Origin of the sequence: Xanthomonas sp. CFBP 8151 (assembly GCF_011761885.1) — a bacterium.
GTDB classification, from domain to species: Bacteria; Pseudomonadota; Gammaproteobacteria; order Xanthomonadales; family Xanthomonadaceae; genus Xanthomonas; species Xanthomonas arboricola_B.
On sequence record NZ_JAASQZ010000002.1, the window covers coordinates 515339 to 573009 of the forward strand.

Here is a 57671-nt window from a genome sequence, read left to right on the forward strand (position 1 = left end):
AGATCAACCACTCTGCAATTGATCTATCCGCACTCTCCAAGCACTTCAAGTCAACCGAGATTTCGAGTCGTAGCGCCGTTTAGATGCGATCAAAAGCTTGGTTAGTCGAGTGCGCGGTGCCCTCACCGCTCGCGGGACACGCCGCAGGTACGTCCTTGTAGGCTCGGTGGCGGCATCCATGCCGCCACACGGTCCCGCAATCGGCGAGGACACCGCACCAGAGAGTTTGCAGGTTGTTTATTGAAAGCCTGTCTTCTGATCTCATTGCGCTGCGGAGCTGATCGGATGCGCCATTACCGAACAACGCACGTCCTGCATTGCTTGCAACCATGCACACCGACCATCTTCGATGGTCCTTGCCCGCCCACCGTCGCGGGACCTTACGCGGCATGGATGCCGCGTAAGAGCCTACAAGGACGTACTTGCGGCGTGTCCTGCGATGGTGGGCGGGCAAGGGCCCTGCAGCCAAGCCACAGATCAGCCGCTCTCCGCTTTACGACCGACCCGACCTGATGGACTAAAACTTCAAATCCACCCGCGCATACCAGAAGCGCCCACCGGGGATGTCGTAAGTGGAGGCGTCGTAGCCATTGAGGGAGCACGACAGGCAGAGCGGCGGGTCCTTGTCGAAGACGTTGTTCAAGCCGGCCGTGAGCTGCAGCCCCTTGAGCCAATCGACGCGATAGCCCAGCTGTGCATCGTGGTAGGTGATCGCCTCCAGGCGATTGGACCCCACTGCAGGATCGGAACACACCGCAAATTCCACTGCATCGCCGCATTGTTCGGTGAGTTTGGAAATGTGGCGCGCGGTCCACGATGCGGTCCAGTTACCCAACGACCAGTCCAGTACTGCGTTGCTGGTCCATTCGGGGATCGCGCTGTCCACCACTTCGATGCCCGGCCCCTGCGGCTGACGCTGCCCTGCTGCACCGAGTGCCTCGTAGCGGCCCACGAAGGTGTTCTGCCAGGACACCTTGAAACGGCCAAACGCCGTCTCCGGCAAGGTCCAGAACAGGTCCACATCCCAACCGTCGGTCTTGATCGAACCCAGATTGGTCAGCCGATTGTTGAACGCATTGATGCCGCCGGTGGAGGCGCGGCCGATGCCGTTGCAATACAGCGCGTCCAGGGTGTCCACACATAGATCCAGCTGGGTTTGCGCATTGATCGCCTGGATCGCGCCATCCACATGATGACGGTAGAACGTCATTTCCAGATCGAGGCGGTCGGACCAGCTGGCATTGCTGGCAAAGCCCGGGCTGAACACGAAGCCGGCACTGAAGCTGCGCGAACGTTCCGGATCCAGTTGCTCGTTGCCGCCAGTGGTGACCGAGATCTGCTGATTGGCCTGTTGATAGCCGGCCGGCACACCGAGCGCCGCGCAGTTCGCGGCGCTGCCGCGCGGCGCGGTGCCGCCTAGCCCGATCGAGCATGGATCGGACAACTGCAGATCGGCGCGCGCCGCCGAACCGAACAGCTCGCCGATGGTTGGCGCACGGAAGCCTTCTGCATAACTGGTGCGCAGCACCAGCTCATCGGTGACCTGCCAACGCAGGCCGTACTTTGGCGTGAACTCGCCGCCGAAGGTGGAGTAATCCGAATAGCGGCCGGCGATATTCAAGTCGAGTTTGTCGCCCAACGACGCGTTGGCGAAGACCGGGATATTGAGTTCGAGATAGGCCTCGTTGACGTCGTAGCTGCCTGACGTCGGCAACGACGGCACACCGTTGTAGCGCCCCGCCACGGTGAGCGGATCGGGTTGGTAGGCACCTTCGTATTTGCGGTATTCGTAGCCGGTGGCGAACGACACCGCACCACCGGGCAGCTGGAACAGCTCGCTGCTCAGATTGGCGGTGAACAGGCTCAACTCGTTCTGGCTGCGGTCGCGCACCACCGGCTGGATCCAGCGCAACATCTCCGGCGTGATGCTGCCGGCGCCGCTGAAGATATCCAGTGGCACGCAGCCGGCCACCGCCGCGCATGCGGCCGGATCGCCCAGGCCAAGGTTGATGTTGTAGAGGTTGTAGCTGCCGTAGTTGGTCTGTTCGGCCTCGTTCTTGCTGTACATGCCGTTGATGTCCCAGAACCAGGTGCGCGCCGCACCTTCGAAGGTGCCCACCAGACCGGTGCCGAAGTACTGCGTGTCGACCTGTTGCTCGAAACGGCGCGCCCCGCCTTCCACCGGTCGGCGGCCGATCTGGATCAGGTTGGTGGCCGAGTTCAACTCGAAGCCGAACGGATTGAACGGATTGAGCGCGGAAATCACGATGTTGTCGGCCAGCGGATTGCCGGTGCCGGCATCGGGGCCGAGAAAGATCGGCTCGGGCGCCGCCTGGTTGGTCGACTCGCGCCGGTTGCCCAGCGCCTTGACGTACCACTGCACGTCGTCGTTGAAGTAATAGCGAAACTGCGCGAATACGCCCTTGCGCTCGGATGGCGTCAGCAACAGGTTCTGTTCTGCAAAGTTGTAGCGGTCCGCGGTGCCGAAACAGTGGTAGTCGTCGCTGCGCGTACAGCCGGCGCTGCCATCGTATCGCGGCGTGCCGACGCCGGCGTTGGGCGTGAGGTTCTGGCGCACGCCGGTATTGGGGTCGACGAACTGGAAGCGGCCATCCGGCGTTGCCGAGCTGGCGAAGGTCAACCCGGTGCCCGGGATCGGAAAGCGGGCCTGCGCGCGGTCGCGTGCGTAGATCGGATCCTGCTTGACGTAGCTGGCGCCCAGAAACAGGCTGAAATCCTCGCCACTGGTGCCCCAGGCCAGGTCCATGCCCTGGTTGGCGCCGTCGCCCTTGCCGTACTGCCCGTAATTGAGCGTGACCTGCGCACCGTCGAAGCTGCGCCGGGTGATGATGTTGACCACGCCGGCGATCGCATCCGAGCCGTACAACGACGAGGCACCATCTTCGAGCACCTCGATGCGCTCCACGATGGCCAACGGAATGGTGTTGAGATCGGTCGAGGAGCCTACCCCGGAGGCCGAGGATTCGTTGACCCAGCGGATGCCATCGACCAGGACCAGCACGCGCTTGGAGCCGAGATGGCGCAGATCCACCTGCGCCGAGCCGGCGCCCACGCCGCCGCCATCGGGCGGAAAGCCGAAGTTGCCGGATGAGTTGAACTTGGCGTTGAGCGCCGAACCCGACGCGGTGAGTTCCTGCAGCACCTCGCCGATCGAGGTCAGGCCGGTGCGTTCGATGTCGGCGCGGTTGAGCGTCTGGATCGGCACCTGGCCCTGCAATTCTGCGGTCTTGATGCGGGTGCCGGTGACCTGCACGCTGTCGAGCGTGCGCGTACTCGGGGCCGCCTCGGGCTGTTGCGCCCAGGCGAATGCGGGAATCAGACACAACGACAACTGCACGGCCAGGCATGACCGAGGGGAGCCAATCAGACGCTTCATCCTTTCTCTCTCCAGAAGGATTTCCAAGTGTCCGCACGCCCCCGTGCCCTGCGGTCCGCCGCAACTTTTAAACGAAACCTTAACGCGCCGCAAGCCGACCGTTCCGCAGCGAGAAGCAGGTCGCACTACCTGCGCGTCTGCTGCTTTGGCGCGCGCCGGCGATGTGCATATGCACATGCACATCGCTGGCGCACGTCGCTGCCGACAGCGCCGGCAGGCATCGATCCTGCGGGTATTCACTCCGGCACGCAGGCGCGCTTGGGTATCATCGCGCAATGACTTATGCCCCCTGTCTTGCCACTGTTTTCGTCGGCCTGCTGTGCCTTGGCAGCACCACGCTGCATGCCCAGAACCCCGACCCGCAACTGGTCGCCATGCGCGATGCCATCGCTGCCGCAGAGCGCGGCCAGTCCGATGCCGGTCAGCTCGGTGCCCTGAGCCGTCACCCGCTCTATGGCTGGCTGGAATTTGCCACGCTCAAGCGCAACATCGACAACGTCTCCAACACGCAGGCGCAGGGATTTCTGCAGCGCTATGCAGGCCAACCGGTGGCCGAAAGCTTTCGCAGCACCTGGTTGCCGGCGGTGGCGCGTCGCCAGGACTGGACCACCTTGCTGGCCAACTGGAAACCCACCGACAACGTCGGCCTGCGCTGCGCGCAGCTGACCGCGCGGCAGGCAACCGGCAAGCTGGATGCCCAGTGGAGCCGCGATGCGTTGACGTTATGGCGCACCGGCAAGGGCCTGCCCGACGCCTGCGATCCGGTGGTCGCCGGGCTGGAGTCGCGTGGCGAGCTCACTCCGGCACTGCGCTGGGAGCGCGTGGAGGCGGCCGCCGATGCACAACTGCCTGCGGTGATGCGTACCGCCGCACGCGGTCTGCCGGCGGCCGATCTGGCCCTGGCCACCGACTACGCCGCGTTTCTGGACAAGGCACATCCACGTGCATTGAGCTGGCCCCAGACCGAGCGCAGCCGTCGCATCGCGGTCGATGGCCTGGCCAAGCTGGCCAAGAACGATTCGGACGCAGCCGAGCAGCAGTTGCCGCAGCTGGCCACCGCGCTCGGCTTCAGCGAGGCGCAGCGCGGCCAGGTGCTGTACCAGGTCGCGCTGTGGACGGTGGCGTCGTACCTGCCTGATTCGGCGCGTCGCCTCAATGCAGTGCCCGATGCCTCGTACGACGAGCGCCTGCACGAATGGCGTGCGCGCGAAGCGATGTCGCGGGGTGACTGGCCGGCGGCATTGGCGGCGATCCGCAAGATGCCCGCCACCCAGCGCAGCGATTCGCGCTGGCAATATTTCGAAGCGCGCCTGGCCGAGAAGACCGGCGCTGGCGCTGCCGCACAGCCGCTGTATCGCGCCGCCGCGCAATCGCCGACCTTCCACGGCTTCCTGGCCGCCGATCGCCTGCAGCAGGCTTATCGGCTGTGCCCGTGGGAGCCCAGGGACAACCCGCAGGCCAAGGCCGCCGTCGCGCGTGATCCTGCGCTGGTCCGCGCAATCGCCTTGTTCCAGATCGACCGCCCCGGTTGGGCGGTGGCCGAGTGGAACGATGCCGCGAGCCGCTTCGACGACACCCAGCGCCGTCTGGCGGTGCAGGTGGCCGGCGAAAACGGCTGGTTCGATCGCGCTGTATTCGCGCTCGGCAAGCAGCCGGACGAACAACGCCTGTATGCGTTGCGCTTTCCGCTGCATCACGATGACAGCATTCGCCGCGAAGCGGCCAAGAACGCGATCGACCCGGCCTGGGTGGCCGCAGAGATCCGTGCCGAAAGCATCTTCAATCCACGCGCCCGCTCGCCGGCCAACGCAATGGGCCTGATGCAGGTATTGCCGGGCACCGGCGCGGCCGTGGCCAAGGGCATCGCCCTGCCCGGTTACGCGGGCGCCAGCAGCCTGTACGAGCCGGACACCAACATTGCCATCGGCACCGCCTACCTGCGCCAGTTGCTCAATACCTACGGCCTGCCCTACCTCACCATCGCCGCCTACAATGCCGGCCCGGGGCCGACCGGGCGCTGGCAATCGCAACGGCCCAACTTCGAGCCGGACTTCTGGATCGAGACCATCAGCTACAAGGAAACCCGCGAGTACGTCGCGCGCGTGCTGGCATTCAGCGTGATCTACGACTGGCGGCTCAACGGCGACATGCTGCCGCTCAGTGATCGGCTGATGGGCAAGCTGGTGGACAAGCGCTTGAAGCCGGTGTGCACGCCAGGCCAGGCGACCGATAACGCGGCGCAGGACTGAACTCCCAGTCAGCCGCCGAGCATGGCGGCTGGATGAGGTGGTCGTGCTTGCGCGGTTGCGGGTCGTTGTCTCGGCCTGGGGCGCAAGCTAGGCCATGCCGCTCGGATACTTACCTTTCGTTACGCTCCTAAGCTTCGGGCTTTGAGGCTTCAGACTCACAGGCTCCGAGGCTCTGGGGCCAACCAAGCTTTCCCGTCATTGCGTTGTTCCGGTGCATCGAAGGCTCGGGTCGGCGAGGGCGCGGTGCCCTCACCGCTTGCGGGACACGCCGTGAATCCGTCCGTGGAGGCTCGGTGGCGGCATCCATGCCGCCACACGGTCCCGCAACCGGCAAGGACACCGCACCAGAAAGTTGGTCGGCTGCTTTTTTGAAAGCGTGTTGCCCGACCTGCTCTGGGCAGATGAGAGATTTGTGGCTTGCTTGCTGAAAGCCTGCCTGCTGCTTAGGTTGCGACGAGAGGCTGGCCGGACGCACCGTGATCCGAACAATGCACGTCCTGCCCTGCTTGCACGTGCACACCGACCATCTCGACCGGTCCTTGCCCGCCCACCGTCGCGGGACCTTACGCGGCATGGATGCCGCGTAAGAGCCTACAAGGACGTACTTGCGGCGTGTCCTGCGAGGGTGGGCGGGCAAGGGCCCTGCAGCAAAGCCACCGTACCCGCTCTACAGTTGATCTATCCGCAAAGCCGTTGATCGTCCACTGTGCCTTGCGGCAAGTCCCGCGATGGTTGGCGGGCAAGGGCTCTATCGCCAAGCCGCAGATCAGTCGCTCTACGACGCACGCACCGCATCGGGCATCATGTCGCGATGAAGATCTATCTCGTTGGCGGCGCAGTCCGCGATGCCCTGCTTGGCCAGCCCGCTGGCGACCGCGACTGGGTGGTGGTCGGTGCCGATCAGGCGCAGATGGAACACCTGGGCTTCAAACCAGTGGGAAAGGATTTCCCGGTGTTCCTGCACCCGCGCAGCGGCGAGGAATATGCGTTGGCGCGTACCGAGCGCAAGTCCGGGCGCGGCTATCGCGGCTTCGTGGTGGATGCCGATCCTTCGGTGACGCTGGAAGAGGATCTGCTGCGTCGCGACTTCACCATCAATGCGATCGCACGCGACGAGGACACCGGCGAGTTGTTCGATCCGTATGGCGGCGCGCGCGATCTGCAGGCACGCGTGCTGCGGCACGTGGGGCCGGCCTTTGTCGAAGATCCCGTGCGCGTGTTGCGCGCTGCCCGCTTCATGGCGCGGCTGGCACCGCTGGGTTTCACTGTCGCGCCAGAGACCGCTGCACTGATGCGCGAGATGGCCGCCAGCGGCGAACTGGACAGCCTGGTGCCCGAACGCGTGTGGCAGGAATTACGCCGCGTGCTGGAGAGTGCGCAGCCATCGGCATTTTTGCGCACGCTGCACGACACCGATGCGTTGCGCGTCATCCTGCCCGAAATCGATGCACTGTATGGCGTGCCGCAACGTGCCGAGTTTCATCCGGAGGTGGATACCGGCATTCATCAGGAAATGGTCAGCGACATGGCCGCGCGACTGGCGCCCGGCGACGCGCTGGTGGGTTTTGCCGCGCTGACCCACGACCTGGGCAAGGCGCTCACGCCGCCGGAGGAATGGCCGCGCCACATCATGCACGAACAGCGCGGTGTTGCCCCGCTGCAGGCATTGTGCGAGCGCCTCAAGGTGCCCCAGGATTATCGCCAGCTCGCCATCACCGCCTGCCGCGAGCACCTGAACGTGCATCGCCTGGCCGAACTGCGCGACCGCACCGTGCACGAGCTGCTGGTGCGCTGCGACGCGTTCCGTCGCTCCGAGCGCATCGCGCAACTCGCGCTGGTCTGCGAAGCCGACAAGCGGGGCCGACTGGGTAGCGAAGACGCCGCGTATCCACAGGGCGAACAACTTAAACGCCTGCATGCCGCTGCGCTAGCCATCAATGCGCGCGACCTGGCTGCAGAAGGCTTGCAAGGCCCGCAGATCGGCGAGGCATTGGCGAAGGCGCGGATTGCGGCGATTGCGGGAGCAAGAAAGGCCGGCACGTAGCCGATGCATCGCGCATACCGTTGTCTAAACGCAACGGGGATGTAATCGCGCCAAGCAAAGCGTTGCCGCTCAGATCCGGACTATCGAAAGATCCCCGGGTCGAACTTGCAAACGCGAGTTGCCGTCATTGCAACAAGGCGGCTGCCCGAGAGCAGCCGCCTGGCCCGTCACAGCTTGAAATTCAGACTCAACATGAAAGAGCGGCCGTTCTTGTAGATGTAGTACGGCTGGTTCTTGTTGCCGATATAGCTGAAGTAGGTTTCGTCCAGCAGATTGGTGGCTTCCAGCGCCACGCGCAGCCGCTCGGTGGCCTGATAGCCGAACGAGGCATCGACCTGGGTGAATGCATCGGTCATCTGCTGGCCGTTGAGGCGGCCGATCTGGGTGAAGTATTCCGAGCGCCAGCCCAGATTCACCCGCGCGCTCCATTTGCCCTGCTCGTAGTACGGGCTGATGTTGTAGGCGTTGCGCGAGTTGTACGGCAGGCTGTAATCGCCGTCGGTCTTGGAATCGGAATAGGTGTAGTTGGCCACCACGCCGAAGCCGTTACCGAAGTTGTGCTGCAGGTTGAGCGCGACGCCGCGCACCTTGGCATCGCCGGCGTTGGTCGGCACCGAGGTCTGATAGGTGCTCGAGCCGCCGGTGGCGTTGTTGAAGAACACCCGGTCTTCCACGGTGGTCAGGATGTAGTTGGAGATATCGCGCGAGAAGAACTCGCCGCTGAGCAGGCTGCTGTCGGAGAAGTACCACTCCAGCGATGCGCCCAGGTTGGTGGACTCGTACGGACTCAATCCAGGATTGCCCGTGGACGCGGTGAGCGTGGTGTCGTCGGTAGCCACGTACGGGGTCATGTTGGTGTAGCGCGGCCGTGCGATCACCTTGGAGGCAGCGAAGCGCAGCATCAGATCATCGCGCAGGTCGTAGGCGATGTTGAAAGACGGCAGCCACTTGCCGTAGCTGTTGAGGAAGTTGACCGGCGTATAGCCGCCGCCGGGCGCATAGCTGAAACCATCGGTGGAATCGCGGGTGTGCACGTAACGCACGCCAACGTTGCCGCGATAGCGCTCGCCGGAAAAATTGCCCTGCAGGAACCAGGCGCGGTTCTGTTCTTCGATGCTGTAGTTGCCGGCGTAGCTGATCGGCAAGCCGTCATCGCCTTCCAGGCCACCGATGTACTGGCTGATGGCGCCGCTGTTGATGGTCGACCAGCGCTGCATGTCGGCGCTGGTCGACAAGCCGTCCAGATAGCCCGATGGCGTGGTGCCCGGCGAGAACGCAGCCAGCGTGCTGCCGTCGTTCGGGGTCCAGGTGCGGCTGTAGGAGGACTGCCCGGTGGCGTGATTGGTCAGCTTGATGCCGGTCAGGATCTGCGTGAACGGCCCCCACTCCACCGCATGGTCGAAGTCCACTTGCAGGTAGCGTTCCTTGTCGTACTGCGGGCTGTGGCTGGCCGAGGCGTTGTTGAGTTGCATCGCCGCCGCGTTGGTAGGGTCGGTGCTGTAGTCCATCGCGGTGCGGCGCCCGTCGATGTTGTAGCTGTAGCCGGCGAGGTTGCGGAACTGGATGCCGTAGATGCGCTCGGCACCGCCCTGCGAACTGGTGTAGCCCACCTGGCTGGACGCATTCCAGCCATCGTTATGCCAGTCGGCGCGCAGGTGGATGCTGCCGGTGCTGACCTCGCTGTTGCGCAGGTAGCCATCCAGATAGGTGTTGGACTGGTCGCCGAACGTACCCGAGGTCGCCACGCCGTTCTCGAAGCCCAGCGCCTGCGCATCGCCGGGGGTGGAACCCCAGTAGCCGTAGCGGCTCTGGTTGTAGTTGTCGAAACTCTCCTTGACGTACAAACCGGTCAGGTTGAGCTCGAAATCGGCATCCGGCTTCCACTGCAGCGCCGCGCTGACGCCATCGCGCTTGCGCGTCTGCTGGAATAACGCGGTGTTGATCGAGGTTGGAAACACGCCGGTGTTGTTGCCGACCACGGCCGGCGGAAACCCTGCGCCTTGCACGTTGTCGTAGCCGAAGATCTCCACGCCATCGCGACGCAACACGCGCTGCGAATGCATCACCGAGGTGAGCACACCAAGCGTTTCATCCTGGTTTTTCCAGCTGTACAGCGCCGAGGCATTCGGCTTGCCCTCCTCGGAACGATCGTTATAGCCGTAGCTCAGCGTGCCGGTCAGGGTATTGCGCTCAAGATCCAGCGGTTTGCGCGTATGCACGATCACGGTGCCGCCGATCGAGCCTTCGTCGATGCGTGCCTCCGGTGTCTTGTAGACCTCCATCAGGCCGACCACTTCCGGCGCCAGCGTGCTGTAGTTGAACGAGCGGCTGTCCGGGTCGTTGGGATCGCCGCCCCAACTGGTGGAGGCAATGGTCTGGCCGTTGAGCAGCACACGATTGAGCGCCGGATCGGTGCCGAGAATGCTGACCTTCTCGCCTTCGCCGAACTGTCGATCCACGGTGATGCCGGACAGGCGCGACAGCGACTCGGCAACGTTGGTGTCGGGGAATTTGCCGATGTCTTCGGCGCTGATCGCATCGACAATTGCATCGGCGTTGCGCTTGACGTTGAGTGCCTTGCCGAGGCTGGCCTGGTAGCCGACGACCTTGACCTCGTCCAGCGTGGACACCGAGGGATTGGTTTGCGCGGGCGCCTGTTCCTGCGAGGCTGCAGCCTGCTCCTGCGCACCTGCAGGCAACGCGGCAATCCCTGCCAGGGCAGCGCCACCGATCAACAGGCTGCGGACTGCAGCACTTAGCGGCGTGCGATGCAGCGGATGCGCATGACAGAACACATGACGGGAGAATTCGAACACACGGGAAGACGGCATTGCGTAGACCTCTTGACGGATGTCAGGTGGCAACCATGTGGTTGCACGACAACGCGCGATGCGCGTGACATGCCCGCACTCCGTCCCCTGTGCCGGATGCGAGCAGCGTCCCGCACTGCCGTAGCGGCATGCGGGGCAGCGCCAGTCCGACCAGCGGCCGGACGACAACGTTTTCAAGAATTCAGAAGTGGCTCCTACTCGCTGACAACGTTATCAACGAAGGTGCCTTCCGCAGCCGGGGCTGTCAACTCGCTGCCATAAATGGTCAGTTTCGTGCCTGAAACCGCACCGACGATGCAGATATTGGAATGACAGCGTGATCGCGTTCGCATTCATTTGCTTCGATGAGCAGACCACTGCGCGTAGCGGCCTGATGCCACAAGGCTGCGCAGCCGGATGTTGCGATGCAGGGTGTGTTGAAAGCGGCGATGTGGTGCATGCAGGCGTTTTATTGTTGCGCAGGCAGCATTCGCGCAATGCAGCTTGCCCCGCAGTCGCGGCACTCTGCGACTAGCACGTCGTGGCCCCCAAGTCAGTTCCATATTGCTGAAAGCGCGCCGACACCGGTCGTTCGTCAAAATGTTTACAGGATGCACCAGACTCGCAAACAGGACGATCACTTCGAACGGACGCAGGCCTGCGTCCGCAGCCACTGCGCAGCCGAGTCGATCATATCGACCTGCGGGTCAAGCAGGACATCCGGTTGCAGCCGGCCGTCGGTGCGACGCCCGCTGCGATCCTGCGTGTAGCTACTGGCAATCGCAAGGACAGCGCCGCCAGGCAGTTCCACAGAGCGATTGCCGGTGGTCTGGCCAGCGCTTGGCTGACCGAAGCTACGCGTGTTCGCACGGCCGCGAAAGGAGATTGCGACCATCTCGCCCGCACTCGCCGTCTTCGGGCCGATCAAGACCGCAACCGGGCGAGCTGCTTGCAGGCCATCGGGCGGGGTAGTCGGGCATGACGAAGACCGTGCCCGCCAAGGCGATTGCCTGCCTGCCGCATCGACAAAGCTGCCAAGCACTGCATCACCCATTAGCGCATGCAGCCCGTTGATCATTGGCCACATCGTGCCGCCGGTGTTGTGGCGTAAATCGACGATCCAGCCACAGGTGACCTGTGCGGCGGCTTGATCCAGCGCCGTTGTGAGCGATGTCTCGTAAGCACTGACGACTTCTCTGGAGGATGTCATCAGACCGGGGACGTCGAGATAGGCAATGCCGGATGACAGCAGACGCGCCTGCATGGCGGGCGGCTCACGTTGTGCAACGGCCTCCACGTTACGTCGTCCGGAAGGACGCATCAGGAAACTATGGCCGTCATCGAGCTGGGCGACCAATGCATCGATGGCGACATAGGCATCCACTTCGCGCATGTTTACAGCCTGCGCATGCAGCTGCGGCTCACGCGTGGTCCAGTCGATGCGGGCGCTGTGCAAGGCGTGCTCCCGGATCGCGGGGATGGCGACATCCAGGATCGCGCTGGCCGATGCCGCATCGGCCAGCGGCTCTGCAATCAAACGCAACTGGCTTACGTCCAGCGCTCCATCGCCTCGCAGCACAACACCGATGAACGCCTTCTGCGCATCCATCGGCACCTGCAGCGCGATGGAGCGGCTTGCACGCATCGTACCGACGACCGGGTCGGTTTGTGAGCTTTCGAACGCCAGGCGTTTGCCGTGCGCGTCGTCGGCGCGCATCCAGAGCGTGGCGCCCTGCGATGCGTTGGAGGTTGCCAATACACCGGACAACAGCAACGACTGGCCGCGCAAAGATACAGCGTCCAATTGTGCAGAGGCAGCACCGAACGGTGCAGTGCGCGCGGCAACTGCGGTCAGACGCAATTGCGCACCTTCACCGGACAGCACGTCGCCTTGCACCGCAGTCAATTGGTAATCAGCTCCACCGGCAGCCGCGTACCAGCTTGGAATCGCTGCCATCGCATGCACGCTGCACAACAGACTCAGTAACAACCACCATCGCATCCGTGCGTGTCTCATCCGTCACTCATCGCAGCCTGAGGCCAGATGCAATTTTAGCAGCCATTGCATGCGCGGTAAGGCCGTGCGCGAGCTGCGACATACCACCCGCAGGACGTGGCGACTCGCTGCAACGTGGCTGTAGATCGCGCGCAACAACCGCAGTGGTCGAACAGCACATCCCGCGTCGCGCGGTCATCGATCCAACCTTGCGCGAGCGTATTCGGCCTGACCGCTACACTTATTCGCGCTGTCCGGCCACCCAGGTAGCCAACACCTGTACATCCGCATCCACCAGCACCAGATCGGCTTGATAGCCGGGTGCAATGCGGCCCAGGCGCTGTCTCAGGCCGATGCATTGCGCCGGATAGGTGGACGCCATGCGCGCGGCTTCGGCCAAATCCACGCCCAGCCACTGCACGCTGTTGCGCACGGCCGTGGCCATGTCCAGCGCCGAGCCCGCCAACGCGCCATCGGCATTGCGTACCACGCCGTCCGCGGCGGTGATGGTTTCGCCGTACAGGTCGAAACTGGGGTTGTCGGCGCCGACCATCGGCATGGCGTCGGTGACCAGCAACAGCTTGCCGCGCGGTTTGGCGGCCAGCGCCATGCGCAGGCTGGCCGGGTGCACGTGCACGCCATCGACGATGATGCCGCACCACACGTCGGGGTCTTCCAATGCGGCGCCCACCGCGCCGGGCTCGCGCCCGGCCAGTTGCGACATCGCGTTGTACAGATGGGTGAAACCGCTGACGCCGGCGGCAATGCCGTCGCGTGCCTGCTCGTAGGTCGCTGCGGTGTGGCCGGCAAACACGATCGCGCCACCGGCGACGAAGGCGCGGATGTCGTCCGCCGGCACACGCTCGGGTGCGAGCGTGATCAGGGTGACGCCGTTGTCCAGCGAGGTATCGACGGCAATCTCGTGCGCGTCGGGCAGGCGGAACTTGTGCGCGTCGTGCGTGCCCTTGCGGGCAGGGCTCAGGTACGGTCCTTCCAGATGGATGCCGAGCACGCCGGGCACGCCTTGTGCGATTGCCTGGCGCGTGGCGTCGATCGCCTCGGCCATGACCTCGGCGGTGTCGCTGATCAGCGTCGGCAGCAGACCGGTGGTGCCGTAGCGGCGATGTGCGGCCGCGATCGTGGCCAGGGCCTGCGGGTCGCGCGCGTTGTTGAACAACACGCCGCCACCGCCGTTGACCTGGATGTCGATGAAGCCGGGCAGCAGGGTGGCGCCGTCCAGATCCACGCGCGTCTGCGCCTGCGCAACGCGCGCATCGTCAGCCGCCACCACCGCCTGGATCTGCGTGCCGGCCAGCAGGACGACCAGCCCATCCTGCAGGCCATCGTCGGTGAGCACGCGTGCATTGCACAACGCCTGAATCGGGGAAGCATCCATGTTCAAACGGTTTCCGTGACCTTGTTCAAATGCGGCGGCAGATCGGGATTGTTGCCGCGTTGCAGGGCCAGCGCGTTGATCGCGCGGTAGAAGCTCTGCACGGTCAACAGCGGTGCGCTGGCCGGATGCGCCGCATCCACGAGCGGCAGGTCGCCGTCGGGCGCGGCCAGCCATACCTGCGCGCCACGCGCGCGGAATTCGGCGGCGAGCGCACGCGTGCCGGCACCGGTTTCGTCGGGCTGGGCGAACACCAGTACCGGGAAGCCCGGCCCCACCAGCGCCATCGGGCCGTGCTTGACCTCGGCCGAGCTGTACGCCTCGGCATGCAGGCCGCAGGTTTCCTTGAACTTCAGCGCCGCTTCCTGCGCCGCGCCCAGGCCCAGGCCGCGACCGAGCACGAACAGGTTGTGTGCGGGCACCAGGCCGGCAGTGAGCGCGGACCAGTCGGCCTGCCAGGCGTCGCGCAACTGCTGCGGCAATGCCTCCACCGCCGCGAGCAGGGCCGGATCGTTCTTCCACACAGCGCCCAGGTGCAGCAGCGCAGCCAGCGAGGCGAGATAACTCTTGGTGGCAGCGACGCTTTTTTCCGGGCCTGCGCCCAGCGCAATCACCACCTCGGCCAGCTGCGCCAGCGGCGAATCCTCGACGTTGACCAGGGCGACCACGCGCGCGCCGGCCGCCTTGGCGGCCTCGGCATTGCGCAACAGGTCCGGGCTCTTGCCCGATTGCGAGATCACGATGTACAGCGCGCCGCGCAACTGCAGCGGCGATGCATAGACCGAACCCACCGACGGCGATGCCGAGGCAGTGACGATGCCGAGCTGGGTTTCGAACAGATACTTGGCGTAGGTCGCTGCGTGATCGGAACTGCCGCGTGCGCAGGTCACCACGAACGGCGGCGGCGTGTCGCGCAGCGACTGCGCAAGTGCGGCGACGGTGCCGGCGTTACGGGCGAACTGCGCGGCGACCACGTCGGCGGTCTGCGCCGCCTCGCGGAACATCAAGGTCTCGGTTTCGGTGGGAAGGCTCATCGGGCTCAGGCGGATTCGGGGGGGAAGGATTTTGCGGACGGCGTCTGCGCCGGTGCAGTGGAACCGCGCACCACCAATTGCGGCACGAAGCCGCGGTTCTGCAATTGCGCGGGCTGGTCGTCGTAGGCGTCGCTGCGCAACTGGCTGATCAACAGGCGTGCGGCATGCCGCGCGATGTCGTCGGTGGCCTGCTTGGCGGTGGTCAGTGCCGGCCAGGACTGGCGCGAGAACGGGCTGTCCTCGAAACCGGCGATCGACAGTTGATACGGCACGTTCATGCCGGTGGACTTGGCCGCCGCCAGAACGCCTGCGGCGATTTCATCGTTGCTGCCGAAGATCGCGGTGGGCGGCTCGCGCAATGACAGCAACCGGCGCGCGCCACGGAAGCCGTCGTCGAAGGTGTAATCGCCCGGGATCACCAGGTGCTTGTCCAGGGTGATGCCGTAGTCCTTCAATGCGGCCTCGTAACCGGCGTAGCGTTCGCCGCTGGAGCGGTGCTGCGGGCCGCCCCACAGGAACCCGATGCGTTGATGGCCCAACTGGACCAGATGCTCGGTGATCTCGTAGGCGGCAGCGCGGTCGTCGATATGGACGCAGGGGCCATCGCCCGGATCGTCGGTGGCGGCGATGATGCGCACGCTCTTGATGCCGCGTGCGGCCAGACCGGCCATCAGCTCGGGGCGCTCGGACATCGGTGCGGTCAGCACCACGCCGGCCAGCCGCGAGCGCTGCACCCATTCGGCCAGTTCTTCGGCCAGCAATGGCGAGGTGGAATCGCAGGGATGGATCTGCAGCCCGAAGCCGGTTTCGCGGCAGGCGGCCAGCACGCCGTTCTGGATGCCGATGATGTGATAAGGATTGGGATTGTCGTAGACCAGACCGATCACGAACGGCGTGCCGCTGCGCAGATTGCGCGCGGACGGATCGGGCTCGTAGTCGAGATCGGCGATGGCGCGCAACACACGCGCGCGCGTGGCCTGCATCACCGACGGTTCGTTGTTGATCACGCGCGACACGGTCTTCAACGAGACCTTGGCGCGCTCGGCGACATCTTTGATGGTGGGCCTGCGCATGGGTGTGCCTTGTTCGTCGGAACGCATCATGCTGCCTGGTTCACTTGGCCTGGGCCGGCAGGCCCACGCGGTGACCACGCAGCGAATAGAACAGGATGTACAGATAGCACGGCACCATCAACGCAGCGAACACGGCCTGGAAGTCGTGGTGCTGTTTGAGAATGGCGAACAGCTGCGGAATGATCGCGCCGCCGGCAATGCCCATGACCAGCAATGCCGAACCGATCTCGGTGAAGCGGCCGAGCCCGCGAATGGCCAGCGGAAAGATCGCCGGCCACATCATCGCGTTGGCAAAACCGAGCGCGGCCACGAAACCCACCGACACATAGCCGTGGGTCAGCAGCGCGCCCAGCGAGAACAGCACGCCCAGCACCGCCGACACGCTCAGGTACCGCGCTTGCGAGATCACGCCCGGAATCAACGCCAGGCCGACGATGTAGCCAACCAGCATCGCGCCCAGCGTGTAGGAGGTGAAGATCTTGGTGCTGTCCAACGGCAGATTGAAGCCGCGGCCGTAGGTGCCGATCGCATCGCCGGCCATCACTTCCACGCCCACGTAGACGAACAGGCACAACACGCCCAGCCACAGGTGCGGGAACTGGAAGATGCTGGACTTCTGCACGCCGGCCGCGCTGCCGGGCGTGGCATTGGCCTCGGAGGCTTGCAGCTCCGGCAGCGGCGAGAACAGCACGCCGATCGCCAGCAACAGCAGCACCCCGGACATCACCAGATACGGTGCATGGATCTTGGCGGCGAACGCAGTGAGCAACTGCTGCTTGGTCGCCGCATCGGCGCTGGCCACCTGCGCGGACAGATCGCCGATGCCGTGCAGCACCAGCGAGCCGATCAGGATCGGTGCCAGGATGCCGGCGATCTTGTTGCAGATGCCCATCAGCGCGATACGCCGCGCCGCGCTCTCGATCGGCCCGAGGATGCTGATGTACGGGTTGATCGCCGTCTGCAGCAGCGCCAGGCCGCTGCCGATCACGAACAGGCCGCCCAAGGCGCCCGGATACCAGCGCTGGGTGGCGAACTGGCCGAAGCCGGCCGCGCCCACCGCCATCACCACCAGGCTCAGCGCCAGCCCCTTCTTCATGCCGGTGCGCTTGAGGATCCACGACGCCGGCAGCGCCAGGAAAAAGTACGACAGGTAGAACACCATCAGCACCAGGAAGGCATTGACCTCGTTGAGGTCGAACGCCAGCCGCACGAAGGTGATCAGCGGCCCGTTGATCCAGGTGAAGAAGCCGATGATGAAGAACAGCACGCCGACGATGGCGATCGAGACAACGGGATTTGCGGGCCTGGCGGTAGTCATGGATCGGCTGGCTCTTGAGTTGTCGGTGGGGGACGCCGCGCTGGATCAGCGACGCAGTTCGGCGACGAAATCGTAGAAATCGTTGTGGCAATAGGTGTCGGTCAATTCGATCGCGCTGCCGTCGCGCGCATAGCCCACGCGCACCACATGCAGGATCGCCTCGCCGGTCTTCATGCGCAGGTGCTCGGCCAGCCGCGCAGGCAGATTGATCGCGCGGAAGTACTGCAGCGCACGCACTACCGGGGTGCCCTGCGCATCCAGATAGCTGTAGAGCGAATCGCCGATCTGCTGCGGGTCGGCGACGATGCGCTGCGGCAACACCGCGTGTTCGTAGGCCATGACACGGTCGTCGGCGCTGCGCAGGCGGGTCAGCGAGGCCACCGCCGCATCCGGCGACAGGCCCAGCCGCAGGATCTCTTCGCCATGCGCCGGGCGCAGCCGCCGCTCCAGCCAGCGCGTGCCGGGCTCGTAGCCCTTGATGCGCAACGTCTCGCTGAAACTGGTCAGGCCACTGAGCTGGTGCTGGATCTGGGTGGTGACGAAGGTGCCGGCGCCCTGCCGACGCGAGACCAAGCCCTGTTCGACCAGCACGTCCACGGCCTGGCGCAGGGTCACCCGCGAGATCTGCAGCCGCTCGCACAGCTGGCGCTCGGCCGGCAGCGCTTCGCCGGCCTTCCACTGCGCGCTGCGGATCTGCTCGTCCAGCTTGCTCGCCAGCTGCAGATACAGTGGCGTCGGCGCGGAGGCATCCAGCGTCAGCGCGTCCATCCGGGGGTCGGTGTCCGTCCTGGCTTCGGTTTTCGGTTTGGCCATTGCCCGTCCTCCGGACCGACTTGGATTCGTTAGGTCCAATATAGTACCAATTTGCCCGGAGCGCATTAGCGGCCCCGCTCCCGGCAGACGGCGCAAGGTGCCGGCTGCAGGCGCCATTGAACTCGCGGACGGGCCACGGCCCGGCAGGCAGCAGGGAGAGGACACCATTGCACCTGCGCGCGACCTGGATCGGTGTCACCACATGTCCGGCTGAAAAGACGTCCGCAGCAGGGACTGCCCCTGCCGACCCATCTGTCGCTCACCGTCGTCGAACGCCACGCACTCGCCGAACTGCACCCCTGCGGCGCCGCCAGGCGTCTGCGCTGGCTTGAAGGAACAAACACCAGTGGCGAGGAACTCCCGACAACGCGGGGGCGACACCCAGCCCGCACCTGTACAAGGACCCGGGCATTCCCCTGCGCGCTTGATGCACATGGCCAGTCAGCCGGCCCGTTCGCCAGCCATCCGCCGTCAACGTAATTGCCCTTGGTCGATGCGCAGCAAGCCCCGCTCCGGGGTGGCAGCGAAGCCCAGCAACTGCAGACCCACGCCCAACACTGCGTCCTGCCCTGGATCGACGCGTGACTGCAGCCGCCAGCGCCCATCGCGCCACAGGTGCAGCTGTGCATCGGCCTGCACGCCGGCAGGCAACGCGGCGTCAGGCAGCAGGCTCAGCACGGCGCTGTCGTCCACGCAGCGCGGCTGCCCGGACAAGCGCAACGGCGGCAGACCGGGCAACTCGCCCGCGCCACTTGCCAGCAGTTGCAGGCCGACCCGCCCACCTGCCTGCACGCAGCCGGTGGCATCGAACAGCAGATCCACCTGCTGCAGCTCCACCGCCAGATCGATCAAGGCCATGCCCGCCGGCTGGCGCAACAGCAGCTGGCCCTGCGCATCGCCGATACCGTAGTGCGCGCCATCCACCAGCAGCAGTTGCAGCTGCGTGGCCTGCAAATGTACCTGGCGCTGTCCACGCAACAACGGCCAGACACGCGGCCGTACCGTGACATCGCCGAAGGCGATGCCTTGCCATTGCACCTGCCGCAAGGTGCCGGCCCATACCGGCCCATCCACGTCCAGCGCCGAGAACGGCAGCCCCTCGCGTGGCAGCACCAGGCGCAGCGGCAGCCACGCCAGCAGCGCGACAGCCACCATCACCAGGAAGACCAGGATCCAACGCAGGCGCGTCACGGTGCAGGCTCCGCAAACCCGCAGCGTACCCGCAGTTGGCCCTGGTCGCGCACGATGCTCAGGTGCGTCGGCGCCAGGCCATGCGCCTGGCGCAGCCGCTCCAGCCAGCCGAACAAGCTGGTGGCGCTGACCGCATCGATCTGCACGTCCACTCCGCCCGCCGCGCTGCGCTGCTGGGAGGTGATGCCGACGCCGGCTTCGCGTGCGCTGCTTGCGATGAGCTCGGCCAGTGCCGTCGTGCCAGGTGCAGCCGCACGCCCGGTCGCCGATGCCTGCGCAGATGCATCCAGCACCAGCTGCGCCGCAGCGGCATAGCGCGCCTGCGCCTGGGCACGCCAGTGCCGCAACGGGGTGTAGAGCGCATACCAGGCGACGAACGCAGCCACGGCAGCGCACATCACGCCCAGCATCAGCCGCTCGCGCGGCGCACGCGCCCGCCACCACTGCGTGCCGCGTTGCACAGGTGCAGTCATCGCAATGGCTCCAGCACGAACGGCGTCCGCAGGCGCTTGTCTTCGCTCTGGCTGCTGCCGGGCTGCAGTTGCCACCCCTGCTGGGCCAATCGTGCGGACAGCTGTTGCAGGCTGGCGCCATCGCCATGCAGCAGGGTGCCGCGCAGCGGCTGGGTGGCGTGATAGTCGAGCTGATCCAGTTCCGCCGCCGGCATGGCATCGACCGCCGCGAACAAGGGACCGAGCTGCACGGCCAGGCGATCGGCCGCCACACCGGTGTGCCGGCGTTCCTGCAGCGCGGCCGGTACCGCCGCTGCATCGCGCACGCCCAACTGCGCGGCAGCGCGCGATTGCAGCATGCGCGCACCGATTTCGTAGCGCAGTGTCTGCGCCAACAACAGCACCAGCGGCGACAGCAGCACCAGCGCGGCCAGCACCACAAGACGGCGCGCAGTGATTGTCTGCGCAGCGGCCGGCCTTGCAGCGAACGCGTGCTGCAGCAGGTTGATCGGCACGCGCATGGCGCCTTGTGCCAGGCAGGCAATGGTGTGCGCGGTGGCGTGCGCTGGCGGCTGTGCCGGCGCGCGCTCGCCCAGCAGCATGCGCGCGGCCTCCGGCTCCAGGCTGCAGACCAGGCCTGCGCCGCGGATCAGCCAACGGCCATCCCAGTCCATCACCACTGCCGCAGCATCCGTGGCCGGCTCCAGCAACAGGCAATCGGGCACCACCGCATCGGGGACGACGCCCAGCTGCGTTGCGCGCGCCAACCACTGCTGTAGTACTGCGCTGTCCACCGCAGCAACCAGACGCGTGCCATCGGCCTCGCTGCGATCGGCGATCACCACATGCAGCGCCGGTGTCTCCACAGCCAGGTGTTCGGCCAGTTGCAGGCGCGCAGCCGCGACCGACTGCGCGATGCTGCGGCCGGGCAGGCTCAGCCAGCGCAGATGCACCTCCACGCCCGGCACCACCAGCACGGTGCGCGTGGACGGTTCATACGGCGCGCTGGCTGCACGCTGCGACAGTACCTGGCCATGCGTGTCCACACGCACGGCAATCGCGTGTGCCGTGGCATCGGCGGGCAGCAACAGCAAGGTGGTACTCATTCGTCGGAACTCCATTGACGCGCCACCAGCCGCACGCGGCCGGCAGGATCCTGCTGCAGCAAGGCGTCCAGTACGACTTGCGCGCCGGCGTGGTCGACCTGGCTGTAGAGGGAAAAATAGCGGGTGCGTAGTTCGATCTGCTCCAACACTGCATTGGAAGGTTCGGCCTGGATCAGCGCAGGCTGGCTCAAAAAGGTGTTGGCATCGCGCCATCCCCCAGCCGGCCGCGCGGCAATGACGCGGCGCGCGGCTGCCAGCTCCAGAGCGCCTTCGGTCAGCGCCACCAGGACCGGCGCATCTTCCGGGCGCAGCGTATTGATATTGATCGGCGACAGGCGCGCCTCTGGCAATGCGCACACATGCGGCCGCAACTGCGCGATCACCTGTGGCGTATAGCCGGCGATGGCGCGCAGCTCGCTGACGCCCGCCAGCAGGGTCGCCCCGCTGCGCAACGGCACTGCCGATTGCAGATAACGATCGTCTTCGGCGCCCTGCGCACCGGGCTGGCTGTCGCTGTCGATCCAGTCCACCAGCGCATCGGTCAGCGCCTGTGCCTGTTGCGGTGCGATGCCCAGCACCTCCAGCAAGGCGCGGTACTGTTCTGCGCCGTCGTCGCTGCGCTGCCATTGCTCGGGCGCACCGGCGACCACGCTGTTGAGATTGAAGCAGCCGCCGCGGTCGCGCAGCCGCACACTCACTGCGCCGTCGTCCAGCGGGAAGGTCACCGGTTGATCGTTCCAGCCGCCCTCCAACGTGGTGCGTATCGGGTCGCGCCTGGCCAGTGCCTGCAGGCGTTGCCGGGCGATGGCTTCGGTGCCCAACGCATACCACTGCGCCTGCGTCATCGCCTCGCCATTGCCGCTGCGGCGCAGGCCGAAGCGCAGATCGTCCAGCACTGCGACCATCAATAGCGTCATCACCGCCACCAGCAACAACACCGTCAGCAGTGCGACGCCACGTTGCTCGGCATGTGCGTTCAAGGTCTTCATCCGCGCCCCTCCGGCAGCAGGAACAACTGGCGCACGCGGCCCCATTGCTCCAGCTCCAGCTCCAGCGAGATCGCATCCGGCAGCGCGTCGAGCCCGCCGCTCCAGCCATCGCTCCACTGCGCGCGATAATGGAACCCGACCGCTGCCGAGCGCACGCCACGCAACACCACCTGCGGCGTGCCGGCGATTGCACCGTCAAGCGCGGGACGCGCACTGCGCTCCAGGCGTCCGTCGACCACGCGGTATTCCACGTACTGCAGCGACGCGCGCGGCGCCTGATCCGGATTGCTCCAGCCGCGTCGCACAAAACCGAACAGCGGCCCCGGCACACCGGGCGGGCTCGCGACGAACGCGGTGCGTGCTGCGCCGCCCTCGCTGTTGCGCGTGCGTCGCACTGCGGCCTGCTGCAGGTCGCCGCGCAGCAGGCCGTGCGCAAGCTGGAACTCGCGAACCTGCTGCAGGCGTGCCCGCACCGCATCGCGCTGGTCGATGCTCTGGCGCATCACCACCACCGCGGCGACCGCCACCAGCGCGAACACCGCCAGGGCGACCAGCAGCTCGATCAAGGTGAAGCCCGCGCTGCCACGGGTGCCCGCTGCGCTGCGACGTGCGCGGATCATTCGGCGCTCCGCAGGACACTCACGCTGGCGATTTCCTGCGCCTGCGCTGCGGCGCGCACCTGCACCTGGATACGCACGATGCCGGTACTGCCGGCCGGCATCGCCGTGCGCCGCCAGTCCCAGCTGCGTCCGCCCAGCTTTTCCTGCCCGTTCGCCGGCGCCAATGCTGCGGCGGTGGGCGCCAGCATTGCGTCGATCGCCTGGTTCTCCGCAACCACCGCAGCCAAGGCGCGCTCTTCCAGCACCACCGCAGTGCGCGTGCTTTCGCCGGACAGGTTCAGCAGGCCAACCACGGCCATGCCGAAAATCGCCAGCGCGACCATCAGTTCGAGCAGCGAAAATCCGGCGCAGGCATCGGGCTTACCGCGGGCGCGCATCGACCCGTACCACGCCGGCGGCGTCCACCACCACCTGCAGCTGCTGCTGGCCGTCGGCCAGCGCGATGCGTTGCGGCGTGGCCGCACCGGTGGGATCGAAGCGCACGCTCAACCGGGTCCCGCCCACCGGCAACTGCGTCTGCACGCCGGCAGGCCAGCGCATCGCGGCGAACGGCTTTTCATCCAGCGGCACCCAGCGTTGCTGTGCCTGGCGGCGGAACCTGTAACCCCCCGCATCCACGGTCACCTCGACCATGCGCAGGCTCAGGATGGCTTCGTCGCGTGCGTGCAGCAAGGCACTGGCCAATGCATCGGCCTGGTCGTGCAGGTCACGCCGCGTATCCGGCAAGGTCAGCACCACCAGCGTGCTGGCGAGTGCGGTGATCACCAGGACGGCGAGCAGTTCGAGCAGGGTGAAGCCGTGCGCCTTCGTCCGCGATGCATGTACCCGTGATTGCCCTGCGATGGCCGTTTGCGCGAGCACTGCTGCGACTCAGCGCCAGTTGCCGATATCGGCATTGTCGGCGTCGCCGCCTTCGGCGCCGTCGGCACCGAACGAGTAGACGTCGAAACCACCACTGCGACCCGGTCGACGGTATTGGTATGCGTGGCCCCACGGATCTTCCGGCAGGCGGCGGACATAGCCGCCCTGGCGATAGCGCTCGGGCCGGGTCAACCCGGTCGGCGCATTGAGCAAGGCCTGCAGGCCCTGTTCGGTACTCGGGTAGCTGAGGTTGTCCAGCCGATAAGTTTCCAGCGCCTGCTCCAGCACCGCCACGTCGGCACGCGCCTTCTCGACCATGGCGCGATCCTGGCTGGGCATCACGTTGATCATCACCACGGTGGCCAGCAGGCCGATGATGACGATGACCACCATCAACTCGACCAGGGTGAAGCCGCGCGTTCGCGCTTGCGAGGACAGCGAGCAAGGACGGTGGCGATGATGGATGGACTGCATGAGGATCTCCAGGGATAAGCGTCCGCGCTCAACCAAGCGCGAGGGTGTTGAATTGCAGGATGGGCAGCAGGATCGACAGCACGATCACCGCCACCACGCCGCCGAGCAGCACGATGATGGCCGGCTCCAGCAGGCTCATCGCCGCGGTGGTGAAGGACTCGAACTCGCGCTCCAGATAATCGGCGGCGCGCTCCAGCATCGGCGCCAAGCGCCCGCTGTTTTCGCCGCTGGAGGCCATGTACAGCAACGTCGGTGGAAACACGCCGGCGCGCTTCATCGCCGCGGCCAGGCTGCCGCCCTCGCGGATTGCCGTGACCATGTTGTCGGTGGCCAGCCGCAAGGCGCGGTTGTCGACGGTGCGCGCGGCGATCATCAGGCCTTCCATCAGCGGCAGCCCGCTGTTGACCATGATCGCCAGCGTGCGCGCCATGCGTGCGGCGTGCAGGTCGCGGATCAACCGGCCGAGCAAGGGCGCGCGCAGCACGGTGCGATCGGCCGCCAGGCGCAGCTGCGGGCGCCTGAGCAGGCGCAGCGCTGCGATCACCGCAATGACCAGTGCAACCAGCAGCGGAATGCCCGCGTGCAGCAGGAACTGCGACACGCCGATCACCGCGCGCGTCAGCCATGGCAATGCGCGCCCCATCGAATCGAACTGGTCCACCACCTTGGGCACCACAAAGGTCATCAGCACGATGACCACCGCACCGGCGGTCAGGGCCAACGCCGCCGGATACACCAACGCAGACTGCAGCTTGCTGCGCACCTGCGCCTGCCGCTCCAGCAGGTCGGCCAGGCGCTCCAGCACCTGTGGCAGCGCCCCGGCACTTTCGCCCGCGGCCACCATCGCGCGGTACAGCGGCGGAAACGCAGTGCCCTGGCGCGCCATCGCATCGGACAGGCGGAAGCCCTCGACCACCAGCCCGTGCGTCTGGCCGGTGACCCGGCGCACGCCGCGCCGCTCGGACTGCGTGCCGATGGTGCGCAGCGCTTCTTCCAGCGGCGCGGTTTCCACCAGCGTGGCAAGTTGACGGGTGAACAGCACCAGATCCTTGCCGCTGAAACGCGCCGGACGCACGCCGCTGGCCGCCACCGCCGCCTCCACGCGTACCGGCACCCACTGCCGCTGCTCCAGTTGCGCACGCGCAGCCTGCGCCGTGTCCGCGCTGATCACGCCCTGGCGGCTGTGCCCGTGCAGGTCGAGCACGGTGTAGTCAAACCGCGGCATGCGCATCGTCCTGCTGGCGGGTGACCCGCAGCGCTTCTTCCAGCGTGGTGAGGCCTTGCAGCACCGCCGCACGCGCGGCATCGCCCAGGCGCGCTGCGCGTGCGAAGGCCGCTGCAGCCAAGGCATCCTCGTCGGCGTTGTCGCCGATCAACCGGCGCATCGCATCATCCACCGCGATGGCTTCGTAGATGCCCACCCGCCCGGCATAACCGCTGTGGTGGCAAGCCGCACAGCCCACGGCGGCGTAGATGGTTGCATCGTCGGGCGCCTGCAACATCTGCCGCGGGCTGGCATCCAGCGGGCGCGGTGCACGGCACTGCGTGCACAGGCGACGGACCAGGCGCTGCGCCAGAATCAGCCGCAGGCTCGACGCGAGCAGGAACGGTTCGATGCCCATGTCGCGCAGCCGCGTGACTGCGCCCACCGCATCGTTGGTGTGCACGGTGGACAGCACCAGGTGGCCAGTGAGGCTGGCCTGCACGGCGATCTGCGCGGTCTCGGCGTCGCGGATCTCGCCGATCATCACCACGTCCGGATCCTGGCGCAGGATCGCGCGCAAGCCGGCCGCGAAGGTCATGCCGACACGTGCATTGACCTGGGTCTGGCCGACGCCGTCGATGGCGTATTCCACCGGGTCCTCCACCGTGAGGATGTTGCGCGAGCCGTCGTTGAGCAGGCTCAGCGCCGCATACAGCGTGGTGGTCTTGCCCGAGCCGGTCGGCCCGGTCACCAGCACGATGCCGTTGGGCACCTGCAGGGCGCGCTGCACGGTGTGCATCACCGCCGGTGGCATGCCGAGCTGGGCCAACGACAAGGTGCCCTGCTCCTTGTCCAGGATGCGCAGCACCACGCGCTCGCTGCTGCGCGTCGGCAGCGTGGACACGCGCACGTCCAGCGCCTTGGCACCCATCACCAGCGACACCCGGCCGTCCTGCGGGATGCGTTTTTCGGCGATGTCCAGCCGCGCCATCACCTTGACGCGCGACACCAGCAACGGCGCGATGCGTCCGGGCAAGGTGGCCGCCTCGCGCATCACCCCATCCACGCGCAGGCGCACGCGCAGCCGCGCTTCGTAGGATTCCAGATGCACGTCCGAGGCGCCCAGGCGCGCGGCCTCGGCGATGATGCCGTTGATCAGGCGGATGATCGGCGCATCGTCCTGGCTGTCGAGCAGATCGGCGGTGGGGATGTCGTCGATCAACGAATCCAGGCTGTCGTGCAGGTCCAGCGCCTCCACCTGTACGCCCTGCTCCATGCCGGCATCGGCGTAGATCTCCGACACATGCCGGTCGAACACCGACGGCGCCAGCGTGCGCACCTGCAACGGCATGCCCAGGGCACGCCGCAGCTCGATCAGGGCCTGCACATCGCCGCCTTCGCGCAGACCGATCTGCGCGGCACTGTCGCTGCCGAGCAGCACCACGCCGTGGCGCTTGGCGAACGCGTAGGAAATGCTGGCGCGCGCGGTGTTCATGGCATCAGCGCTGCGCGGGACGTGCGCCGGGCGCAGGCGTTGTTGCCGGCGCAGGCACGGCCGACGCTGGCGCGGCCGGCAGCTGCGGCGGCGGCGCGCGCAGGTAGTCGCGTACCAACGCATCGAGCGCGGCTTCCGGGTCGCCGTCGGCCAACTGGCGGTCGCGCAGATAGGTGTAGCGCGGTGCGGTCATGCGCTGCGCATCGGCCGCATCGCGGATGATGGTGGGGCGGATGAAGACCATCAGATTGGTCTTGTCGCGATTGCGCGACCTGTGCCGGAACAGCGCGCCCAGGCCGGGCACATCGCCCAGCAGCGGCACCTTCTCCACGGTCTGCCGGTCGTTCTGGTCGAGCAGGCCGCCGAGCGCGACGATGGCGCCGTTTTCCACCACTACGCGGGTTTCGATCTGGCGCTTGTTGAACACCAGCTCCGACGACTGCGCGCTGACCGGCCCGGCAATGGCCGAGACTTCCTGCTTGATCGCCAGGGTGATGCCGCCGGCGGTATTGATCTGCGGGCGCACTTCCAGCTCCACGCCCACGTCCTGGCGCTGGATGGTGCGGAACGGGTTGTCGTTGGCCGCGCCCAGTACTTCGCCGGTGGTGATCGGCACTTCCTGCCCGACCAGGATGCGCGCCTGCTCGTTGTCCAAGGTCATGATCGACGGGGTCGACAACAGGTTGGAGCCGGTGTCGCTCTTGACCGCATCGATGATCATGCCGAACACCGCATCGTTGCTTTGCCCGGCCAGCCCGATCAGGCCGCCGCTCAGGCCCAGCAAGGATTGCGCGGCCACATTGCGCGCCTGTTCCAGCACCGAATCGTCTTGGCCGTTATTGCTGCGCGTGCCGGCCGCCGCTGCGGCCAATGGCACGATGCCCGGCGAGGCGCCGCTGTACTGCGTGGCGATCAACGGCACCGTGCCATTGCGCCCGGCCAACAGCAGCTGCACGCCCAGGCGCTTGGCGGCGGTGTCGGAGATCTCCACCACGATCGCTTCGACCAGCACCTGCTCGCGATGCACGTCCAGCTGACGGATCACCTCCATCAAGGCACGCTGGGTTTCCGGGTCGGCATTGATTATCAAGGCGTTGGAGCCGGGGTAGCGCACGATCACCGGGCGCTTGCCGGCGGCCGGTGTGATCACCTGCGTCTGTGCAGCGCCCGCAGCAGCGGCGGCCACATCCACCGCGTTGGAGCGCGTGTCCTGCCCGGGCTGTGCCTCGTTGCCCGGGCTCTGCCCGACCAGCTGCTGCAACACCGGCAGCAATTGCTCGGCGCTGGCGTGCTGCAGCCGCACCACGCTGACATCGCCGCGACGTTCGGCGCGCCCGTCCAGATCCACCGCGGTGCGCACCACGCGCTGCACCAGTGCCGGGTCGCCGCGCACGATCAGCGAATTGCTGCTTTCCACCGGCAGCACCGACAGCACGTTGCTGCGCTCGCCCGCCTGCCCGAACAGCGAGGTCAGCGTGCGCGCCAGTTCCTGTGCGGAGCTATTGCGCAAGCTCACCGTGTCGATCGCCGCGCGGTCGGTGTCGATCTGCGCGACCAGGCCGCGCACGCGGCGCAGGTTGTCGGCGTAGTCGGCAATCAACAGGCTGTTGCCCTGCGGCATCGCCATGATCACGCCGCCGCGCCCGATCAGGGGCTTGAGGATCTCCGCGGCGCTGCGTGCATCCACGCGTTGCAGGGTGAACACCTGCGTGGCGAATCCCAGATTGCCGTTGGCAGCGCTGGCCGGTTGCTGTGCAGCGGTATCGTCGGGAATGATGCGGTAGGTCGACGGCCCGCTGGACACCGCGATCAAGCCATTGGCGCGCAAGACCGCCAGCAGCATGCCGAGCAGATCCTGTTCCGACATCGCCTGCGCACGCGCCACGTTGACCGTGCCCTGCACGCGCGTGTCCACGATGAAGGTGATGCCGGTGGCACGCGACACGTCCTGGATGAACGCGCGCAGGTCCACGTCCTGCAGGCGCACGGCCGGTGCGTCGGCGGCATGCAGCGACACCATCGGCACCGCCGGCAGGGCGAGCAACAACGCGGCCGAAAGCAGCCATACGGGGCGGGCAGCGGTCATTGCGGGCGCTTCAGGGTCATGGTGTGGGTCTGGCCGTCACGGCGGTAGGTCAGCGTGGCTGCCTGGCCATCGCGTAGTTCGTCCTGCAGCTCGCGCAGATGTTCGGCATCGAGCGTGCGGCCATTGAGTTGGGTGAGCACATCGCCCGGCGCCAGGCCGGCCTGGCGCAGCAGTGCGCCATCACCGCGCGGCATCACGGTGAAGCCGCTGCCGTCTTCGCTTGCACGCAGGCCGGCGGTGGTCAGCAGTTGGTGCGGGTCGACAGCCGTCGCTGCGGCCGTGCCAGCGGCTGTGCCGACATTCGACGTCACTGCAGGCGCGGCGGCGCCTGTCGCTGCGGTCGCGGCCGTTGCTGGCGATGTGGCCGACGACGACGCCGTGGTCTCCACCAAGCTCAGACGTCGCACTCCACGGCCGGCGCGCAGCAGCACGTGATCGCTCGCGATCGCCTGTACCTCCACGCCAGGTACCACGCCATCGCCAACGCGATACGCCCCCTGCCTGCCGTCGCCGCTGCTCAGAAACGCAGCCGCTTGCCCGCCGCCCGCGCGCACCCCATGCAACACGATGCCGTCGCTGCTGGCCTCCGGAACGCTGCGATGGAACACATCGCGGCGCAGTGCCGGCAGCTCCGCATGTGCAGGCGTGGCGACCTGGGCAGTGCCCCACGGCCCGATCGGGGTGATCACCACCCACACCACGCGCGCGCACTGTAGCGCGAGCAAGGCCAGCAGCACGCAGCCCAGTGCAGTGCGGCCACGCGCCGACATCAGGGGTTTCAAGGAGGGCAAAGCGCGCTGCAAAGCGGACATCCGTCTCGGATTGCGGTCGAATGACAGAATGCGGCAGCAATGTGTCAGTTCGAAGAAAGTGATGACACAGTCCGACACACGGCGACACGAATCCATCTGCACACGCCCGCCATGCGAGGCAGGGCGGGCGTGTGCGATACCGGTAGCGGGCGTCGGCTCAGAAGCGCGCTGTCACACTCAGGTCATACGTCACGCCGGGCTGGTACTCGTACAGGTCCACCCGGTTGCTGCCCAGGCTCTGATATTCCTGGTAGCGGGTCTTGAGCAGGTTGCGTGCGGCAAAGTTCAACGACAGCGTATTGCCCGACCACACCAGGCCCTTCTTGATCACCAGATCCAGCGAGGTGCCGGGCTTGTCGATGTAATCCGGTTGCCCCGGGCGACCACGCGCTGACACCCGCTCGCCGACATAGTTGGCGATCAAGGTGGCCTGGCTGTGGGTGCTCTCACTTTCCACACCGATCTGCAGGTTGGCGATGTCATCGGACTGCCCCTGCAAGGCCGAGCCATCGCGGATGAACAAGGTCGCCTGCACCGGTGCGGTGAAGCCGAACGGCTGCACGGTATCGCCAGCGCCGGCGCTCACCTCCGACTTGGTGCGCGTGTAATTGCCGGACACGAACACCCGGTTGTCGCCCCACCAGTCGGCCGCGATCGGCAGGTCCAGATACTTCTTGGCTTCCAGCTCGATGCCATACAAAGTGGCCTCTGGCGCATTGATGAAGCTCTGCACGATGCCGCCGCCGGGCGCATCGTTGACGATGGCTTCGATCGGCTTGTCGATGCTTTTGTAGAACGCGCCGACGGTGAAATACTCGCCCGGCTCGAAGAACCACTCGTACCGCGCATCCAGGTTGACCAGCTCGCTGTCGACCAGGAACGGGTTGCCGAAGAACTGGCGGTCGATATCCGGGTCCAGGTACTGCTGCGGCGCCATCTCGCGGAACTGCGGGCGCGCGATGGTCTTGGACGCACCAACGCGCAGCTGCTGGTTCTCGGCAAAATTCCAGGTCACCGTGGCCGACGGCAACGCGTAGCTGTTCTCCAGCGGGGCCACGCTGTCCTGGCGCACGCCGGTGAAGATGTCGTACGGATGCACCGCCTGCGTGGCGTCCTCGTAACGCATACCGACGGTGGCGCGCAGGGTCGGCACGATCTCGCCCTCGGCCTGCAGATAGGCCGCCTTGACCTTCAGGGTCGCGTCGTACGCGGCCGCACCGAAGCTGCCGGTGGTCTCGCGCAGGCGCAGCAGATCGTTGCTGAGGTTGTAATCGGAGATCAGATAATCCACACGCTGGAACTGGTTGTAGAACGGCAGCGGGCCATCCAGCGCCAGGAAGCGGAACTCCCGGCTCCACGCGCTGCGGTCGTTGTCCAGATAGGCCAGACCGCCCTTGACGGTGAGGTCGTGCTCGATCGGCAAACGCCAGGTCACATCCACCCCGCCGCTGGCGACGGTGTCGTCGACCTTGCTGAAGCGGGTGTAGTTCTGCACGCGCGAGGCATCGTGCGCCCAGTAGCCATCCAGCAACTCGTAGCGAATGCCGGTTTCGTACGGCACATCGCGGCTGGCATTGGCCACCGCTGCGCGCCATTCGATCTTGAGATCATCGTATTCGCCGAATGCATGCGTGCCGCGCAGCTGGTTGTTGATCAGCTGGCGCTCGTACCACTCGGTGTTGTCGTCGCGTACGTCGAAACCGGCCAGCTCATCGCGGCCGGCGCGGCTGCGCGCCACCTTCAGGGCGTCGTGTACATACAAGGTGGTCCAGCCGATGGTGTGGCTGCCGTATTCCCAGCCCAGGCCCAGCATGCCGTTGGTGCGCACATTGTTGCGCGTGGTGGCGAAGTCGTAGTTGGAATTGAACTCGACCGCATCGCCGACAAAGATGCCGTCCTGCTGCTTGCCGGTGCGCGTGCGCCACTCGTTGTCATAGCTGGCCACCGCGATGATGCCCAGCTTGGCCTCGCCCACATCCATGCTGTAACCGGCACTGCCACCGACATTGACGTCCGGGGCGATGCTGTCCTTTTCCTGCAGCACATACAGGTTGGCGTCGTTCAAGCTGCGCCCGATACGGCGGATGTCCTCACGCGAGAAACTGCCCAGATCCACGCGCCGGCCACTCTGGATCGCATCGCGCAATGCGGCAGGCTGCTTGCGCGTGCCGTCGTCGTAGCCCCACTCGTCATCGCCGGAGCCGTAATAGGTCAGGCCTTTTTCGCCGGTGCTGACGCTGTTGACGCCGCCGCCCACGGTCAGCGACAGGAACGGTTTTTCCGGCACCGCCATCGATTGCAGATCGATCACGCCACCGCCGAATTCGCCCGGATAATCGGCCGAATAGGTCTTCTGCACGGTCACGCTGGCCAGCACATCGCTGGGAAACAGATCCAGCGGCACCACGCGCTGCATCGGCTCGGGGCTGGGCAGCGGCGAGCCGTTGAACAACGCCGACGAGTAGCGCTCGCCCAGGCCGCGCACATACACGTACTTGCCGCGCGACAGGCTCAGTCCGGTGACACGCGTCAGCGCAACGGCGGCGCTGCTGTCGCCGGTACGCTCCATGTCCTCACGGGTGACAAACGATGCCACCTCCGAGGTCTGCAGCATCGGTTGGGGAATGTACTCGCCACGCACCACGACCTGGTCGAGTTGCTTGGGCGCGCTGGTGGCGGTGCCGCCGCTGCTGGTGCCGGCATCGGTGGCGGCCGACTGCGCCAGCGCAGCACCGGAAAACAGCAAGGTGGAAATGGAAAGAGACAGGCCCGTCCGCGAGAGACGGGCGACAGCGGAGGTTCGCATCGTGGGAGCCCTGGCAACTGAAAGATGACGCTGGACGCATCGCAAGACAGCGCGTGGGCTGCCTTGCGATGCTGTACCTCAGCAGGGACGATCGGCGGTCAGGCCGCAGGTCCAGCCCTGCCACCAGGTATCGTTGGCATCGCGCACGCCACCGATGTAGTTCACCTGCTGGAAGAAGCTGCTCACCCCGTTCAAGCCCTGGAAGGCCGGCACGGCGCTTTCGTTGGCGCCATTGACGAAAGTGTTCTGCAACGTGGACACGCCGTTGGCGACGTTGTTGGTGCCAGCCGCAAACTGGGTGGCCGCACGCGCATCGCTGCCAAAGGCCGTCGGGCAGGCGAAGAACACCGAGTTGAAGGTACCGAGCGTGTCGGCATCGGCCAGGTTGAAGCACACCAGGCCATCACCGCTGCCACCGGCCGGACGCGTGACGACCGAGTTGTAGAACGCGGCCTGCGTGCCCTGGTTGAGCATGATCGCCGCACCGGCGCGCGCATTGCCGACGTAGGTGAAGTTGGCCACCTTCGGACGCGAATACGGCTGACGGCGCAGGCTGCTCCACTCGTTCATGCGGTCGCCGCCACCGGCGCGCTGCACCACGATGCCGAACTGCAGGGCGCCGTTCCAGCCGGCATCGGTGTCCAGCGAATCGTCGTCGGCGCCGGTGATCACGATGTGGCTGCCGTTGACGGTGCCACCGAACCATTCGATGCCGTCGTCGGAGCTGTTGTGGATCTGCACATGATCCAGACGCGTGCCGCTGCCCGCGCCGGCCAGGGTAATGCCCTGCAACTCGTTGTTGGGCGAAATTTCGAAGCCCGAATACATCACCCGCAGGTAGCGCATGGAGCCGCTGTTGTCGGTGGCGCTGTTGCCGCCGTAGAACGCGTTGGTACCTTCCACCTGCGCCTGGCATTCCGGCGTGCCGGAGACCGTGCTGCCCGGGCAGTTGTTGATGGCCGCACGGCCCAGCACCACGATGCCGCCCCACAAACCGATGGTATTGGCGCTTACCTGACCCTCAAGCGCCTGGCGCGCGGTGAACACGATCGGGGCGGTGGCGCTGCCTTCGGCAAAGATCTGCGAACCGCGGTTGACCACGATGTAGTCGCTACCCGCCGAACCGAACAGGGTCACGCCCGGCTCGATGGTCAGGATGCCCTGCGTGCTGCCGGCGGCCGGTGCAATGGCGTTGCCGCCGCGGTCGGTGCCCACGTTGACGCGTCCGCTGATCGAATACGCCGTGCCCGCACGTGCCGGCACCACCAGGTTGCCGTTGATGGTGTCCGGCAGCTGGCAGGCGCGCAGCGTGTTGTTGGCGATGGTGCCGACGTTGGAGAAACCGGTCGGGCAATCGGCGGCCGGGCCGGTCGGTGTCGGAGCGGGCGTGGGTGCAGGCGTGGGCGCCGGGGTCGGTGCGGGGGCCGGCGTCGGTGCCGGCGGAAATGCGCCCTCGCCGGGCGAAGCGACACGATCGGCACCACCACCGCAGGCCGACAACGCCAGCGCGGTACCAAACGTCATGAGAAGTGTCTTGCTGCTATTGCGAACGGACATGCGGCTGATCTCCAGGTCAAGGAAGGTCCGGTATGAAGAGGAGTCGTCAAGAATTGGTTGCGTTCCGCTCACTGCAGTGGCGAGCACGTTCAAGATCCCCGTCACTTTTATAGGGGCTGTCTGTGTCATTTGTCTTACCACGACACAATTGACACATGCCTGCCACACACTGACATGCACTGTAGAAGGATGCCCTCGACCCCCATCCCCACTGCCCTGGGCAACTGGATCATTGCGCAGGCAGTGGCCGGCCAGCCGCCGGAGCAAGCGCTACAGCCGCTCCTGGATCAAGGCTGGAACGAACAGGACGCCATCGACGCAGTCGAGGCATTGGTGCGCGACCACATCCAGCAGCACGCGCAGGCACATGGCCTGCCGATGCCGGTGCGTGTGCCCGCAGTGCTGCAGCACAACGATGCCTCGTTGCTGGACCTGGGCGATCGCCAGGTGCGCGTGCTGGTCAGCCTGTTGCTGCCGCGCGTGGTGGTGCTGGGCGATTTTTTGTCCGATGCCGAGTGCGAGGCATTGATCGCACTGGCGCAGCCACGCCTGGCGCGTTCGCGCACGGTGGACAACGACAACGGCGCGCAGATCGTGCATGCCGCACGCACCAGCCACAGCATGTGCCTGCAGCTGGGGCAGGATGCGCTATGCCAACGCATCGAGGCGCGCATCGCCCGCCTGCTCGACTGGCCCGTGGACCACGGCGAAGGACTGCAGGTCTTGCGCTATGCCACCGGCGCCGAATATCAACCGCACTACGACTACTTCGACCCCGTTGCCGCCGGGACGCAGGTGCTGCTGCAGGCCGGCGGTCAGCGCGTCGCATCGTTGGTGATGTATCTCAACACCCCGGAACGCGGCGGCGCCACGCGCTTTCCCGATGCGCACCTGGACGTCGCTGCCGTGAAAGGCAATGCGGTGTTCTTCAGCTACGACCGCCCGCATCCGATGACACGCAGCCTGCATGCCGGCGCCCCGGTCCTGGCCGGCGAAAAGTGGGTCGCAACCAAGTGGCTACGCGAACGCGCGGTCCGCATGCCCGGCTGAGAGCGCAGATTGGAAGCTACGCAATCGCCAGGTGGACGACCATCGCGCACTGCTCTCGACATTGCACACCGACCATCCCGACCGGTCCTTGCCTGCCCACCGTCGCGGGACCTTACGCGGCATGGATGCCGCGTAAGCGCCTACACGGACGTACTTGCGGCGTGTCCTGCGATGGTGGGCGGGCAAGGGCCTTGCAGCAAAGTCACAGACCAGCTGTTCTACAACAGATCTACCCGCGCGGCCCAAACATGCGCTGATCGATCCGCAACATCACCAACCGCAGCGGCGTCCATGCCAGGCACAAGCCGGCGAGAATACCCAACGTATCGGCAAGCGCATCGTACGGATCCGCGCTGCGATTGGTGGTCAGTGCCCCTTGCGCGATCTCGATGCCGATCCCCAACAGCACCAATCCGAACGCCGCAAGCAACAGCGCGCGACGGGTGGCGAACAGCTGCACCGCCCCCCAGCACAACAACGCGAACGTCAAGAAATGCTCGGCCTTGTCGCTGTTGGAAGGAAGTTCCGGAAACTCTGGTGGCGGCCCCATGCATACCGCAATCACCATCAGGATTGCGGCGATCCACAGGCCTACCCACAACCGTGGCCGCCGGAATGGACGCAGCGCCGCGCTCACAGCCGCCATGTGAGATCGCCCGCCAGAAATGCCGGCGCAAAATCGACATCGCGCGCAAAACCCATCACCTGGAAGCGCTCGCCCATTTCGCTGGGCAAGGTCAGCCGCTTGATCTGCTCACGCAGCCGCATGCGCCCCACTTCGTCGGTGCGCGTGTCGGCCTGCGCCAGCAACGCATCCAGGCCGTTGCCGAGCAGAAAGCTCGCTTGCGTGCAGTAACCGGCCAGTTCGAAACCGGCCCCGGTGCCGGCCTCGGCCAACGCCGTGAAGTCCACCGACGCCGTCAGATCCTGCAGGCCCGGCCAGCGATACAAGTCCTCATGCATGCGATGGCGATAGAACGCGCGCAGGGTGCCGTCTTCGCGCTGCGCGCGATAGAACTCGCCACGCGGGTAACCGTAGTCGACGAACAGCATCGCGCCGCGCTTCAGACCGCCAGCCACCGCCTGGACCCAGTAAGGCAACTGCGGCAGCAACTCGGAGCGATAACCATCGGCGAAGGGCTGCTCCAGATAGCGCTCCAGATGCCGCACCGCCGCGCCCAGCAAGGCATCGGCCGGCTGCTCGCCGCGCGCGAATTGCTGCTGCGCGTCCAGCACCACGGTTTCCTCATACACCTCGCCATCGCGCAGCGTGAAGCGCGGCGTAGGCAATGCATCGATCACTTCATTGGCGAACAGCACCCCATCCCAATCGTCCGGGAATGGACCGTCCAGCCACTCCACCAGATCGAAGACCGGCGGGATCAGGCTGCGTCCCAGCCGCTCGCGCTGACGCTCGCGCAGGTCGGCGCTGGGTTCCAGGATCGCGTAACGCTCCGGTAGCGCATCCAGCTCGAGCAGGCGCTTGAGCGTGACTTCGGCGAATGCACCGCTGCCGCCGCCCACTTCCAGCACGCGCGCCTGTGGCCCGAGCTGCTGCAGCACCGGCGCCAGCGCACCGGACACGGTGGCCGCGAACAATGGCCCCAGCTCCGGTGCGGTGACGAAATCGCCAGCCTCGCCGAACTTGCTGGAGCCGGCGCTGTAATAGCCCAGGCCCGGCGCATACAACGCCAGTTCCATGAAACGCGAAAACGGAATCGCACCACCGGCGGCGGCGATCTCGGCGCGCAGATGCGCAGCCAACCGATCGCTATGCGCCAGGGCGTCCGGATCGGGAGTAGGAAGGTCGGCGTGCATGCGGGCACCGGTTGCGAGGACAATGCACAGGATAGCCGAGCCCTCTGCAACGCCGAGCGAGTACGCCATGACAGACAGTTCCAAGGTGGTGTTGATCACCGGTGCAGGCCGCCGTATCGGCGCCCAGATAGCCACCACACTGCATGCGACCGGCCACCGCGTCGCCTTGCACGGGCACCACTCCGGCGAGGCGCTCAGCGCGCGCGTAGCGCAGCTGTGCGCCCAGCGCGCCGGCAGTGCGCAGGCCCTGCACGCCGACCTGCGCCTGCCGGAGGCGCCGGCGCAGCTGGTCGCCGACTGCATCGCCGCGTTCGGCCGCCTGGATGGCGTGGTCAACAATGCTTCCGCGTTCTGTCCCACCCCGCTCGGCGCAGCGACAGCCGCGCAATGGGACGAATTGTTCGCAGTCAATGCACGTGCGCCGTTCTTCATCGCCCAGGCTGCCGCCGCGCAGCTGCGCCAGCACCACGGCGCCATCGTCAACCTCACCGACCTGCACGCGCAGAAGCCGATGCGCAACCACCCGCTGTACGGCGCGTCCAAGAGCGCGCTGGAAATGCTCACCCGCTCGCTCGCGCTGGAGCTGGCACCGGAGGTCCGCGTCAACGCGGTCGCGCCCGGTGCGATTCTGTGGCCGGACGAAGGCAAATCCGCAGATGCCAAACAGGCGCTGCTCGCACGCACGCCGTTGGCACGCATCGGTACGCCCGAGGAAATCGCCGAGGCGGTGCGCTGGCTGCTGGACGACGCCAGCTTCGTCACCGGCCACACCCTGCATGTGGACGGCGGCCGCCAGCTCAGTTGAGCTACAACGACGCTACCGCGCCACATCCAGCGCCGGGGCCGCGTCCAACGCAACCGTCGCAAACGCAATGCCGTACTGGGGATGCGCCTGCCACAGCGCGGCCAGGGTCTGTCCGCTCAGCGGATCGACAAAGTCGGGCGCGATATCGGCCAGCGGCTTCAACACGAAGGCATGTTTGAGCTCGGGCCGCGGAATGCGTAGATGCCCGGGGCCTTCGATGATGCAATCGCCGAAGAACACCACATCCACATCCAGGGTGCGGTCGCTGAAACGCGGGCCGCTGCGATCGCGGCCGTGCGTATCTTCCAGCGCATGCAGCCAGTGGTCGAGCGCAGGCAGGTCCATGTCCGTGTCCAGCGCCACGGCGTTGTTGACGAAGTCCGGCCCGTCGAAGCCCACCGCCAGCGTACGATACGCCGGCGAGATGGCAAGTTGGCCGAAGCGCGCGCGCAAGGCATCGACGGCCAGGCGCAGGTAGTGGGTCGGCTGGAGGTTGCTGCCAAGGCTGAGAAGCACGGTGGTCATGCGTTATTCGCGCATGCGGCCAGCGTGGGCGTCAACTGTTGCAATCGTCGCGCACCTTGGCCTGCCCGCCCGTAGTACGCCAGACCCTGGCCTCAGGCCACTTCCAACGCATGCGCCACGGCGCGGAACACCCGGCGCATTTCCAGCGGTTTGCGCAACACATGCACCGGCAGTTCCGGCGGGAAATGCGAACGTTGCAGCGGCGCGCCGACGTCTTCGAGCACGATCGCCGGGCCGTGATAGCCCAGTTCCTGCATGCTCAACAGCACGCTCACCGCCGAGAGCTGGATGATGTCGCTGTCGATGATCACCAAGTCCGGCATCGCGTGCTGCTGCACCAGCTGCAGCGCCGCCGCACCGTCGGTTGCCAGCTGCGGTTGATAGCCCTGGCTGGACAAGGCGTTGCCCAGCAGCGACAGGCGCGTGGCCTCGCCATCCACCAACAGGATGCGCTGCCCATGCCCCAACGCCAGCGGCGGCTCGGTATCGGCAACCGTCCCCGCGGCCGCACGCATCGGCACGATCATGTCGAAACGCGTGCCCTCGCCCAGGCGGCTGTCGACCACGATGCTGCCGCCGTAGCTTTCGACGATGCGCTTGCAGGAAATCAGTCCCAGGCCGGTACCGTCGGCCTTGGTGGTGAAGAAGGGGCTGAACAGGCGTGCGCGGGTGTCCTCGCTCATGCCCACGCCGGTGTCGGCCACGCTCATGCGCACGCGCGCGCCATCATGGCGGTCGGCAGACAGGGTCAACGTCCCGCCGCCCGGCATCGCCTGGATCGCGTTCAGGCCCAGGTTGAGCAGGCACTGCTGCAACTCGGTGTAGTTGGCCTCGATGGTCAGATCCAGCGGGATCGTGTCCATCTGCAGGCGCACGCCGTCGGGCAGGCTGCTCTTGAGCAGCATCTGCACGGCCTGGAACAGGCTCGCGATCGACACCTGCTCGCGCGGCTTGTTGGAGCCACGCACGAACGACAGCATCGACTCGGCCATCTCATGCCCGCGCCGGCCGCACTCGGCCACCACGTTGGCCAGCTGACGCAGCTGCGGATCGTCGGTGCGTCCGGCCAGCAGGTCGGGCACGATCAGCAACGGCTGCAGGATGTTGCGCAGGTCGTGGCTCAACCCGGCCGCCAGCATCGCCAGGCTTTCCAGCCGCTGCGCACGCATCAGCTCGCTCTCCACGCGCTGACGTTCAAGGTCCGCACGCGCCTCGCGGATCGCGCGGATCACTGCGCTGGGCAGCCGTGTCGGGTTGTGCTTGATGATGTAGTCGTTGGCGCCATCCTGCAGCGCCTTGACCGCGGTTTCCTCGCCCATCGTGCCGGAGACGAAAATGAAGGGCGTGGCGCCGTTCTGGCGCACCAGGCGTAGCGCCTGATGGCCCGAAAACCCGGGCATGCTCAGATCCGACAGCACGATGTCCGGCTGGAATGCATCCAGTGCGGCACGCAGCGATGGTTCGCTGTCCACACGCTCGAACGCCGCATCCAGCCCGGCATCGAGCAGCTGGTCGGACAACAGCTCAGCGTCTTCCGGTGAATCTTCCACCAGAAGGATCTTCAGCTGCTCCAGTTTGCCCCCCTCATGCAGCATGGGTCAGTCCAGCTCCGGTGCCTGATTGATGACCGCCCAGAAGGTGCCGAGCGTCTTGACTGCGTTGAAGAACTGATCCACGTCCACCGGCTTGACCACATAGGCATTCACGCCCAGGTCCCAGCTGCGGGCCAGGTCGCTCTCTTCGCGCGAGGACGACAGGATCACCACCGGCAGGCGCTTGAGCGACTCCTCGCTGCGGATCTGCTTGAGCACTTCCAGCCCGTCCAGGCGCGGCATCTTGATGTCCAGCAGCAACACCGCCGGCAGGCCTTCCTCGCGATCGGCGAAGATGCCCCGACGCAACAGATAGTCCATGGTTTCGACGCCGTCCTCGACATGCACGATCGGATTGGCCAGGCGGGCTTCGCGCAGGGCATCGACGGCCATTTCCGCATCGGCCGGGCTGTCTTCTGCCAGAAGAATGGTACGGATGGCGGTCATACAGTGAACTCTTGGTTGGGCGCTTCGAGCGCAGGTGGAAGCACAAAATAGAACGTGGCGCCTTCGTCGACCGCGCCTTCGGCCCAGACCCGGCCGCCGTGGCGCGTCAGCACGCGCCGCACGCTGGCCAGGCCGATACCGGTACCGGGATATTCGCTGGCCTTGTGCAGACGCTGGAACACGCCGAACAACTTGTCGCTGTATTCCATGTCGAAGCCGGCGCCGTTGTCGCGCGCGCTGAACTGGTGGCCGCCGTCGGCCATCGGCGTGTAGGTGACCTCGATCCTGGCCACCTCGCGCTTGGTGCTGTATTTCACGGCATTGCCGAGCAGGTTCATCCACAGCTGGCGCATCATGTTCTCGTCGGCCACCAGCACCGGCAACGGCGCGATATGCCAGTCCACCCGGTGGCCGGTGTTCTCGCTCTGCACGTTGGAGTCCAGGATCGCGCGGGTTTCCGATACCAGCGACTGCATGTCCACCGCCTGCAGCCGCAGCGCGCTGCGCCCCAGGCGCGAGTACACCAGCAGATCGTCGATCAGCGACGCCATGCGACGCGCCGAGCTGCTGATCACTTCCATGTAGTGACGCGATTTTTCGTCCGCCGCATCGCCCAGATGGCGCGCCAGCTTGTCGGAGAATCCGGCCACATGGCGCAGCGGCGCGCGCAGATCGTGCGAGACCGAGTAGCTGAAGGCCTCCAGCTCGCGATTGACCTCCGACACCTGCTCCACCTTGCCTTCCATCTGCCGGTTGAGCTCCTGGATGCGCAGCTGCGAGGCCTTCTGCAGGCTGATGTCGCTGACCGTCATCAGCACCACGTCTTCGTCGCTGGTGTCCGGCAGCGGCATGCGCCGCGCGTTGATCAGCATGGTGCGCTGCACGCCATCGGCGGCGCGCTGCTCGTGTTCGTAGTCCCACAACTCGCGGCCGCGCAGCAGCACATCGGCCAGCCGCTGATGGATCTGCGCATCGCGCCAGACGCCCTCGCCCACGTCTTCCAGCGGCATCGATTCGTTGCCGCGCTCGTCCAGCCCGTACAACTCGGCAAACGCCGGGTTGTGCAGCAGGATGCGCTGGCTGGAATCCAGCAGCACGATCGGCTCGCGTACGGTCTGCAATACCGACGACGCGCGGCCGTTGGCGCGCAGGTACTCCTGCTCGGCCGCCAGGCGGCGACGGATCTGCCGCTGCAGCAACCAGGTCACGGTGCCCAGCAGCAGCAACTGCACCACCAACGTGCCCCAGCTCAGCACGGCGTAATGGGCGCGCTCGGTGTCGGCGCGCGTGTTGCGCAGCTCCAGCAGCTTGCCCTCGGCCTCCTGCAACTCGTCGATCAGCACACGGATCGGGTTGTTCAAGGTCATGTCGTCGATCAGCACGCGGATCTGCTCGCGGGCAGTGGTCACCGCAATCCGCTCGGCCAACAACAGACGCCGCTCGATCGTGCTCTGGATGCGCCCCATCCGCACCTGCTGTGCGGGGTTGTCCTTGGTCAGCACGATCAGCCGCTGCACCGCAGCCAGCGACTCGCGCCGCCCGCGCCGCATCCGCTCCAGCAAGGCCGGACGCTGCACGCCGTGCGAGCGCATCAGGGCTGCCGATTCGGTGTCGCGCATTGCCGCTTCCAGGTGCTGGGCAGTCTCCTGCACTTCCTGGCTATGCGACACCCACGCCGCAGCCTGGTTGGCGTTGTGCGCCATCTGCTGCAACAGCAACGACGGCACCACCACAATCAGAAACACGGCAACTGCCAGTGACGGCAGGCGCCAGCGATCCCATCTGTCTTCTTGGACCGTCGTCTGCATTGCTAGGTCTGTATCCGCTCGCTGCCAAGGCCCCGAAGGCAAGTCGGCATTGTCTCCGATCAGGCCCAGGATGAGATTAACGATTCAGCCTGATCACTCCCGCGGCGACATAGCTGAATGGGCATATCATAAGTGCAGCAAACGTGAAAATGGTGCGAGTGCTTCACCGCCCGTCGGCTTGCCTGGGTCGCGAACAGACAACAAAAAAAGCGCACCCCGTGGAGTGCGCCTGGTGCTCGGATCAGCCGCCTCGCCTCGGCTGGCCCGGCATTTGCTACGGCTGCAATTACATCTTTGCAGCAACGACCTTCAGGCCGGTGGACTTGACGCTCTTGACGCCTTCGATGCCCTTGGCAACTGCCACGGCCTTGTCGTGCTCGGCCTTGGTGGCAACCGTGCCGGTCAGGGTGACGATGCCGTTCTTGGTCTCGACCTTGACGTCGGTACCCGACACGTTGTCGGTGGCCAGCAGGTCGGCCTTCACCTTGGTGGTGATCCAGGTATCGGTCACCGGCTTCTTGGACTCGTTGATGTTGTCGGCAGCGTGATCCTTGTGCGCGGCGTGTTCCTGCGGCGCAGCGAATGCCTGCGAGGCACCCAGCGTCAGACCGAGCGACAGCGACAGGGCCAGCAGCTTGCGTGCATGTGTCATGTTCTTCATTGGATGTACCCTCCTGTGAATGTGGCGGCAGTCTGCAATGGCGCTCGTCGTGCACACGTGACTGCCGGATGCAGGGGCTGTGAACCCGGCGCACACGTGTGCGTGCAATACCATGCAGGCCTCTCCGTCGTTGCGATGAACCGTTTTCAATGCCTAAACCGTTCAATCTGGCCGTCGTCGGCTATGGCTATGTCGGCCGCACCTTCCATGCCCCGCTGATCGCCGGCACCCCGGGCCTGGCCCTGCATAGCGTGGTGTCGTCAAAACCGCAGCAGGTACAGGCGGACTTCCCCGGTGTGGCCGTGCTGGCCGATCTGGAAACGGCACTGGCCGATCCGGCGCTGGACGCGGTGGTGCTGGCCACGCCCAATCAGACCCACGCGCCGTTCGCGTTGCAGGCGCTGGCCGCCGGCAAGCATGTGCTGGTGGACAAGCCCTTCGCGCTGGACGCCGCGCAGGCGCGCGAGCTGGTGGCTGCAGCCGCCGCGGCCGGGCGCATCGTCAGCGTGTTCCAGAACCGGCGCTGGGATGCGGACTTCCTCACCGTGCGCCGGCTGATCGACGAAGGCCAGTTGGGCGAGGTGGTGGAATTGCATTCGCACTTCGACCGCTTCCGGCCGCAGGTGCGCGACCGCTGGCGCGAAAGCGAGGTTCCCGGCGCCGGTCTCTGGTACGACCTGGGGCCGCATCTGCTCGATCAGGCGCTGCAGCTGTTCGGGATGCCGCAGGCGATCGGCGCGGACCTGCAGCGTCAGCGCAACCAGGCGCGCAGCGACGACTATTTCCACGTCACCCTGCGTTACCCGCGGCTGCGCGTGATCCTGCATGCCGGCTCGCTGGTGGCCGACAGTGGCCTGCGCTTTGCCGTGCACGGCACCCGTGGCAGTTACCTCAAGCACGGGCTGGACACCCAGGAAGACCAGCTACGCGCCGGACGCCGCCCCGGTACCGCCGGTTGGGGCGTGGACCCGCTTCCGGGCACGCTGACCCGCGTCGACGACGAAGGCCGCGTGCATACCCATCAACCCGACACCACGCCGGGCGACTACCGGCAGTGCTACGCCGCGTTTCGCGATGCCCTGGCAGGCACCGGACCGGCACCGGTCAGCGGTGCCGACGCGGTGCAGGTGATGGAGCTGCTGGAGCTGGCGCAACGCAGCGCCGCCTCGGGCCAGGTGCAATGGCTGGAGGGAGCGAGCGCGGTTTCACGCGGCTGATGCACGACTGTGCGCCGTGTCGGGCGCCTGACCGGTGTGCGGCATCGGCATGGCATGCTCGCGTCCTGCGGTACCGCGTGCGGGCACTGGATCAACACGCACTGCGGTCAGACGGCGGGTACGCCGGCAGTCGGTGGAAAGACGTTTCACTACGCGCCCGCCATGCAGGCGCGCAGGAGTCGGCGCAACCGCTCAGACGTCCTTGCTGCCGATCGTGGGCGCGGCTTCAGTCGTGGTCTTGACTGCGTGACCACCGAACTGGTTGCGCATTGCGGCCAGCAGCTTGTCGGTGAACGAATCCTTGTCGCGCGAGCGCAGCCGCTCCATCAGCGACAAGGTGATGATCGGTGCCGACACCTCCAGATCGATCGCCTCGGCAACCGTCCAGCGCCCTTCGCCCGAATCGGCCACAAACGGTGCGATACCGGCCATGGTCGGGTTATGCGCCAACGCGTCGGCAGTGAGATCCAGCAGCCACGAACGCACCACGCTGCCATCGCGCCAGATCTCGGCGACCTGGTGCAGATCCAGCGCAAAGTCGGTCTTGTGCTGCATCAAAGCGAAGCCTTCGGCATAGGCCTGCATCATTCCGTACTCGATGCCGTTGTGGACCATCTTGGTGAAGTGGCCGGCGCCGCTCGGGCCGACGCGCCCCCAGCCCTTGTCCGCTGCCGGCGCCAATGTGGCCAGTACCGGATGCAGCGTGGTCACCGCCGCTTCGTCGCCACCCACCATCAGGCTGTAGCCCTCCTGCAGACCCCAGACGCCGCCGCTGGTGCCGCAATCGACAAAGGCAATACCACTGGCATGCAGCAATGCGGCGCGCCGTTGCGAATCCTTGTAATACGAATTGCCGCCATCGATGACGATATCGCCGGCCTGCAACAGCGGCAGCAGCTGCGCCAGGGTGTCGTCGACGATCTTGCCCGCCGGTACCATCAACCACACCACACGCGGGCTCGGCAGCGCGGATACCAGCGAGGCCAGCGCATCGGCAGTGACCACGCCCTTGGCCTGCGCACTGCGACGCGCGCTTTCGCCCGGATCGTAGCCATGCACGCGATGTCCGCCGTGTACCAGGCGCTCGGCCATGTTGGCGCCCATGCGGCCCAAACCCACCATACCCAGTTCCATAATCGCTCCTCGTGATCTGATCAGTGCAGGGTGCCACGCCCGGCGTACGCTGGCGTGGCGGAATTCTCAATGGATCGTTCCGCCGCGGTACCGGCGCCGCACTGTTGCAACTGCCAGTCGATCCAGCGCCAGTACAAGGTGCTGCGCAGATTGTGCAAGGTCAGATCAATGGCATACGGCGTGCGCGGGTTGCGATCGAGCAGGCGTGCCACGTGGTACCCGATCGGCTTGATCCCCTTGGGATGCACGTAGACCAGAAAGCCCTGGTAGAACGGGTCATCCAACAGGCCCTGCAGCGTTTGCAGGCGCACCTGCTGCTGCGGGTCGAGCGTGGCGCGCAGTTGTGCATCGCGCTCGTACAGCAACCGCTCGAAGCGACGCTTGCCCGGCCCGCGCAGTTCCCTGGCCAGCTCCCAGATCTGCCGGTTGAGCGCGTCGTAGTGCGCAAAGCCGCCGTGCTGCGCCAGTGCCTGCGCCGCCGCATCGCTGACGTCCACCACCACGAAGTTTTCGGCCTGATTGTGTATGTCGTCCAGAGACGACTTGTCGAACACATGCGCGATAAACCCCGGCGCACCGACAAATGCCTGGCGCCCCAGCTGGGCGGTCCTGACCGCCTTGCCGTCGGCGAAGAAATCGCCGGCATGCGCACCCAGCAGGATGCTGTCGGTGTCGTGCAGGGTCAAGAACGTGCCGATCGACAACTCGCCCGAAGTGAACACCTGATCGAAGCCCGTATCGCCATACAGTTCGCGCTGCGTGGCCAGCTGGGCCACCTGCCGCCCCACGCCGCATTCGGAGCGCACCTGGCCGCGATAAAACACCTCCAGCGCCTGCGCATTGCTGCCGCGCGGTTGATAGCCACGCCCGAAACTGCGGAAGCCGCTCCAGCCCTGCGCTGCCGCGCCGCGCCAGCCGAACCCGATCCAGCCCAGTTGCAACGCCGAAAACCGATAGCCCGGGTTGTCCTGCAGCTGCGTGGTTGCACGCCGCGTGGCCGCACCGAGTTCGAACGCGTACGCGCATTGGGTGGCGGTATCGTCCAGCAAGGCCTGGAGCGCGGCGCCGCGTTGCTGTGCGTTCCAGCTGGCCGGCAGCGTCAGCTGCAGATCGCCGGCTGCACGCGCCTGCGCAAGCGACCCGCGCGTACAGGGCTCGCCGCGCCGCACCACCGGCGCACGCACCGCAGCGCTGCGAATATCCCAGCCCAGCCGCCGCAGCAGGGCATCGACACAGTCCACAGACGCCTTGCGCGCAGTCTCACTCGGCGTGGCCGCGGCGGCCTGCAACATCTGCACACCGAGCAATGCGGTCGCGCATAGACGCAATGCGGTGCGGGAACGCGGTTTGGGCCGCGCAGATGCGGATGCAGAAGCACGCCGCATTAATCCCGTCCACAGCCGCAGGCGGGGTTTCTGAAACGCACTCATCGATACAAGGTGATGTAGATCGGCAGCAAGGCGCTGCATCCTCAGACGTAGAAAGCCCCGGCAGGACCGGGGCTCGCAAGATTCAGTGCATCGATTTCAGCGGCGTTCGCAGACGCGCGCCACCTGACGATTGCCATTGGCTTGCTGACGGTTGCCTTGAATGGTGCGACCCGCTGCACCACCAGCGACCGCACCGGCCACGGTTGCCAGCTTCTTGCCATTGCCGCCACCAACCTGGTTGCCCAGCAGGCCGCCGATCGCAGCGCCAGCGACTGTACCGCCGATGCGATTGGGATCGGTCGAGTTCTTCTGCACTTCCACATTCCGACAACGCACGCGCGTTCCGTCATTGAATCTGCGGCCTTCGTCTGCTTCGGTGTAGCGCTGCTGATGCGAATAGCTTTGCGCCTGCACGAAGGTGCTGGTCGCCATCAGGCCGATCAGGGACATACCCAACAGGGAATTGCGCATCTTCATCATCGGTCTCCTTCGTTCTCGCCCACTCGGCGAATCATGATTGCACTTTCGCCACTGGATCGAGAACGCGACGTGAAGCGTGCGGCTCGCTATTCAGGCTTTGGAGCGGAGCCTGAACCACCTTCTCACTGCTGTGCGGCAGGTTCGGTCTGCGGCACCTTGGCCGGGGTCGGCGGCGGGTCCTGGGATTCGACCGGCAGGGGCGCCACCGGTGGCTGGGCGACCGGCGCTGCAGCGGGTCGCGGCGCGCTTGCCGGTGTGGCGGGCGAAACCGCCGTCTCACCCCACCGGGCGTCGGCCGCCGGTGCCGGGGGCGTGGCATGCACTTGCGGCGCCTGGGCAGCGTTTGCGGCCGCAGGCACCGCTTCGGTGACCTTGGGCAGATACGAATTCAGACGCTCGAAGAAGCGCTTGTAGAAGGCCGCATCCTGCACCGTGGTGCTGGACACACGCACCAGCGAATCGCCGCTACTGCCGACCGGCAACGACAACGAGCCGAGCACGCCGACTCCGACGCTGGCCGAGGTCGAACTCTTCTTCAGCGCGTAACGGTCCTGCAATGCGCTGACGAACACCTGCGCCTGGCCGCCGTCCTGCGTGGCGCAGGAAATGCGCAAATTGAGTTGCTCGCTCTGCTCGGCTTCCTTGAGCTGGAAGTTCTTGCTGCCTTCCACCGCAGCGGCATCGGCACGCGTCACCGCATAGCCCTGGCTCAACAACACCCGGCGCGCGGCCTCGCAGGCCTGCGGCGAGGTGGAGGCCACACTGCGCGAATAGGTGTCGTCGGAATTGAACGACTCGCGCATCAACATCGTGTCGCCCTTGCTGCCACCGCAGCCAGCCAGGGTTGCCAGTGCACCAAGCAGGGCACCGCGCGCAATCAGGGAAGAACAAGACATGGGGAAATTCCGGCATCCAGAACCGGCACAGAGCATAGCGGCAACCGCTGTGCGCGCGGCGTCGCGTTGCCGATCAGGGCAACGGCGGTTCATCCGCTGGCAATTGCAGGTCCAGCTGCAGGCGGCTGCCGTCTGCACCGATGCGCTCGGCGCGCAGATAGTGGTGCGCACGCACCGCCGCCAGCGTGACCGGCGACCGGCACGGCTCGCCCCACAGGCTCAAGGCGAATCCCTGCGCCTGCAGCCAGACGGTGAGGCGGTCCCAGAGCGGCTGCTCGGCCTGCACGATCAGGTCCAGATCCGCCGGCCCCTCCGGCACCGACGCCGGCGCCTGCAGCCAGCGCGCGTAACTGCCGTGCACCTCCACCGGCAGGCCGTTTGCCCGTAGCGCCTGCAGCAGCTGCGCTGCCTGCTGCAGGTCCAGCCGCGCACGGCAGTGCTGGAATATCAGTGCGTACTCGTGGCTGCGATTGCTGTGCGTGCCAGCAGGCGCCAGCGCTGCACCCGGCCGCTGGTAGCACAGCACCCGCTCCTCGTGCAGGGTGAACAGGCTGGCAAGGATCCGCCCCAGATCCCATGCCTGCGGGATCACCCGCCCGCCGACGACGACGTTTTCCACCATCGCCACCCCGAAGCCACCCGGCCGCAGCCGCTTGCGCAACGCATGCAAGACCGCCCGCATGCCGGACAGGTAGCCGGCGTAATCGGCACTGGCATACAGCTGCCCGGGCAATGCCGCACCGCGCCAGTGGCAACCGAAATACGGCACGTTGGTCAGGCACAGATCGATCGCCGCAGCGGGCGCGGTGTCGACCAGCGTACCGACCACCACCGGCGCCTGCACACCGTGCCGTTGCAGACGCGTGCGTGCCAGTTGCGCACGTGCGGCATCGATTTCCATGCCATGCGCGCCGCGCCCTTCCAGCGTTGCCGCCAGCAGCGTGCTGCCGAATCCACAGAACGGGTCGAACACCTGTGCGCCCGGCACGCTGAAGTGCCGCACGAACGGGCGCATCTGATTGACCCAGCCACAATCGCGCCCGCCCAGCGGATCGGTAGCGCGTAGATCCTCGGGCAGTGCCCAGGACGGGTCGTCCGGCGTCGGCGTCCACCAGCTGCGCTGATCGAGTTCATCCATCGGCCGGCTCCCACAGCACATCGGCATCTGGGTCCCAACCCGCGCACAGACGGCCGTTGGCGAAGAACACCAGCTTGTAGAGGTCGCCGGTGGCGTGGCGTGCGTGCATGGCCGCGTAGTCGGCACTTTCGAACACCACTTCCAGGCCGTCTTCGCTGCGCATGCGCAGATTCCAGAAGTAATAGCCCTCGGTCATGCCGCCTGCTTGCCAACGCGACCACCACGGCTGCTGCATGCAGCTCGCCAACAGGCTTTCCATGCCGATGCGGTGCTGCGCGATGTAACGCCAGGTGCCATTGCTGCGGTACGCATCGTCCAGGCGCGACAACTCGCGGAAGATCACCTGCGTGGCGCCACAGCGGCGGGCCCACGCGATGTACTGCGCCACGCCATCGGCAGTGTCCACGCCACCTCGCTGCACGATGCAGACCAGCCGCACCGGCAGGCGCGCTGCGATGCGTTGCGCCGCCCGCGCGAAAATGGCCGCATCGGCAATGGGTTCGCCGGGACGAAAGCGCATGATCGCGTCGTTGCCGGCCTGCAGCGGATGGTGGCGCGACAGCTCGATCCACGACAAGCCGAAGTCGACCAGGGCATCGAGCAACTGCGCTGCCTGCGCGCGCGCAAAGCCGGCGCCATTGCTGTACAGCACGCGCTGCTCCACGCGTGGGCCGTTGGGCGTCGTCGCCAGGGTCTGCAGCAAGGCCTGCAACCAGTGCGGATCGTCGGTCATTTCCAGGCCGGACAACGAATACGACAACGGCACCTCGTGCAGCAGCTGCAACGCAGCGCGCAACTGCGCAAAGTAGTCCGGTCCCGGCCGCAGCATCGCTGCCGCCAGGCCACCTTGGTGTTGGCGCAGGTTTTCCGAACAGAAGCCGCAGCGTGCCGAACATGGCCGTACCGAGGCATACGGGGTCAGGGTGATCGGCAACGCTGCCCGATACACGCGCTCGCCGATGCGCAGCGCATGCCACCTGCCGCTCTCGCTCTGCTGCGGCACGCGCCGCCGCAAGCTGGGCGCGGCGGCGCGCAACCCGGCCAACAGCGGCGATGCAGACAGCAGTGAATCGTCATCGGAAGCGTGCATGCCCTTGCCCGCGCGGTGAACGTCAGCCACGCGCGGCGTCGGCACGGGCGCGCACCTGCTGCAACGTCCACTCCTGCTGCATGACGCCGTTTTCCCACACCGTCACCAATGCATCTTCACTGTCCGCATGCGTGGCGACTTCGTCCAGCAACGCGCTGCGATAAGTGCCATCGGCACGGTCGCGCAGCAGCGTCAATCGACCGCGCTTGCTCTGCTTGCTCTTGTCGGTGATCGGGTCCTTGTAGACATCGATCCACTGCCCGTCCACGCGCACCGCCGAGCACTTCAGCGCGAACTTCTGGGTGTCGCGGTCCACTTTCTGCAGCAGCGCGCCGCCCATGCCGAAGGCGACGTTGTCGGCGGCGTACCCGGCTGCGGTGATACGCTCGAGAATCGCGCGCAGCGACTGCGGATTGATGCCATCGCCCTGGATCACCCGCACATGGTTGAGCACCTTGTAGCCCTTGCCGTTGCGCTGATGGCCGAACGCCTCGTCCAGCAACAGCAGGCATTGCTCGACCACGTCCACCGGGTCGCCCGAATCCGGGCGGATCACCACCGTCGCACCGGAGGCGATCACCTCCTTGCGCAAGGTGGTGCCCCAATGCTCGCGGATCGCGCGGTAGATGTCGTAGCTGTCCGATACCACCGCCACCAGCGAGCCGGGACGCGCGAACTGCGCCAGCATGTTGCGGTACGCATCGGCCTCGCGCTCGCGGCCCCAGCTGGTGATGGTGCTGTGCTCGGCGGCGGGAATCGAATATCCCGCCACCGGCGTGTGGTAGTGCGCACGCGCCAGCAACAACGCCGACAAGGTATCGGTGCCGAGGAAGTTCACCAGATGCGCGGCACCGCCAAGCGCGGCCGAGCCAAGGCTGGACACCCCACGCGCGCCGAAGTCATGCAGCTTGAACGGCAGCTGCCCTTCCGGATCGTCGCTGGTGCGCTGCAGGTAGTCGCGTACGACCTGCTTGACCTGCCAGCTCACCGTTGCCACCGTCACCGGGTACCACACGCGCAACAGCAGCGTTTCCAGGTACGACGGCACCCAGAACGCCTTGGGATCGGTGGATTCGATCGTCATCAACACATTGTGCGTGGGCACGACCGTGCCTTCGGGCACGGCGCGGATGCGGATCGGCAGCTGCCCGCCGAGACGATCGACGATGTCGCGCCAGCCGGCCTCGTTGAACGGCTCGCCATGCGCGGCCAGCAAGGCCTTCGCATCGTCGATGTCGGCGTGCGTCACCGGCCGGTTGATGGCCTCTTTCAGGATCGACTGCAGGCCGAAGAACACGGTCTGCTCGTAGACGCCACCGCGCGATTCGACATAGAAAAACGCCGCATCGGTGCCGGGTGGATACTGCAGCCAGTGGCTGGCCTTGTAGCTGTCGGTGTTGAGCAGCAGGTTATCGAGGTAATGCATGACGGAAGCTCCTTCGCGTCGGGTGAACCGGCGGTCTGTCCGCCGGCGGGGGCTACGGTTCGAGCCGATCCAAGATTGCGAGTGGCCGTCTTCGGTGGGTGGCGGCACGCAATCGTTGTCGCCCTCAGCCGCGACCCAGGAAGAATTCGAGAATATGCAGATGATCTTCGTACAGGCGCGGCCCCATCGCCATCGCTTCGGCAAGCGGAATCCAGCGCGCCTTGTCGGCATCGTCGCCACCGCGTACGGCAGGCAGTTCACCGGCAGGGAACTCGAAATGAAACGCATGCGTGATGGTGCGCCCACGCTGACTGCGCTCGGGGTGGTCGAACACCTGGCGCCCGCGCAATGAGCCCTTGAGCACCGGCACCGGCACTTTCAGCCGGGTTTCCTCGCGCAGCTCGCGCAGGCAGCCGTCCAGCAGACCTTCGTCCTGACCGACGAAACCGCCTGGCAACGCCCACAGACCCTTGCCCGGCTCGGCACGACGACGCACCAGCAGCACATGGCCCGAGTGCACCACCACCGCATCGGTGGTGACGAAGGTCGGCGGATACGGCGCGTCCTTCCAGGCGGCGCGATATTGCTCGATGAAACGGTACTCGGCCACCAGCTGCGCGTAGCTCGGCGAATTGCGCCGGAACGCTTCCAGCATGTCGTACACCGGCGCCGGCACATTGCCGCGCAGCATCAGCAACCCACCGTGGAAGCCGATCTCGCCGGCCTCGAACAGATAGCGGCGTAATTCGGTGGCCGACAGCGTGGCGGTATGTTGCACATCTTCCAGCGACCACTGCGGAAACTCGCGCAGGTAATAGCTGCTGGCGTCCTTGTCCATGCCGATCAGCCCGATGCGTGCATCGAGCGTGCCGCCATCGGCCTGCACGGCCTCGGCGACCTGGCGCTGTACCTCGGCAATCCACAGGCTTTCGTTGTACAGATGGTCGCGCAACGGGCGCAGGATCAGCCGCTGGCTCTCGCCCGGCAATGCAGACTCGATCATCACCGCGCGTTCGGCGACGGTCCACGGATTGCGAATGGTACGGGGCGTGTCGGCAGAGCCGATCAATACAATGAGCTTGTCCGCCATGCCCAGCGCGTGGCGGGCGACGGCGGCGTGGCCGTTATGAAAGGGCTCGAAACGCCCGATAAACACCAGATATTCGTACTGCGGTGCCATGAGAATCCCTCACGGTTGAGTAGGCAGCCATCGGTCTATCCGGTGGCGTGGTGCAAATGCTACGCCGATGCGCGACGACGTCAAGCGTGGGCAGTGTGGCGATGACATGTCGGTCATGCATGCCGATTAGACTCGCCGATTGGTCCTCGAGGAATCCGCCTGCATGCCACGCCTGTCCGTTCGCGCTATCTCACGTTCCCTGGTCGCGGCACTCGCGCTGCTGTGCATCGCTTTGCCTGCGTTGGCTGCACCTGCACCCGCACCCTTGCGGGTGATGTCGTTCAATGTGCGCGTGCCGGTGGATACCGATGGCGACAAGCGCTGGAGCGTGCGCCGCACGGCGATGGTGGCATTGATCGAACAAGCGCACCCGGACGTCTTCGGGACGCAGGAGTTGGTGCAGGAACAGGCGCAGTATCTGGCTGCGCAACTGCCTGATTACCGCTGGTTTGGCAAGGGCCGCCGCGGCGGCGACAGCGGCAACGACGAGCACATGGGCGTGTTCTACGACGGCCGCGCGTTGTCGGTGGTGGAATCGGGCGATTTCTGGCTGTCGGAAACGCCACAGGTCCCCGGCAGCAGCAGCTGGAATACCGACCTGCCGCGCATGGTGACCTGGGCCCTGTTCGAGCGCCGTAGCGACAAACGCCGCTTCTATCTGCTCAACACGCACTTCGCCCACCGCGACCAGGACGAGGCGGCCCGCGAGCACAGCGCGCGCCTGATCCTGTCGCGCATCGCGACGCTGCCGGCCGACATTCCGGTGGTGCTGACCGGCGACTTCAACAGCGATCCTGACCAAGGCACCTACCGCGTCCTCACCGCCACGCTTGGCGATGCACGCGCCCGCGCACCCGAGCCGCAAGGCCCGGAAAAAACCTTCCAGGACTTCACCACGCAACCGACCCGACGCATCGACTGGATCCTGTTCCGCGGCCTGGCACCGACACGCTTTTCCACGCTGGATAATCGCCCCGGCGGCGTATTGCCGTCCGATCACTATCCGGTGCTGGCCGAATTCGCCTGGCCGCGTTGAGCGCGCCGACGACGCGGCACTCTCACCAAGCCGGCCTGTCTGACGCTACGCAGGCGGTCAGTCGCGTTGCAGCCAATCCACCAGTGCTTGCAGCATGGTCGACGCAGGCTCGTGACGCAGCACGATCGAAAGTTGCCGAGGTGCCCAGGCTTCGTCCAATGGCACCATGACCAGCTGATCGCGCACGCATGAGCACTGCACTGCAGCGTGCGGAAGAATCGCCACGCCCATGCCTTGCGCAAGCATGCGGCACAACACGTCGATGCCTTGTACCTTTGCACGCGTGCGCAACTGCACGCCGGCGCGGTTCATTTGCACGCGCAGATGCCGTTGCAAGGCGCTGTCGCCGGCCAGCCCCAGCGTGTCCATTCCCGCAAGCTCGCTCAACCGCAGCGTCGCGGCGCCGGCCAGTGGATGCGTTGCAGCCATCACCAGCACCAGCCGATCCTCACGGAACGGCAGCACCTGCAGCCCACCGACATCGGCATGGCCTGCGACCACGGCGATGTCGGCGCGTTCCTCGCGCACCGCATCGGCAGCGTCGTCGCTGCCCTGCTCGGTCAACGCCAGATCCAGCTGCGGATGTGCGATGAGAAAATCCGCCAACCGTTCGGGCAGCCATGCCGACAGTGCCGCGGTATTGGCCGCCAGCCGCAGCGTCACCTGCCCACCGCCACCGTAGCCACTGAGTTCCAGCTGCAACGCCTCGGTCTGCCGCTGCAATTGCCGTGCGTGCCGCAGCAACACGCCACCGGCCGGGGTCAGGCTGACCCCGCGTCGCCCGCGTTCCAGAAGTGCGGCGCCCACCTGCGACTCCAGCGCACGAATCCGCGCGCTGGCAGCCGCCAACGACAACGCCGCGCGTTGCGCACCGGCAGTGATGCTGCCCGCCTCGACCACCGCGATGAACAATCGTAAATCGACAAACTCCAGATGCATGGCCGCTCCACAAGCACGCGTACGTCAATCATGGTGCATTGGCCGTCCACCAGACGGGCCGGCCGGGCAATGGATCTCTCCACGCTCCCATGTCCCAGCCTTCGGCTCAACCGAAGCCTGCATCAAACAATCACGCATTGTCTGGCGCGGGGCCAGCCCGGATCCTTGGCGGCATGCAGACATTGCACACCCACTGGTATCTGATCGCGGGCATTTTTTTGGTGGCTGGCTGGGTCAAGGGCGTGGCCGGGATGGGCTTGCCGACCGTTGCCATGGGGCTGCTCGGTCTGTGGCTGACGCCCGCCGAGGCAGCGACGTTACTGGCGCTGCCCTCGCTGGTAACGAACGTGCAGCAAGCCTGGGGGCCGGATACCCGAATCCTGTTGCGACGTCTGTGGCCATTGCTGGCAACCGTGACGCTCGGCACCTGGCTCAGCGCAGGGGTGATGGCAGGCGCCGATCCCACCCTGGTCCGCGCCGGATTGGGCGCACTGCTGGGACTGTATGCCTTGCTTGGGCTGGCTCGCCGACACTGGACTATGCAGGCGCGCCATGAACCGTGGGCAGGGCCACTGGCCGGACTGGCCACCGGTCTGTTGAGTGGCGCCACCGGCGTGTTCGTGTTGCCATCACTGCCCTACCTCACCGCACTGCAACTCCCGCGCGATCTGCTGATCCGGTCTTTGGGCTGGTGTTTCGGCGTTGCGACGCTGGCGCTGGCCAGTGCCCTGGCGTGGCACGGTGCGCTACCCGGCGCGGCGATCGCCCCGTCGTTGTGGGCGCTGTTGCCCACCGCCATCGGCATGTGGCTAGGTGCCTGGGTGCGCAATCGCATTTCCGCCGAGGCGTTCCGGCGCTTTTTTTTCATCACCTTGCTGGTGCTCGGCCTGCAAGGCGTCTGGCAGGCACTGGCGTAAAGCCACGTTGGGCGCAATGAAACCTTGCACGGCACGCAGGCACGGCGGCCGGCAATCGATCATCCGTCAAACCGCTCGTGCAGTCGCCCATAGGAAGGGGGCGGCCAACAAAGACGCCACCGCGATGCGGTGGCGTCTTTTGTACTTCAAGCTGATGTCGTCGCCAGCTGTTCGGCGAACGATCAATCGGCCCAACGTCCCGGCGCGGTCGACTGCGGCAACACCTGCGCCGACAACGGCTGGTCCTGCGACAGCAGGCCCAGCGCATCGGCCAGGATGGCAGCCGATTCGTGCAGCAACGGGTCCGGACGCTTTTCGGCGGCCTTTTCGCGTGCGGTGTCCTTGACGATATCGCGCTCGTTGCCGGTCAGGCCGTCGTCGCTGTCGTCGCCAAGCGGATCCAGCGGCAGGCCCAGCTGCTTGCGCACCTGCTGGCGATCCTTGCGCTGCTGATCCTGCTTCTGACGCTCGGCAACGCGCTCGGCTTCGTTCAACGAGATGTACTTCTTGGCCTTTTCATCGCGGAACTGCTTGACGTCCTCTTCCCACCACTGGAATTCCTTGTCGGTGGCGATACGCGCGGTGTGCAGGCCCTGCAACTTGGGCAGCAGCGGCGCGAAGTTGCCGTACTGGGTATGCGGCGCGGCAGCGATGCGCGTCCACGGCAGCGCATTGTCGTAGGTGCTCTCGCCGAACTCGGTGGCATCCACGCTTGCCGGGAATGCGATGTCCGGCACCACGCCCTTGTGCTGAGTGCTGGAGCCGCTGACGCGGAAGAACTGCGCGATCGTCAGCTTGACCTGCCCATAGCGCTGCCCCTCTGCGGCCGGCCAGCGGTCCAGGTCGACAATGTTCTGCACGGTGCCCTTGCCGAAGCTGGTCTCGCCGATCACCAGGCCGCGACCGTAATCCTGGATGGCACCGGCAAAGATCTCCGACGCCGAGGCCGAGCCGCGATTGATCAACACGCCCAGCGGACCATCCCAGGCAACCTTGGGATTGCTGTCGCCATTGACAGTGACCCGGCCGCCGGATTCGCGCACCTGCACCACCGGGCCCTGCTCGATGAACAGACCGGTGAGCTCAATCGCTTCGTCCAGCGAACCGCCGCCGTTGTTGCGCAGGTCCAGCACCACGCCGTCGACCTTGTCGGTCTTGAAGCCGGCCAGCAGCTTAGCGACGTCGCGCGTTGCCGAGGCATAGTCGGTCGCGTTGCGGCGACGGCCTTCGAAATCCTGATAGAAGCCCGGCAGCTTGATGATGCCGATGCGGCGCTCCGGCTCGCTGCCCTTGGCCGGCAGGGTGATGGTCTCGCCCTTGGCGGCCTGCTCGGCCAGACGCACCTTCTGCCGGGTCAGCGTTACGGTGCGGTGCTTGCCGTCGATGCCCGACTCGGCCGGGATGTACTCCAGGCGTACCTGGGTGTCCTTGCTGCCGCGAATCTTGGCGACCACATCGTCGATGCGCCAGCCGATCACATCCTCGATTGCGCCGTTCTTGGCCTGACCCACACCGACGATGCGATCGCCTGGCTTGAGCGTGCCGTCCACCGCCGCCGGACCGCCCGGGATCACCTCACGGATCACTACCATGTCGTCTTGCTTCTGCAACTGCGCGCCGATGCCCTCCAGCGACAGCGACATTTGCTGATTGAAATTTTCGGCCGTGCGCGGCGTGAAGTAATCGGTGTGCGGATCGACCGCATTGGTGTACGCGTTGACGAAGAACTGGAATACGTCCTCGGCCTTCAATTCGTTGACCGAATCGGCCAGCGCCGCATAGCGCTTGTCCAGCGTCTTGCGGATGTCTTCGGGCTTCTTTCCGGCCAGCTTCAGGCGTAGCCAGTCGTTCATCACCGACTGGCGCCACAGCACGTCTAGCTGCTTGTCGTCGGCAGCCCACGGCACGTCCTTGCGGTCGTACTCGAACTTGTCGCTGCCGGCGAAATCAAAGTCCTGCTTGAGCAGGTCGCGCGCGTACTTGACGCGCTGGTCGACGCGCTTCTTGTAGACCGAGAACACCTGGAACGCCGGATCCAGTTTGCCACCGCGCAGCGCATCTCCCACGCCTGCTTCCAGCGGAGCGAAGCCGGCGATGTCGGTCTGGGTAAAGAACTGTTTGCTGCCGTCCAGGGTTTCCAGATAGCGCTTGAACACGTCCTTGGTCATGGCCTCGTCCAGCGTGCGCGGACGGTAGGCATAGCGGCTATCGGAGAGCAGCCCGTAGACCAGCTTGGTCGCTGTGGCCTGGTCGGGCGTGGCTGCAGCCGGCAGTGCCGTGTCGGCGCGTGCGAGCAGTGCCA

General features: G+C 66.1%; 46 protein-coding genes (1 of these 46 cut by a window edge). 7 read left to right on the forward strand and 39 right to left on the reverse strand.

What is annotated here, in order from left to right; all coding sequences use genetic code 11:
* Positions 1-517: 517 nt before the first annotated feature.
* Positions 518-3397, reverse strand: a complete 2880-nt coding sequence (locus FHT08_RS10185) for a TonB-dependent receptor (RefSeq protein ID WP_166775017.1) — start codon at positions 3395-3397, stop codon at positions 518-520.
* 275 nt (positions 3398-3672) lie between these two features.
* Here FHT08_RS10185 and FHT08_RS10190 point away from each other — a divergent pair, with 275 nt between their 5' ends.
* A complete protein-coding gene (locus FHT08_RS10190; protein ID WP_166775018.1) occupies positions 3673-5646 on the forward strand; it encodes a transglycosylase SLT domain-containing protein in 1974 nt (657 codons plus the stop codon).
* Positions 5647-6457: 811 nt separating this feature from the next.
* Positions 6458-7690: a multifunctional CCA addition/repair protein gene (locus FHT08_RS10195; protein ID WP_166775019.1), complete on the forward strand. Its 1233-nt coding sequence runs from the start codon at positions 6458-6460 to the stop codon at positions 7688-7690.
* A gap of 167 nt (positions 7691-7857) precedes the next feature.
* Here FHT08_RS10195 and FHT08_RS10200 read toward each other — a convergent pair whose 3' ends face one another.
* The 21 genes from FHT08_RS10200 to FHT08_RS10300 form a co-directional block, all read right to left on the reverse strand.
* Entirely contained in the window at positions 7858-10521 is a 2664-nt protein-coding gene (locus FHT08_RS10200) for a TonB-dependent receptor (protein WP_208408958.1), read from the reverse strand.
* A 616-nt stretch (positions 10522-11137) separates the two neighbouring features.
* Positions 11138-12502, reverse strand: a complete 1365-nt coding sequence (locus FHT08_RS10205; protein ID WP_243849003.1) for a S41 family peptidase — start codon at positions 12500-12502, stop codon at positions 11138-11140.
* A 235-nt stretch (positions 12503-12737) separates the two neighbouring features.
* A complete protein-coding gene (nagA, locus tag FHT08_RS10210) occupies positions 12738-13892 on the reverse strand; it encodes an N-acetylglucosamine-6-phosphate deacetylase (protein WP_166775020.1) in 1155 nt (384 codons plus the stop codon).
* Positions 13893-13894: 2 nt separating this feature from the next.
* Positions 13895-14923, reverse strand: coding sequence for an SIS domain-containing protein (locus FHT08_RS10215; RefSeq protein ID WP_166775021.1), 1029 nt, complete (start codon positions 14921-14923; stop codon positions 13895-13897).
* 5 nt (positions 14924-14928) lie between these two features.
* A complete protein-coding gene (locus FHT08_RS10220) occupies positions 14929-15996 on the reverse strand; it encodes a LacI family DNA-binding transcriptional regulator (protein WP_104538851.1) in 1068 nt (355 codons plus the stop codon).
* 40 nt (positions 15997-16036) lie between these two features.
* On the reverse strand, positions 16037-17314 hold the full coding sequence (locus FHT08_RS10225; protein WP_166775022.1) for a sugar MFS transporter: 1278 nt from the start codon (positions 17312-17314) through the stop codon (positions 16037-16039).
* A gap of 45 nt (positions 17315-17359) precedes the next feature.
* A complete protein-coding gene (locus tag FHT08_RS10230) occupies positions 17360-18082 on the reverse strand; it encodes a GntR family transcriptional regulator (RefSeq protein ID WP_166775447.1) in 723 nt (240 codons plus the stop codon).
* Between the two features lie 516 nt (positions 18083-18598).
* Positions 18599-19309, reverse strand: coding sequence for a type II secretion system protein N (gspN, locus tag FHT08_RS10235; protein WP_166775448.1), 711 nt, complete (start codon positions 19307-19309; stop codon positions 18599-18601).
* 5 nt (positions 19310-19314) lie between these two features.
* Positions 19315-19791, reverse strand: a complete 477-nt coding sequence (gene gspM, locus FHT08_RS10240; protein ID WP_104538560.1) for a type II secretion system protein GspM — start codon at positions 19789-19791, stop codon at positions 19315-19317.
* Entirely contained in the window at positions 19788-20876 is a 1089-nt protein-coding gene (gene gspL / locus FHT08_RS10245; RefSeq protein ID WP_166775023.1) for a type II secretion system protein GspL, read from the reverse strand. Before gspL ends, gspM begins: the two co-directional genes overlap by 4 nt.
* On the reverse strand, positions 20873-21865 hold the full coding sequence (gene gspK, locus FHT08_RS10250; RefSeq protein WP_104538562.1) for a type II secretion system minor pseudopilin GspK: 993 nt from the start codon (positions 21863-21865) through the stop codon (positions 20873-20875). Before gspK ends, gspL begins: the two co-directional genes overlap by 4 nt.
* Entirely contained in the window at positions 21862-22485 is a 624-nt protein-coding gene (gspJ, locus tag FHT08_RS10255; RefSeq protein WP_104538563.1) for a type II secretion system minor pseudopilin GspJ, read from the reverse strand. The genes gspK and gspJ overlap by 4 nt, the downstream gene beginning before the upstream one ends.
* On the reverse strand, positions 22482-22862 hold the full coding sequence (gspI, locus tag FHT08_RS10260) for a type II secretion system minor pseudopilin GspI (RefSeq protein ID WP_104538564.1): 381 nt from the start codon (positions 22860-22862) through the stop codon (positions 22482-22484). Before gspI ends, gspJ begins: the two co-directional genes overlap by 4 nt.
* Entirely contained in the window at positions 22846-23328 is a 483-nt protein-coding gene (locus tag FHT08_RS10265) for a GspH/FimT family pseudopilin (protein WP_166775449.1), read from the reverse strand. Before FHT08_RS10265 ends, gspI begins: the two co-directional genes overlap by 17 nt.
* Before the next feature lie 27 nt (positions 23329-23355).
* Positions 23356-23820 (reverse strand): type II secretion system major pseudopilin GspG, encoded by a 465-nt coding sequence (gene gspG, locus FHT08_RS10270; RefSeq protein ID WP_104607044.1) that lies wholly within the window; start codon positions 23818-23820, stop codon positions 23356-23358.
* 28 nt (positions 23821-23848) lie between these two features.
* Positions 23849-25045 (reverse strand): type II secretion system inner membrane protein GspF, encoded by a 1197-nt coding sequence (gene gspF / locus FHT08_RS10275; protein WP_166775024.1) that lies wholly within the window; start codon positions 25043-25045, stop codon positions 23849-23851.
* Positions 25032-26573, reverse strand: coding sequence for a type II secretion system ATPase GspE (gspE, locus tag FHT08_RS10280; protein WP_166775450.1), 1542 nt, complete (start codon positions 26571-26573; stop codon positions 25032-25034). Before gspE ends, gspF begins: the two co-directional genes overlap by 14 nt.
* Positions 26524-28605 carry a type II secretion system secretin GspD gene (gene gspD / locus FHT08_RS10285; protein WP_166775025.1) on the reverse strand — a complete coding sequence of 694 codons (2082 nt, stop codon included), beginning with the start codon at positions 28603-28605 and terminating at the stop codon, positions 26524-26526. The genes gspE and gspD overlap by 50 nt, the downstream gene beginning before the upstream one ends.
* Positions 28602-29417: a type II secretion system protein N gene (locus FHT08_RS10290; protein ID WP_166775026.1), complete on the reverse strand. Its 816-nt coding sequence runs from the start codon at positions 29415-29417 to the stop codon at positions 28602-28604. Before FHT08_RS10290 ends, gspD begins: the two co-directional genes overlap by 4 nt.
* Positions 29418-29574: 157 nt before the next feature.
* Positions 29575-32223, reverse strand: a complete 2649-nt coding sequence (locus FHT08_RS10295; protein ID WP_166775027.1) for a TonB-dependent receptor — start codon at positions 32221-32223, stop codon at positions 29575-29577.
* Positions 32224-32301: 78 nt separating this feature from the next.
* Positions 32302-33780, reverse strand: a complete 1479-nt coding sequence (locus FHT08_RS10300; protein WP_047128095.1) for a hypothetical protein — start codon at positions 33778-33780, stop codon at positions 32302-32304.
* A gap of 189 nt (positions 33781-33969) precedes the next feature.
* Between FHT08_RS10300 and FHT08_RS10305 the strand changes: the two genes are divergently transcribed.
* Positions 33970-34830 (forward strand): 2OG-Fe(II) oxygenase, encoded by an 861-nt coding sequence (locus tag FHT08_RS10305; protein WP_166775028.1) that lies wholly within the window; start codon positions 33970-33972, stop codon positions 34828-34830.
* Positions 34831-35059: 229 nt separating this feature from the next.
* Here FHT08_RS10305 and FHT08_RS10310 read toward each other — a convergent pair whose 3' ends face one another.
* Both FHT08_RS10310 and FHT08_RS10315 read right to left on the reverse strand, forming a co-directional pair.
* Positions 35060-35476 (reverse strand): VanZ family protein, encoded by a 417-nt coding sequence (locus FHT08_RS10310; protein ID WP_104538568.1) that lies wholly within the window; start codon positions 35474-35476, stop codon positions 35060-35062.
* Positions 35464-36717, reverse strand: coding sequence for an SAM-dependent methyltransferase (locus FHT08_RS10315; protein ID WP_208408960.1), 1254 nt, complete (start codon positions 36715-36717; stop codon positions 35464-35466). The genes FHT08_RS10310 and FHT08_RS10315 overlap by 13 nt, the downstream gene beginning before the upstream one ends.
* On the opposite strand from FHT08_RS10315, the gene FHT08_RS10320 reads away from it, so the two are divergent.
* Positions 36716-37453, forward strand: a complete 738-nt coding sequence (locus tag FHT08_RS10320; RefSeq protein WP_166775029.1) for a pteridine reductase — start codon at positions 36716-36718, stop codon at positions 37451-37453. The genes FHT08_RS10315 and FHT08_RS10320 overlap by 2 nt on opposite strands.
* 12 nt (positions 37454-37465) lie before the next feature.
* On the opposite strand, the gene folK is transcribed toward FHT08_RS10320, so the two are convergent.
* The 5 genes from folK to FHT08_RS10345 all read right to left on the reverse strand — a co-directional run bounded on the left by folK (position 37466) and on the right by FHT08_RS10345 (position 42486).
* On the reverse strand, positions 37466-37978 hold the full coding sequence (gene folK, locus FHT08_RS10325; protein WP_166775030.1) for a 2-amino-4-hydroxy-6-hydroxymethyldihydropteridine diphosphokinase: 513 nt from the start codon (positions 37976-37978) through the stop codon (positions 37466-37468).
* A gap of 92 nt (positions 37979-38070) precedes the next feature.
* Positions 38071-39573, reverse strand: a complete 1503-nt coding sequence (locus FHT08_RS10330; RefSeq protein ID WP_166775031.1) for a hybrid sensor histidine kinase/response regulator — start codon at positions 39571-39573, stop codon at positions 38071-38073.
* 3 nt (positions 39574-39576) lie between these two features.
* Entirely contained in the window at positions 39577-40017 is a 441-nt protein-coding gene (locus tag FHT08_RS10335; protein WP_016900854.1) for a response regulator, read from the reverse strand.
* A complete protein-coding gene (locus FHT08_RS10340; protein WP_166775032.1) occupies positions 40014-41825 on the reverse strand; it encodes an ATP-binding protein in 1812 nt (603 codons plus the stop codon). Before FHT08_RS10340 ends, FHT08_RS10335 begins: the two co-directional genes overlap by 4 nt.
* A 286-nt stretch (positions 41826-42111) precedes the next feature.
* Positions 42112-42486 carry a BON domain-containing protein gene (locus tag FHT08_RS10345; protein ID WP_166775033.1) on the reverse strand — a complete coding sequence of 125 codons (375 nt, stop codon included), beginning with the start codon at positions 42484-42486 and terminating at the stop codon, positions 42112-42114.
* Positions 42487-42635: 149 nt separating this feature from the next.
* Here FHT08_RS10345 and FHT08_RS10350 point away from each other — a divergent pair, with 149 nt between their 5' ends.
* On the forward strand, positions 42636-43703 hold the full coding sequence (locus FHT08_RS10350; RefSeq protein WP_166775034.1) for an oxidoreductase: 1068 nt from the start codon (positions 42636-42638) through the stop codon (positions 43701-43703).
* Positions 43704-43895: 192 nt separating this feature from the next.
* Here the strand turns inward: FHT08_RS10350 and gnd are convergent, their stop codons facing one another.
* From gnd to FHT08_RS10390, 8 genes are all read right to left on the reverse strand, one after another.
* On the reverse strand, positions 43896-44837 hold the full coding sequence (gnd, locus tag FHT08_RS10355; RefSeq protein ID WP_104538575.1) for a phosphogluconate dehydrogenase (NAD(+)-dependent, decarboxylating): 942 nt from the start codon (positions 44835-44837) through the stop codon (positions 43896-43898).
* Between the two features lie 20 nt (positions 44838-44857).
* Complete coding sequence (locus FHT08_RS10360; protein WP_243849004.1) at positions 44858-46129, reverse strand: hypothetical protein; 1272 nt, start codon at positions 46127-46129, stop codon at positions 44858-44860.
* Positions 46130-46363: 234 nt separating this feature from the next.
* The gene (locus FHT08_RS10365; protein WP_104538576.1) at positions 46364-46744 is read right to left on the reverse strand and encodes a glycine zipper 2TM domain-containing protein; all 381 of its coding nucleotides are present in this window, start codon (positions 46742-46744) and stop codon (positions 46364-46366) included.
* 125 nt (positions 46745-46869) lie between these two features.
* Positions 46870-47643, reverse strand: a complete 774-nt coding sequence (locus FHT08_RS10370; RefSeq protein WP_166775036.1) for a DUF2242 domain-containing protein — start codon at positions 47641-47643, stop codon at positions 46870-46872.
* A gap of 73 nt (positions 47644-47716) precedes the next feature.
* The gene (locus FHT08_RS10375) at positions 47717-48781 is read right to left on the reverse strand and encodes a DNA methyltransferase (protein ID WP_166775037.1); all 1065 of its coding nucleotides are present in this window, start codon (positions 48779-48781) and stop codon (positions 47717-47719) included.
* Complete coding sequence (locus FHT08_RS10380) at positions 48774-49871, reverse strand: hypothetical protein (protein ID WP_166775038.1); 1098 nt, start codon at positions 49869-49871, stop codon at positions 48774-48776. Before FHT08_RS10380 ends, FHT08_RS10375 begins: the two co-directional genes overlap by 8 nt.
* A 22-nt stretch (positions 49872-49893) precedes the next feature.
* Positions 49894-51297, reverse strand: a complete 1404-nt coding sequence (locus FHT08_RS10385; protein WP_166775039.1) for a nicotinate phosphoribosyltransferase — start codon at positions 51295-51297, stop codon at positions 49894-49896.
* A 124-nt stretch (positions 51298-51421) separates the two neighbouring features.
* On the reverse strand, positions 51422-52477 hold the full coding sequence (locus FHT08_RS10390) for a bifunctional nicotinamide-nucleotide adenylyltransferase/Nudix hydroxylase (RefSeq protein WP_166775040.1): 1056 nt from the start codon (positions 52475-52477) through the stop codon (positions 51422-51424).
* Between the two features lie 163 nt (positions 52478-52640).
* Here FHT08_RS10390 and FHT08_RS10395 point away from each other — a divergent pair, with 163 nt between their 5' ends.
* A complete protein-coding gene (locus FHT08_RS10395; RefSeq protein WP_104538581.1) occupies positions 52641-53513 on the forward strand; it encodes an endonuclease/exonuclease/phosphatase family protein in 873 nt (290 codons plus the stop codon).
* A gap of 57 nt (positions 53514-53570) precedes the next feature.
* On the opposite strand, the gene FHT08_RS10400 is transcribed toward FHT08_RS10395, so the two are convergent.
* Positions 53571-54452 carry a LysR substrate-binding domain-containing protein gene (locus FHT08_RS10400; RefSeq protein WP_166775041.1) on the reverse strand — a complete coding sequence of 294 codons (882 nt, stop codon included), beginning with the start codon at positions 54450-54452 and terminating at the stop codon, positions 53571-53573.
* Positions 54453-54625: 173 nt separating this feature from the next.
* Between FHT08_RS10400 and FHT08_RS10405 the strand changes: the two genes are divergently transcribed.
* Positions 54626-55369, forward strand: coding sequence for a sulfite exporter TauE/SafE family protein (locus tag FHT08_RS10405; RefSeq protein WP_053054252.1), 744 nt, complete (start codon positions 54626-54628; stop codon positions 55367-55369).
* Positions 55370-55551: 182 nt separating this feature from the next.
* Here the strand turns inward: FHT08_RS10405 and FHT08_RS10410 are convergent, their stop codons facing one another.
* On the reverse strand, positions 55552-57671 hold the 3' portion of the coding sequence (locus FHT08_RS10410) for a carboxy terminal-processing peptidase (RefSeq protein ID WP_180708334.1). It continues 40 nt past the right edge of the window; 2120 of the gene's 2160 nt are visible here — the last part of the coding sequence; its start codon lies off the right edge, out of view; the stop codon is at positions 55552-55554.

What these genes read in the sequence shown, in the direction of transcription:
- FHT08_RS10185 (WP_166775017.1), bottom strand. Translation starts at nt 3,397, where the DNA reads ATGAAGCGTCTGATTGGCTCCCCTCGGTCATGCCTGGCCGTGCAGTTG.
- FHT08_RS10190 (WP_166775018.1), top strand. Translation starts at nt 3,673, where the DNA reads ATGACTTATGCCCCCTGTCTTGCCACTGTTTTCGTCGGCCTGCTGTGC.
- FHT08_RS10195 (WP_166775019.1), top strand. Translation starts at nt 6,458, where the DNA reads ATGAAGATCTATCTCGTTGGCGGCGCAGTCCGCGATGCCCTGCTTGGC.
- FHT08_RS10200 (WP_208408958.1), bottom strand. Translation starts at nt 10,521, where the DNA reads ATGCCGTCTTCCCGTGTGTTCGAATTCTCCCGTCATGTGTTCTGTCAT.
- FHT08_RS10205 (WP_243849003.1), bottom strand. Translation starts at nt 12,502, where the DNA reads ATGCGATGGTGGTTGTTACTGAGTCTGTTGTGCAGCGTGCATGCGATG.
- nagA (WP_166775020.1), bottom strand. Translation starts at nt 13,892, where the DNA reads ATGGATGCTTCCCCGATTCAGGCGTTGTGCAATGCACGCGTGCTCACC.
- FHT08_RS10215 (WP_166775021.1), bottom strand. Translation starts at nt 14,923, where the DNA reads ATGAGCCTTCCCACCGAAACCGAGACCTTGATGTTCCGCGAGGCGGCG.
- FHT08_RS10220 (WP_104538851.1), bottom strand. Translation starts at nt 15,996, where the DNA reads ATGCGCAGGCCCACCATCAAAGATGTCGCCGAGCGCGCCAAGGTCTCG.
- FHT08_RS10225 (WP_166775022.1), bottom strand. Translation starts at nt 17,314, where the DNA reads ATGACTACCGCCAGGCCCGCAAATCCCGTTGTCTCGATCGCCATCGTC.
- FHT08_RS10230 (WP_166775447.1), bottom strand. Translation starts at nt 18,082, where the DNA reads ATGGACGCGCTGACGCTGGATGCCTCCGCGCCGACGCCACTGTATCTG.
- gspM (WP_104538560.1), bottom strand. Translation starts at nt 19,791, where the DNA reads ATGACTGCACCTGTGCAACGCGGCACGCAGTGGTGGCGGGCGCGTGCG.
- gspL (WP_166775023.1), bottom strand. Translation starts at nt 20,876, where the DNA reads ATGAGTACCACCTTGCTGTTGCTGCCCGCCGATGCCACGGCACACGCG.
- gspK (WP_104538562.1), bottom strand. Translation starts at nt 21,865, where the DNA reads ATGAAGACCTTGAACGCACATGCCGAGCAACGTGGCGTCGCACTGCTG.
- gspJ (WP_104538563.1), bottom strand. Translation starts at nt 22,485, where the DNA reads ATGATCCGCGCACGTCGCAGCGCAGCGGGCACCCGTGGCAGCGCGGGC.
- gspI (WP_104538564.1), bottom strand. Translation starts at nt 22,862, where the DNA reads ATGCGCGCCCGCGGTAAGCCCGATGCCTGCGCCGGATTTTCGCTGCTC.
- gspG (WP_104607044.1), bottom strand. Translation starts at nt 23,820, where the DNA reads ATGCAGTCCATCCATCATCGCCACCGTCCTTGCTCGCTGTCCTCGCAA.
- gspF (WP_166775024.1), bottom strand. Translation starts at nt 25,045, where the DNA reads ATGCCGCGGTTTGACTACACCGTGCTCGACCTGCACGGGCACAGCCGC.
- gspD (WP_166775025.1), bottom strand. Translation starts at nt 28,605, where the DNA reads ATGACCGCTGCCCGCCCCGTATGGCTGCTTTCGGCCGCGTTGTTGCTC.
- FHT08_RS10290 (WP_166775026.1), bottom strand. Translation starts at nt 29,417, where the DNA reads ATGTCCGCTTTGCAGCGCGCTTTGCCCTCCTTGAAACCCCTGATGTCG.
- FHT08_RS10295 (WP_166775027.1), bottom strand. Translation starts at nt 32,223, where the DNA reads ATGCGAACCTCCGCTGTCGCCCGTCTCTCGCGGACGGGCCTGTCTCTT.
- FHT08_RS10300 (WP_047128095.1), bottom strand. Translation starts at nt 33,780, where the DNA reads ATGTCCGTTCGCAATAGCAGCAAGACACTTCTCATGACGTTTGGTACC.
- FHT08_RS10305 (WP_166775028.1), top strand. Translation starts at nt 33,970, where the DNA reads ATGCCCTCGACCCCCATCCCCACTGCCCTGGGCAACTGGATCATTGCG.
- FHT08_RS10310 (WP_104538568.1), bottom strand. Translation starts at nt 35,476, where the DNA reads ATGGCGGCTGTGAGCGCGGCGCTGCGTCCATTCCGGCGGCCACGGTTG.
- FHT08_RS10320 (WP_166775029.1), top strand. Translation starts at nt 36,716, where the DNA reads ATGACAGACAGTTCCAAGGTGGTGTTGATCACCGGTGCAGGCCGCCGT.
- FHT08_RS10315 (WP_208408960.1), bottom strand. Translation starts at nt 36,717, where the DNA reads ATGGCGTACTCGCTCGGCGTTGCAGAGGGCTCGGCTATCCTGTGCATT.
- folK (WP_166775030.1), bottom strand. Translation starts at nt 37,978, where the DNA reads ATGACCACCGTGCTTCTCAGCCTTGGCAGCAACCTCCAGCCGACCCAC.
- FHT08_RS10330 (WP_166775031.1), bottom strand. Translation starts at nt 39,573, where the DNA reads ATGCTGCATGAGGGGGGCAAACTGGAGCAGCTGAAGATCCTTCTGGTG.
- FHT08_RS10335 (WP_016900854.1), bottom strand. Translation starts at nt 40,017, where the DNA reads ATGACCGCCATCCGTACCATTCTTCTGGCAGAAGACAGCCCGGCCGAT.
- FHT08_RS10340 (WP_166775032.1), bottom strand. Translation starts at nt 41,825, where the DNA reads ATGCAGACGACGGTCCAAGAAGACAGATGGGATCGCTGGCGCCTGCCG.
- FHT08_RS10345 (WP_166775033.1), bottom strand. Translation starts at nt 42,486, where the DNA reads ATGAAGAACATGACACATGCACGCAAGCTGCTGGCCCTGTCGCTGTCG.
- FHT08_RS10350 (WP_166775034.1), top strand. Translation starts at nt 42,636, where the DNA reads ATGCCTAAACCGTTCAATCTGGCCGTCGTCGGCTATGGCTATGTCGGC.
- gnd (WP_104538575.1), bottom strand. Translation starts at nt 44,837, where the DNA reads ATGGAACTGGGTATGGTGGGTTTGGGCCGCATGGGCGCCAACATGGCC.
- FHT08_RS10360 (WP_243849004.1), bottom strand. Translation starts at nt 46,129, where the DNA reads ATGTTGCAGGCCGCCGCGGCCACGCCGAGTGAGACTGCGCGCAAGGCG.
- FHT08_RS10365 (WP_104538576.1), bottom strand. Translation starts at nt 46,744, where the DNA reads ATGAAGATGCGCAATTCCCTGTTGGGTATGTCCCTGATCGGCCTGATG.
- FHT08_RS10370 (WP_166775036.1), bottom strand. Translation starts at nt 47,643, where the DNA reads ATGTCTTGTTCTTCCCTGATTGCGCGCGGTGCCCTGCTTGGTGCACTG.
- FHT08_RS10375 (WP_166775037.1), bottom strand. Translation starts at nt 48,781, where the DNA reads ATGGATGAACTCGATCAGCGCAGCTGGTGGACGCCGACGCCGGACGAC.
- FHT08_RS10380 (WP_166775038.1), bottom strand. Translation starts at nt 49,871, where the DNA reads ATGCACGCTTCCGATGACGATTCACTGCTGTCTGCATCGCCGCTGTTG.
- FHT08_RS10385 (WP_166775039.1), bottom strand. Translation starts at nt 51,297, where the DNA reads ATGCATTACCTCGATAACCTGCTGCTCAACACCGACAGCTACAAGGCC.
- FHT08_RS10390 (WP_166775040.1), bottom strand. Translation starts at nt 52,477, where the DNA reads ATGGCACCGCAGTACGAATATCTGGTGTTTATCGGGCGTTTCGAGCCC.
- FHT08_RS10395 (WP_104538581.1), top strand. Translation starts at nt 52,641, where the DNA reads ATGCCACGCCTGTCCGTTCGCGCTATCTCACGTTCCCTGGTCGCGGCA.
- FHT08_RS10400 (WP_166775041.1), bottom strand. Translation starts at nt 54,452, where the DNA reads ATGCATCTGGAGTTTGTCGATTTACGATTGTTCATCGCGGTGGTCGAG.
- FHT08_RS10405 (WP_053054252.1), top strand. Translation starts at nt 54,626, where the DNA reads ATGCAGACATTGCACACCCACTGGTATCTGATCGCGGGCATTTTTTTG.